Genomic DNA, 54,641 nt, shown 5'->3' with positions numbered 1-54,641 from the left:
AAATCACCTACATACGCGGACTGTTGCCATCGCAAGCTGTGATCCCTCCGTACCGTACCTACATGAAGGAATGTACGGTACGCGATTTCGAGCGGTACGGCCGTACCTCCCCGCACGTGAATCCAGAGCGCTCGGCGGCGGCAGAAAACCTCTTCCCGGTCGGCATGCCGCCACCGGCTTTCCGCGGCGACGTTTCTGCTTGCGCCATATCCACGGCGCTGCGGACGCAGAAGCGCCGGCACGATACGCAGGAATGACGACGGCCTTGCAAAATAAGGTGGCATACATAAGGTTTATTTGCACCCACCACAAAATGAGTTCGTGCTAGGGTTTCGTCTTCATAGACATCATGCGAGGACGACAACCGTGACCCAGCTCCTTCCCCATACCAAAAGGAAGCCATATCACCCCGTGGTGATCGATATCCTGAAGGAGCGGTCGGCGCGGGTCGTGCTTGACGCTCCGTGCGGCCACGGCTGGCTGGGCAACGAACTACCTCGTGTTGAACCGGCCGCGCTTATCGACGGTCTTGGCCTTTGGGAGTATCCGGACGCTGTGCCTGCCTACAGGTGCGTCCAAGAGCACGACCTGGATGAGCCGCTGCCAGCTGCGCTCCAGGGGTATGACGCCGTAGTCTGCGGCGAAGCAATACACCTGCTGAAGAGCCCCGGTACGGCCCTGGCCGGCTTTAGGGCAGCGCTGCGGCCTGGCGGTACCCTTGTCATCACCACGCCCAACACTTGGCACGCCCGATCGCGAGGCCAATTTTTTCTGCGGGGGTTCCACTCAGGCTTTAGCCCCATGTACGGAAAAAGGCGCGGTGAATACATCACCTATTTCCCCTTCTCGTTCCCACAGCTGCACTTGATCCTGACTCAAAGCGGCTTCCGCAATGTGCAACTGCATGACGTGGACGAGCCAAAGCCGAAACGACCGCTCGAACGGCTGCTAGGATGGCCAGGCGAAGTGTATTGCCGCCGAAAGGCGGCGGCTGCCGATACCGCGGAGGAGCGCGATTACTGGACTCAGGCGGGCAGCAAGCAATCGCTCTATGGACGCTGGCTGGTTGTCACCGCGCAAAGATGACAACCGTGGCTGGCCAGCAGCGGGCCCAGCCCGCCCCTAAGAAGTTGAGCGCTCCGGAACCTCAACTGTTCCAGGCTCCAAGCCGCGAGCCATATCGAAGAAATCGAGCTCCGTGTAAATCATTGTGGATCTTATATCACGCTGGCGGAGCAGCTTCTGCACAAATCTCACGTCTCGGCCCGCCAGCAGTTGCGTCTTACCGAATGTATGGCGTAGCCAATGAGTGGACGCCCGCCGCAATAACTCGGCGTCGGCAGTATTTCCTAATCCATCAAGATACTCTGCACACTCGGCGAACTCCTTCTTCACGATGTCCCAGAGCGTCGCGCGACGCCGTACCTCGCCCCACTGAAGCGCACCTCGACGCCCTCGGACCGATGGTCGAACGCCATTGTCCGACCGGCGCGTTCGCCCAGACAACACGAGCGCTGTCGTCTCGCCAGGTTGCGGTGCGGGCGGCAGTCCGAAGGCTTGCCTATACGCTCCAAGCTGCTCGATGAGTGCATAGGGCACCGGCACACGGTCGACGTATCCTCCTTTGCCATGACGCACAAGAAGCGACCAGTACGTTTTCATGGATCGAGGATCGGACATGAGCTCGAAGTCGCCCATATTCGCCAGCACGACCTCCGAGGCACGCAAGCCGACCCCTTCGATAAGCTGGATCAAAAATCGGTTTCTGGCATACGTTAGTCGCGCCACGAGGGTTACATAATCCCGCTTATCCATGAGCCCGATGACTGTGTCTATTAGGTCAGGCGGAACCGCGTGGCGTGTCGGGGCTGCACGCTGTGCACCGCCGCCCAGTCCAGCCATCGGATTCTGCTTCACATGTCCGGTCTGGAACCAGAACACGAAGAGCGCATGCAACACCTTCTGCGCATGCGACACCGACGTCGGTCCTAAAGGCTTTCGAAAGGGCGTCCATGCACTGTCGTGCTGAGGCAAACGGCGACGGCAGATGTGCTGTGATGCGCGAGTCCGGAGGAAATCGAGGTATGCCAGCACATCCTGAAGTGTCCAGCGGCCCGGCTGAACCACACTGAACTTCTCGCAGTACCATCTCAGCCGAACCATCTCGGAACGATATGAGCTCAACGTACGGGGACTCACGGGCGGGTTGCGCGCTTTCAGAGTCGCGAGCCAGACCTCAGCTGCCGCCCAGTCATCGGTCACCACACCCAGGACAGAGTGACCGTCCGATCCCCCAACAACGATATCTGCGCTCATTCGGCAGCCCTACCACTGGTGGCCGCACGACGATAGGCTTCAAGCATTTCGCGCTCCTTCACTCTTTTGGCCTGCACTGAATCCAGTGTTTCCTTCAGCAGGCGAGCCTCTCCTCTGGACTGCTCAATTGCGTAGAGCGCGAACAACCTATTCCCTTCTGAGAATCGCGCATTCTGAGCCAAGGCCGCCCCAAGCTCGCCGTTCCTCATAAGCAGCTGATCGGCAACTTCCCTGACCGCGAGCAGCGCTGCCTCGGCTGCGCGTCGCTCCTGGATTGCGATCGCCAACTCTGACCTCATCCGTGCGCAGTCCGTCTCCAAGTGCTGTATACGCGCTCGTTGGTGAGACAGTTGCACCGCGAGCGCGGATATAGCCGGATCTCGTGCTTCGCCCGCATCAGGGCGTGCAACACGAGCAGCATAGGGCCGCGTATCGGCTTTGCCCTCAGTGGCAATCAGGCCTGAGTATCCACTTGCGATCTCGCTCTCCACCTTCAGCTTGGCCGCGTGTACCGTCGATTGCGAGGGAGAAAACGGGGCACCGAATGCCTTCAGCATTGATCGGTAGGTGCCAGCGCCATGCAGGCGGCCAGTGGCGCTGTAGGACAATCTTATGAACGCGACCAGGTAGGCTTCGTTTCCCTGCACCTGCGCATCGGGCAGTTGCCCGAGGCCCGAGGTAATGGCGCGAACCTGCTCATCTGAAAGCAGCGACTCTCTCCGACCGGACATGTTTCTAGCCAAACATGTTGCCCATTTGCGCCAGCGCCGCACGCTCGGCGTCGGACAGCGCGTCGCCTTCGTTCGGGTTTATGCGCTCGGACTCGCCAGCGCCTCCTTGTGCCGAGGCCACCGAGTCCTTCGCAGGCACCACCGCCGGAACGACGGATACTGGGGGTGCGGTGATGGAGTGAGACTCCGGCGCCACTGGCGTCGGCCTGGCGGGCGGTTGCGTCTTGGCAGCGGAGAAAGGACCTGTCGCCGCCCCCTTCTCCTCCGGTGGGAAAACAGCACCGACTTCCGCGCCCGACCGAAGCGCCTCGATGTCAAATGCCGGCGTTCCCAGCGGCTGCGGCGATCTGAGTGCCGGCCGTCGTGTCTCAGCTTGCAGACCGCCAGGCCCACTTAGGGCAGCCTGCACGGCGGCATCCAGCGTACCTTGTTCGAGATGGTGCAGGAACCATTGATACAACACCCCTCGAATGAGGGGCGTCTCCTGCCGGTAGGGCAACGCCGCCAGGAAGCGCAGCATGCCCGGGCATTGCGTTTCCCTCACGATAAGCGGCATGCGCCGCTCAGTCTCGTCCGGGTCGTAGATCTTCTGGTGGCGTGGCATAGTCAAGCCGCCTTGACAGACGTCCGAGCCGCACTTTGCTGCTTCAACTGGCCGACAGCAAATCGGCAGAAACCGTTGGCAACAGCCATGCGAGGCTCCTCCAGCAGGATCGTGTGCGGCCACTTCTCGCTCAGGGTTTCAGCCAGGAACACGGCGCCGCCGCCCGCCAGCAACACCCCGTCCAGCGTGGATACCTCGCGCGACAGGAGCGTATCCGCCTCTGCAAGGATAAGCTGCGCAACAGGACGGACCGCCTCAGCCACATCCTTCGTAACGTCGACCTTCTGTCCGAAGTGTTTCACGGAGCCGGCGATCAACGCAGCATGGCATTCTCGATCGCCAACGCGAATTCCCCGGTCGGCCAATATTGCCGCCAGCCGCTTGACCGAGGATCCCATGCCATCGCAGCTGCCGAAAGCTCCCGCGATATGGCGACCATTTCGAACGAGCAGAAAGTCCGTCGTGAAATGTCCGATCTCGATCACTGCCCAGGACAGCGGCTGACCGTCGTCACCCGAGAAGCGCTCCTTCACAGGGATGCCGCTCGGATTGAGGACATGTTGGAAATAGGCGCCGGCGGGCTGGGGGATTACCTTGACGTCGGTGCCGGCGACCGATTTAGTGATCTCCGCCAGCTTGTCCTTCTGATGGTCAAACACGTTGGAGGGGGATCCGATCACGATGTACGCATCCTCCAAGCCCTTTACGCCTCTGGCCTTCAGCCGCGCCAGGGCGGAGGCTACAAGCGCCTTGTAGCCAGGCTTCTCGATCCAGTCATCGTCCATTCCGATGTTCGTTCCGCGGCCGCCTTGAAGACGAGCGGTCTCGCCAGTGAAGTAGGTCCGCCCTTCGACAGCGACCGTCTCATTCGCAGCTTCGGCGGCCGTAGCCTCGTCGGCGATGTGGAATGCTTCGCACACATCAGACGGGAAGAGGAACCGATCAAACAGGCCGGAAGCGTGAGAAACAACTTTGACGGCGCTGCGGCCGATGTCCAATCCAATGCAAGTACGATTCATGCGCAAAATTTCCTCAGGTGGCATTGATCAATGGGCAGTACACACTGCACCAATGAGCGAATCCTAGGCATCGATGCAAGCGGCTACAAGAGCGCGCGCCAAAAAACGATTTGAGCGTCGAAATGGATTGCACAATCCAAAACGATGGCAGCCTCGCGAGGGCAGGCCGGCGGCTCGCGCCAGCACCGATGAAGTTGCGAATTGCGTCCTCCACCGCCTCATGATTACCACCCTTTCTCCACTTGGAAGCCGTCGCATTGCGACAAAACCTACTTTGGAGAGAGTTATGGACTTGGTGAAAAGCGTCAGCATTGGCAATCTGTTGAACCAGCGAGAAGCAGTACTGCAACGTCTGCGCTCAGCTCGCGACCTGATCGAAGAGGCACGCAAGATCGCGAGCGCTGCGCATCTTGGCTGCGTCGAGGACATGTTCTCCCCTGGCCGCTATGGTTTCTCGGGCAATTTCCTGACGGGTGACTTCGGGAATGTTGAACGATGGATCGATAAAGCCGGCTGGGAGTACCTGATGGCGGAAAGCGGAATCCGCACTTTTATGGACTCCGCAACCCGCCAGCGGTGGGCCGAGGCGATGAACAAAGAGGAGATCCCTCCTCTTACCGTGGATGTCATTGCCTCCACCTTTGGACAGCTGTACGACAATCGGCAACAGATGTTCGAGAATGGAGTAGTCGAGATCTTCCGGCGGCTGAGCTGGAACTACAAGACCAACGAGCCATTCAAGTTTGGGCGACGAATCGTCTTAAGCTACATCCTTCAGTCTGATCGTTGGGGTGGCGCATATCCTCGGAACTGCGATCAGCTCGATGACCTGGAACGTGCGCTCTATGTTTTGGACGGCAAGCCAGAGCCCGACCACCGGCAGTCGATCGGCACTATCGTTCGAAGCAAGATCTACGGAAAGGAATGGAGTGCGGAAACCGACTACTTCGCACTTCGCTGGTACAAGAAAGGATCGGCTCATGTCACTTTCAAGCGACCAGACTTGATTGGCAAGCTGAATTCAATTCTTGCGGCGCGCTATCCGAACGCCTTGGCGTCCGACACGCGCTGACACACCAACCCACGGCCTCGCCGTGGGTTTTTTTTCGGCAAAAAAAACCCGAACCGAATGGTTCGGGCGTTTTAGGCTTGCCTCCGGCTATCCCGCGCCGTTAGCCGCGGCCGAGCGCTTTCGTTCCTTCAGCGTGCTGCACGATGGCCGCAGATCACTACCACGATGCAAGTCGGGGTCGGCGTTATACACCTGGTACGGCGCCTGGCCAAACACTCCCGCCGGCATTTTTGCCACTACAACCTGGTCGCCGACATCGATGCAGTTAATGCGCAGCATCATTTCCAAATACTCTCCCGGGACCGGTACCTCAGCAACCGTCTTGCCAGCATCGGCCACCACAATCACGGGCGGCGCTCCACGTGTGCTTGCGGTGATCAGATCGGCGATGATGCCTACTGCCCCCAGGGCCAGCGAGCCCTGGCCCACCGACATTCCAGCATAGGCGGTCGCAGCTGCTCCAATACCGGCGTCACCGACCATATCACCAGCAGCTCTCGCAAGGCTGGTGACAGTGCCATCCTTCTCGGTCACGCGAATGTCGACCATGGTTCCCTTAGCAACCACAGGCGCCCCGGCGACATACTCCTTGCCGTCCTTCACCTGCACACTGGTGTTGGCGCATCCGACGAGTGTCAACCCCAGGAAAAACGAGAAAATAAACCGCTTCATAGCTCCTCCGAAAGTATGTCAAATCGTATCAAACTTTTCAGTACAGCAACCGATTGACATACGGTCGTTTACATTTGATGGTGGCTTAGGGAGCAACACCCAGGGCCTTCTTGCAGTCGCCGTCTGGCATACGGGTCCAATCTCCGCCGACCGCCTCCAGCGCTTTACGGCAACCGGCGGCGACCGCATCTTCCGTCCAGGTCCCGGACTTCGCCTTGTTCAGGTCGAACTGGGCGTATTGCGTTTCCACAGCGGCCATGACGTCTACCAAGAACTCGGACAGGTCGATCTGAGAAAAGTCGATTTTCTCCAGCTCGGCCGGCGTGAACCCATCGCAGGTCGGATCCTTTTCGTCGCCCCAGCCTTTCCCAAGCTGCGCCCGCCCCTGTTCATTGATGATCCGAGCAAGTTTGGAGTTGTAGCAGCAGTAAGACTGCTTGCGCGTCGCGCAGGCGCCCAGCACCTTTTTGGAGCACCAAGAACCAATTCGGTCAGTACAAAGCCCCGCGTCGCGTTTCAACGCCAGTTCCATTTCCTTCTGATCGCAGCTCATGACTTCCATGACGAACTGCATGGCGATGGCGAATGCAAGCGCATAGGGGTTGAAATACAACGCCGGGAAACCCGTGCCGGCGCCGCCGGCGAGCAGATAACCCTGAGTGCCCAAGAACGCTCCTGTACCTCCGATGGAGACCCCGTACATCCCAAAGCTGGGGCCACTGCCTAGCCAGTTGGCAATGCCCTCAGATGCGGCTTGGCTGGTATTGGTGACCATCGAGCCCATACCGCTTGAGAGCCAGCCTACCGCGTCCGATGAGCCATACAGCATGTCGAAAACATACTTCGAGCCCGATCGAAGCGCAGCGCCACCGGCGGCGGAGAACAGTTCAGTGGCGAAAGCGTTGTTCGACTTTGCGCCGCCCTTCTTCGTACAACAGTTCTTGAGACCGAACCCTCGCGCTGAGCGACACGACTCGCCCACGCCGCCGAAGATATCAAGGCCGTCGGGGTTATAGACACCAATTTGGCGCGCGATTTCCATGTCAGCTACGACTTGTGCGAAATCGCCGTCCGGCTCCCACCCCGACTCGAAGCAGATGCCGCCAATGCAGATCGTGTTATCGCCGCAGTATTCGTACTCGCGCTGCTGACCCCGCTTGACCAAGCACCGATACTCCATCTCGTATTCCACGCATCCGATGCCTGGCAAGTCCGTGATGCACTGACGCGTGTATGCGGTGCACTCAGACCTGTCGCGCAATGGTTGGCACGTATCGGCAATGTTGTCGGTGATGCACGTGTAGTCCCGCTGCCATTTCCAGCATCCACCCACCTCGGCTAAAGTCACCTCATAGCTGTTGATCACCTTGGAGGGCGAAGTGTCCACGCACACTCGACGGTTGAGCTCGCAGCTCTTCACGCCTGTCTGGCCCGCTTCTTTGCTTGGATCGACACAAGCGTCGATCCAACCGTCGGGGCTGCATACCGATACGCCGTCCTTGGTCATGTATCTGACGCACTGCCGCTCTGGGATGGTGTTACCTGGGCAAGAAGAAATGGGAGGACTGGCGGCCGCCGACGCAGCCATGGCAGTCGCCTTCGCCCGCATGGCCATCGGATAACATGCCTCCACCATTCCATCGGCGGTACAAACCGTCTGGCCCTGCTCGTTGGTCGTCGTTGCTTGACACCGCGACTCCCAGACTTCACCGACCTCGCATCTCAACGGGACCGTCGGGTGATCGAAGGGATGTTTGGCGGCCGTCGCGGCCGCCGGCAACAGCACCATGCATGCCGCGGCAATCCATACGGTCGAAATCAGACGCATAGAAGCCTCACTTCACTGCTGCGGCAAGGGCCGAGCAGTTGTTGTTCCACTGGACGGAAACTCGGCGCTCCGGCACGCAGAAGTTGTACTGAGAGTAATCATGGATGTCGGGATACCCCGCGCCGCCCCTGATGTGATAGTTGTTGAAGCGGAATGTGCACTGGTCAATGACCTGTGAATAAACGACAAACCACTCGCCGCAATTGCCGTTTGCACCGCACCGATACCCCTGCGTCATCGCCGTCTGAGCGCCGTAAATCGAGATGCGCTCGGTCTTCGTCCCGAAGTCGGTGACTTCGCATGGATAGTCCATGCCGGCATCTCCGCCGCTGTTGCACGTCTCCCAGTGCGTCCCGATCGGAACGTGGTAGCCCGTCACATCAGCCCAACCCTGCTTCGGATTGACGGTTATCGTCCAATCGGGGGCCTTCGAATTTGCCACCACTCGGACATACTCCGCATCCGGCAGGACCTGGTCATAGTAGATCTGGACCGTGGGTTCCTCGGTGCATGACTTCTCCGCGATCACGTTGGCTTCTGTGCAATTCTCTGTCGCGTATTCGTCGGGCTCCGTCACCACGCGCGTTTCGCAACCTTTTCCAGTCGAGTCGTCCGAGATGGGAGGCGGCCCGAAGTTGCACACCGGATCTAATGGATCATTGCAAGGCTCGACAGTTACGCGTCCGCGATACTCGCCGGCGAGAAAGTTGATTCCCTCGCACTCTTGGTCAAACACTTTCACTTGATCGGATACAGCTTTCTGTCGTTGCTCAGCACTCATTCGATCCCATTGGCCCGGAGCAAGATATGCCTTGGCACTCTCCACTGGATCGAACCCTTCTCGGTCACATGTTCCCCCCGAATACGTCTTGCTCTGGGTGATGCGCCCGACGCCAATGTTCATCATGTCGCCATAGCCTCCCTGGTAGTCGCTCTGCTGCTTGACGTCCTTCTTCGTGAATGGCAGCTGCGAAGCGGTTTCCTCGCTAATCGACGACGTTCCCTCCTGTTGCCGTTGCGCCTTTCCGAACGCAACACCTGCGTCATGAGCGGCTTGTCCGATCTGAGCATGCGCACCGCAGCTGGCCGCGAGCAAGCACGCACCCAGCACAACCTTTCGCATAACGGCCTTTGCTTCCATCACTTCCCCCCGATCGACGAGCTCATGAACGGGCCGCTCTCCATACCCCTGGGCCCATCGAGGGGAGGCTCGCCGTCAGCGCATATGTTCAGTTGAATACTCGGTAATTGCACATCGACGAGAGTCCCGGCCAAGGTCGGGACGCCACCTTGCCGAATGTCTACCTGGAGCCGTGCACACCCCTCCTGCGCCAACGGACGGACTACCCGGACTTGCACATTGACCGGCTGCGTTGAACGTGTCGCCGCCTTGATGGCAGCAGCGTGCGGGCCGCCCAGTTCGCCAAGCACCTCGCCGCTTGGCGCCTTCAAAGCGGAAATCAATAGTTCGGTATCGAGGCCCGGCAATACCTGCTGACTCAACACGGGCGCGTGTATAGCGACGAACGCGGACAACACGAAGGCTCGCGCACAAGTCTTCATCGCTGACCTCCCGGCGGTGCCGCGGCTTCCCTCTGCTTCAAGATCGCCGAGCGCCACGTCCTGGCCGCGTCCGCCACTGCCGGCGATGAGCTACGCCGTTGCATGACGTCGAGCGCTGCGACGATGGACAGATCACCTTCCACCTTACCGTACAGGCTGCGAGGTGAGCAGGAGGACGAAGCGCCTTCAGGGCAGCCCTCCTCCAGTGCGGAGGCTGCCCCAGTGAGCACGACAGTCGGCACGGCAGTCACATTAAACATAGAAAACAGATTGGGATTGATCTCCCATGTGGCGCCCGCGGGATTCACGCTGGCCGCCGCTGTCTGCGTCGCGGAGAGTCGGCTTTCCTTCATGCCCCGCAGCACGAGTGTCGCTCCCGCTTCCTTTGCCTGGGCAGCGAGATTTTCCAAAACGCTTTCGGGCATCGAGAACGACACAAAGACAATGAGGGCATTCTCGGGCACAGCACCATGGCCGCCTTCACCTTGTGCCATTCCCATCGCCCTGCCTTGGGCCCGTTCGAAATCTGCGATAGCTTTGTCGAGGCCCTGCACTCGCGCCCGCGCCTCCTCCACATCGGATCGGTAACGCTGACGTTCAGCTGCCGACGCAGGAGCATCGAAATTCTTCAAAGATGGTGCGAGCTTGGTCCCTTCCTGTCGAAGCGCTTCTTGCGTAGCGCGACGGAAGCTCTCTGTTGTGGCATTCATATCTGCCGCACCCGGCATTTCAAGTTGAATCGCCGGCATATCCTCTGGAACCGAGCCCAGAACCTGCGCTCCTGCACCTACGTGCAGCGATAGGGCTATAGCCATGCCGGCACGCGGCGCGAATTTGTGTCCAATCACTTTTTGACTCGCTCAAGAAAAATCGAATAGGTATGGCGGATCAGCCCTGCGCATCACGGCCAGGCGCCCGAGCAGCAGTCCCGTTTTCGAAAAATTCCATAACCGAAATCTCGGTACTTCCCGCTGGGCACTTCGACCCCCTCCTCGGCGAGGAGCGTGGATCGCCCGATGGGGCCGCAGCAAGTGCCATCGATCTTTTTCGTTTGCGGCACAGGCCATAGTCTCTGGAACTTGTATTGGCGCTTATCCATGATTGGCTGCCAGTACCCGGCCTGCGAGCAGGAGGCGTCCTCGCCATAGTGCGCGGCCATGGATTTGAACTCGTGCTGCCATGCCAGCATTCGGGTGCTCAACAGCCGCGACGTCGCGTCGTTGCTGACGTGCGGATAGACCCAGCCGGTATAGGGATATATGCTGCCCCATGCGCCAGCAGTCCAGAAAAGCTCCGGTCTCGGAAAGTCCACCAGTGCGGCGACCGCATCAACTGTGCCAGCGGCTATACCCGCCATATTCGCTACAGCGAAGGAGATCGGATTCATCGTGGTCGAAAGCTCCCAGTCGTCATAGGCTGGGTCCACTTCTGCCGGCCACGCCGGGCTGATGCTTCCTTTGGTGAGGCACCCCGCGTCAAGTAGGACATCGAGCACGTACATTAGCGGGTTGGTGTAGCCATGCACCCAACGGAACGTCGAGCGCGACAAGGGGCCGATTCCCGCGGTTTCCTTGTGGCTGGTCATACCAACTTTGTTGTCGTTGATGCCCGCGTTCAGTCTTACCCCTCCGAGCAGAGGAAAACACCAAGGAACGGTGGTGACGTCGGTCATGTAGACCATCTCCCAGAACGACGTTGGAACTCCCACCTGAGGCGGACTCTTGCAGAAGCAGAACGCGTTGTTGAAGCCCGTGTCGAAATCCTCACCGCCGCGCTTGAGAAGGTCCTGCCCAAAGAGCCGAATCGGGTACACGCACGACCAGCAGTAGGCGGTAATCGGATTTGGAAACTCCCCTTCGCAGGTCAGAGAGTCCGCGTTGGCGGACAAGGCGCTACAAGCGAGGGCTACCGCGAAAACGGCTCGCCTGAACGCCCTTCGGAATTGGCTACTCATTTGCCCACCTCATCGGCCTCGTCGGGTGGCATCCCGATTTCGCGAATCTCCAGCACCTTTCCTTGCTGCGACACCAATGCGGGAACGCGGTCGATTCCAAACCGCGTCGTGACAGCGCCGCCCAAATCGAAGTAGACGCGCGTACCCCATTTGCGCATCAGCTCCATGTACGAGCCCCCCACAAGAATCACCTTGTCAGCGGGCGCGGCATCGCGGTGAATACGCGCGAGCTCCACTTGCCGATCGTCCCGTGCGTCTATGAAAAGAAGCCGCTTGGACCACGTCGCGAAATCCAGCGGATTCACCGAGACGCCTGCCGGCACCATGATGGCCCCGTTCTCGTCGTAGACGGTTTCGGTGAATGTCTTCGTCGGATCGAATGTGCGCACTCGATCTTCGGCCGCCGTGGAGATGCCCGGGATTGGAGCCGGGTTCTCGATGCTATCGATGTACTCGTCTCGATACTGCTCTTGGCGCCGCTTCAACTCGCCAGTCCTTTCCATTTCGCGGAGCTTGTCTTTCATCTGCTCGACCCCGTCCTGCTCCTCGATTTCCCATGATCTGCCGTAGTTTCCGAGGTCGTCGGCAAATGCACTGCAAGCCATCGATAGCGTGAGAAGAGCCGCAATTGCATTTAGCGCTGGTGAACGCCGTCCCGGCGTCCCGATTCCGCTTAGTGCTGCGCTTTTGTGATCCATAACGGTCAGCTGCCTGTTAAAGGTTTTGTCGCGCTTCATCTTGAAGGCGGTCCACAGCTCTGCGTTATACCATTGTGTGCGTTTTTATTGCACCGCTCTATGTTGATTTTTGGCCGCGCTGCGTTTTGAAGAGTGACACCGCTGAATGAATGCCACCTGTCACTACTGGGTCGTATAGGGCGTACCTCGCCCACCCAGTACGGGAGAGTCGGCATGTCACAATCGAAATTGGTTCACAACGCGGTAAAAGGTCTGTTCACGCAGGCGCTGCCCGGCTTGGTTCAACAGGCCAGCAGCGACCCGCATTTGATGGACGACGCGATCGAGCTCGCTTTAATGCAGCTCGGTTATGTGGACATGGTGTCTGTGTTCACTTACGCGACGGCGTACGTCATGACGGAGGTCGAACCGTCCGACGTGTATCACCGCATTGCTGCGGAGTACCGGGACGAAGACGCTATGCGCGTCCTCGATCTCCACGTCAACCTGCTCCGGTTCGGAGATGCTCTTTCTTTTCAGGGTCGCCTGGTACACGCGCAGGGGGACTGGGAGGCGGTTGAAGGAATTCCGCTTCAACCGCACCTGGGGGTTTGGCTGAACAGGGCGAAGAACCTGCTTCTTTCTTACTCTGAAGGACGCCTTCAGCTTTTGCTTGCTCCACTGTCGCCCTATCTCGACCTGGTGGTGGACACGTACAAGAGCCATCTTGTGGCCAAAGCAGAGACCTTGCAATGAGAGCGATAGATCTATTCCATCGCCCCACCAATCGTCCTCGCGAGGTGATCATCGACGATCGCGGCTTTGTTCTTCCGATCAGCCGCACTCGGCGTCTTGTCGCCCGAGAGCGTCCAGATTGGGTACACGTTATGCACTCCGAGGACGACGCGAATTACATCGACAGCCTCGCACGGCTCATTCGCGAGAGTGCTTCAATCGCACGAAGCTCTGCATCTTCGGGCACCGCCCAGTGCTCCGCGACGCAGTACGAGTTGGATCTCCATTGATCCCGCTAGTTGAGGCCTCTTCATTACGAAGAGGCCTCTTTTTTTTGCCGGCAGGCGTACGACTGTAGAGCCCAAAAATGATTAACTCGATTGAGACTCCAGTGCGGCGTCTCGATCATCGGCCGCCGCACCCTCGAAATCCGCAATGTATCGGACCACGAACTCGGCAGCGGCGGAAACCGTGGACAGCTTTGTCGCCACGACACGTTGCTCCACATCCCGCGGCACTTCTCCCTCCAAGTACCGGCGATCCACAGATACAACGATGTAGGCATTGCCTAGCCAGCGAATCTCCAGCCTCGACCGCCATTCTAGGACGCCAAGCGAACCGTCCAAGCGAAGCGTGTTCGCCTGCCATCTTGATCCGAACTCACGAGAAGTGAGGACCAGACCTCCTAGCTTTATGCGTGCTAGTCGAAAAGCGGCCAGGACCCATGCGCCGTTTTCGGTCGCGCACGGGCCGGTAATAGCCAGCCCGAGGCTACCATTGTCCCTTACCCTATGCGCATAGAAACCAAATCCTTGCCCTGGAGTCGATATCGGATTTACCGCAACTCTGCACGTGCGCCGCCACTCCGCTATTGCCTGCGTTTGTGCGATCGTCAATCTTGCGAGCGGCGGGTCCCCGCTTAGTAGCAGTTCACATTCTTCTGTCATCTTGAATTCGGATCGATTCCGTTCGGACCTGTTTTGAATCAGTTAGCGCGTCTCGTCGGCACCACTTCGTCTGGCAGAGACCCATCAGGCCATCCCAGCGTGTCTAACGTAGGCCACGCCAACTGGACACACACGCGCAGGTCGGCAATCCGCATGGCCTCGTTCCGCGTCACTGGTCGACACAGCTCACCCATGATCTGTGCGTACGCCAGGATCAGCCGCATTGCTTTCTCCGAGTGAACCCTTCGGAGCCGGGCGATAATGTCCTCAGATTGACGCGTGCTCTTGATCAGCCACGCCGAGTACAGGAAAACAGCACGGTCTTCAGACAGTGGGTAGGCCATGCAGCAACTTCTGTCCCAGGGTCACCATCTCACGCCTTCCGACAGACGTAATCATGGTCTGAAAAACCATTTTCCGTTCGGACTGCAAGTAACGCTCCACGCGCCAGAACCATCCCCGGTGAAAGCCCTCCTCGGTAGGCCTGTTGTGACGGTATGGATCGGCGGATTCCATGAGAAGGCCGTGCGCTCTTAGCGTTGCAAACAACTCAAGTTGCTTCATCTGAAGCTCCGCCGCCACCTCCGCCACGGTAAAGCAATCCCGCTGCTCTTTTGGTGTGCGATCTCGCCGTCGCTTCCATTCTGCGACGGCTGATTCGGTCCAGTAGCGCGTTCCCTTTGCTTGATGCGTCGGCGCCGGAAAAGTTTCGTCCCGAAGTGCGTCTCCAAGCTCTTTGGCTTGGAGACCTGTCGCCTCGCAGACTTCTTGTTTTGAAAGTAGACGCTCCATCTGAATCACCCTCAGGAGAACTGCCACCATGCGCAACCGCCAACCGCGCGCATAAGTTGACGCGAGGAGCCCTGTACCACGATCACACCACTTCGCGTGATGAATGTGCGTCCTTTCGCGTAAGGCAACCAGAGAACCGGACGCGCATGACATGCGTCCGCGACCCCGACAACCTGCGCGATAGGATTTCGCTCAAAAAACCTGCCCGACGCGCGACGCACCTCAGGCCTACCGAAAATGCGTAGCAACCATGACGTGCGCCGAATGCTCTCGTATGACTTCACTTCCACGACCCACCGTTGGCCATGCGCATCGGTAAGAAGAATATCTGCATCGCCGTGGCCCGGTACGGGGACGTTCTTTGTCAGCGTCCAGCCAAGTGGCAACCTGATGGTGAGCCTGCGCGCGGCTGCCCGTTCGATTCTGCGGCCTCGCCAGCTGTAGTACCTACGTCGCACCGCGCGTACGATGACGACATAGCAGCAGACCAGAGCGGCAAAAGCCGCGAGAGCAGCCCAGGGGCCCGCCGGCAGGAGCTCAGTCATCGTGTTCCGCCATATTCCGCAGATCTCCAGCCGCTATCGGGCCCCGCATTGCTGATCGGACCGAAGCGCTCAACCTGGTGGGGTCGATCACGGTCGCTCTATTGAATATGGCTGCCCCGTAGATGTCAGCCAAAGCCCGGACTTCAGCCGAAAGCGTAACGCCGTCCGATTCGCCGGCTTCCCGCCACGCATTGATCACCGCTTCCAGTTCACTGATTCCAATCGAGCGCATCATCGCCTCTGCTAGTGGAGCTTGGACCCACTTGTAATTCGTTCCCATGAGGGGGAAAAGATCGTCTTAACTTCCACCTCCTGAAGCTGGTACTTTTCCGCAATGGCGTCTATCGCAGCTTGGTGGCCTGCAAATACTCTTGCGCGCAGCCGAAACAACGCTTCGCGCGAAAGCAGCCCGGCCTTTTCTAGCGCGTCGGTGTAACCCTCCAGCTGATATGTCGAGCAAATCACCCCATGCACGTTCTCCTCCTTTCCCTGCTCCGCCTGAGCTTCGTAGGCGTTCAGCCACGACAAGGCAAGTGAGATCGCAGCTTTGCAGGTCTCCCCCAAGGGTTCCTGCGCGATTGGATAGAAAGCATCCTTGACGCGTCGAATCGCGGTAGCGAGGTCGGCCTCGGATGGTCCCATCACCGCTTCCGCACATATGCCAGTCTTGCTCATTTTTCGGCTTTCCCAGCCCGAATACGCCATGCAAGAGAGGGATGAAGAAGCACTTCACGCGCTCGCTCGGCCGCATACCTTACCTGTGCGGTAAGTTGCAAAGGCCGCGTCGACGGCTCGATGAGCCGCCCAGGAGTCACGACAAGCTGAGCTCCCTCTTTTTGATCAGGCATCCTATTCTCCTTCTGTCCGTCAGCACGACTCGCCAGTTACCATGAACTTCCACCAGCCAAGGCTTTTCTCTGCGCCGCCCAACCAATCCACGACTAGCCCCTCCCGACCGAGCGCGCCCCGGTCCAACCGGCTCGCGGCGGTCTGCAACGGGTAAAGGCCAAGCTGTCGGGAAGCAGTGGCACTAAGATCCTGATCGTCCACATGCCAACAGAAGCCCTCCGCATTTGCGAGCACGATGGCCTGCGCTGCATCATCACTCGTGATGGGAAGCAGCTGTTCACTGCATGCAGGCCAGAGCCTGCGAAGAAGGTCACGGGAGACGATTGGGAGCAGCGAGCCGCTTCGAGTCATGAGTCTCATTGTCCGGAGCCTCCAGTCAGTGCCCGCAAGCGACGAAGCTCCGAGCTCAGCACCGCAAGAGCCGCGTACTTATCTGGCACCGACTGGGGAACCAAGAAAGTGGTCGCCACCAGTTCATCGGCGGCACACTCGGCCATCGCGACTTCGCTCGGCGCGAAAGTACCTTTCTGGATGTTCGCAGCCACCGGGGAATTTTCCAGCGCCCGAACCTCCCGGGCTAGTATCGAAAGGGCGCGGTACTTTTCACCTCCGCCGCCGAGTGCGCCAGTCCCGCCACCGACGGGGGGAAGTTGCTCGGCGAGCTCAAGCGCACGCTCAACCGACATTCCAAGCAAGTGACAAACGAGGTTGGCCCCTGCTTTCGAAGCCCTCGGGGTAAGCACTCGGCGAGGGCTAAGCACTTCCGGGCTCCCCAATCGGAACGCAGAACCCAGCCGCTTCGGCTTGAGCAGCGTGAGCACGCAAAATGGCCACTTCAACCGTCCCCCCCTTCCCGTACGCGGGATATTGGTTGTTGTCTCCAGCCAGATTGACCGGCCGAACCTCCCACTCTCCGCTCTCCATAGGCGCCAGAGTGACCCCACCCTGGAACCCGGCAAGAAAGGCGAGTGCCGCCAACACCTCGCAATCGGAGGTCTGCTGCCCTCCCGCCCGCCCGCATGTTGTGCGTTGGCTTTCCATGGTCATATGAGCGTCCTTTACCGCTATTGGCCCGAGCTGGTCACTACCGCGGCGCTGAGGATATGCGCGTCGGCGAAACGCTTGGTGAACGTCAGGCGCTCATGCTTGCCTTCGCGGCCCGTTTCCCCGTGGAACACTGCGACGGCCTCCCGGCGGAGATGGCAATTGTCCGGTTGGGTGGCCTGAGTTCCGTAACCCACGAACACGGCACGGCGTCCCGAAGGCAATGTGATTGGCAATTCAGCGTTCATAGCTCTCTCCAGTGCTGACAAAAAAACTGCTTTTCCGGTGCCGCAGCCGCGGGCGACGGCACGAAAAAAGCAGCTTTACTGTGCGGCCTTCACCCGGTTGCTCGCGTTTAGCCACGCGTCGAGGTCGGCCGGAGCCAAGGCGCCTGGCTTCGTGGATCCGTCCATTCCGATGAGATACGGGGTGCCCTGGATGTTCAGCTTGCGCCCCAGTTCCACGTTGCGCGCCACGGGGTTGTCGCACTGACCGGCGTTGTCAGGCTGAGCGCCACGAGCCATGTAGGCGTCATAGGCCGCCCCGCGCTCGGACTCTCCAGCACACCAGATCTTCCGGGCCACGAGGTTCGCATTGGGGTGAAGGGAGTCCAGGGGAAACAGGAAGGTGTAGATGGTGACGTTTCCAACCTGGGTGAACGCCTGTTCAAGGCGCTGGCAGTACGGGCAATCCGGATCGGTGAACAGTGCGACCTTTCTCTCGCCCTTCCCGATCACGCGAGCGAACGCATCCTGCATCGGCAGCGTATCCATCGCCACCTTCGTCAGCTCAGCCCGACGGGGCGACGTGAGATCCGCACGGCCCACCATGTCGTAGAGATTCCCGAATAGGAAGTAGCGGCCGGTCTGCTCCACGTACACGAGATTCTTGCCCCACACGACCTCGAATATTCCGGGCACGGGCGATTCCGCCACAGTGCCGAGCGGGGAACCCGGGTACTTGGCTTCCAGCGTCGCGCGCACCTGGTCAGCGGCGGGCGACGCAGCTGCGGCGCCCCCGAGTAGAGAAGCAACGAGCGTGATGCTCGCGCGAAGTCCAAATCGTTTTCCCACGTCCTGTTCCTATGGAGTAATAGACATTTAGCAATATTATTGCGATGAGCGTATTTTATCCATACCCCATCATGTCAATTTTTTGGATGCCACCGGACGATGTGCGTCACCTCGCCGCAATAGGTCATTACTCGCCAAGGCGAGCACATAGGAGTGGGAATCATGAGTGAAACAGTCGATTTCGACGGACTTAAGCAAAAGCTCCCTGTTGCCGCGTTCTTTGAACAGGTAATGGGACTGAAGGCGAAAGCGATGCACTCGGACTCCATTAGGTTCTCCGGGTGCCCTGCTTGCGGTCTAGGACCTCCAGAGTCGGTTAGGACGAGTGTCAAAACAACCGGTGGAAAAACCCGTTGGCATTGCTTTCGTTGTGAAGAGGGCGGCGACGTCATCGACGCCGCGGCCTTCTATTGGCAGCTTGAGGTGCCCGAAGCGGCGCGGCGACTCGCGGGTGGACTACCTTCGATGGGTAGCACCATTCGAAAGTGGCACATCCGCGCAACCGAGGCCAAATCCAAGGAGACTCCACGCGATGAAGCCGCCTTGCGCGAGGTATTCGCGCATATTCGGGGGAGCAAGTTGCCTCCGGACGGTCGAGTGATGGAGTACCTTGCCGGCCGCGGCATCACCGCTGATGTAGCAAAGGAAGCGATCAAGCGAGGTGTGCTGGCCACATTGCCGGGTAATCCGGCACGTGCAAAGGAATGGCTGTTCGACGTTGTCGGGCACGAACTCCTGGTCAAGAGCGGAATGTTGAGACCTGATTCCAAGGTGCCAGCAATCTGCTATCGGCCGCTGGCCTGCTTCACCCATAACGCGCGTTCCGCTGAGTTCCGATTGATTCGGAAGCCCCAGAGCGCAGAGGAGGTGAAGCTGCTTTTCTACGGCCCCATGTTTCCCTACTTTTGGGCGAACGAAGGCTCGAACGACTACACCATCGTTGAGGGTCCAATCGACTTGCTGTCGTCGATTGTTTTGGGCACGAAGAAGAACGTAATCGGCGTTCCTGGCGCGGGCCGTTGGCGTCCTGAGTGGTTCAAAAACCTTTCGGGGAAGTCAGTCCTTCTGGCTGTCGACGGTGATGAAGCTGGCCAGCGTGCTGTGCATAAGGCCAACGGCCTTCTGAAGGTCATGACTGACGTCGGGGCCAACGTGAGCGTGCTCACTTATCCCGAACCGTTCACGTCGGTCACACCGGAAGAAGACTGGGATGTAAATGGCTTTCTCCAATGGAAGTTGTCTCAGCTGCAACAGCAGCAAAGGAACTCATCATGCGGCGAACCCAGTACCCGATAGTGAGCAACATGCCAGCCGACTATGCCAAATTCCGATTTGACGTTAGGGTTGGCTATGCGGTCTACGTGCGGAAAGACCATCAGGCCGCAATCGCCTTCTCAGGGCGAAAGAGAAGGCCTGACTTTCACCGCGCGTACCAAAGCGCCGAAGCAATGCGTCTTGACGTCGACGCCTATGTCGAGGAAATGGAACGCAAGGCAAAGGCTTCCGCCGCAAAGCTGGAGCATGCGACTTCGAACCAAGTCGGAGACATCTACCAGGCTGTTTGGGGAAGATCGACGACAGACGTGGATTACTATCAGGTAGTGTCCATATCGGGAAAGTCGCTTTTGTGGCTTCGACCGCTGATCAAACGCCCAGGCAAACGAGGCACACATCCTTGGGTGCCTGTTCCTGGCATGTACGCTGCGCCCCCGGTACGGAGGCGTGTAAGTACTGACGGGAGGGTAAAGATCGACGACGTGACCATCGCGCACAAGCTTTGGCCGGCAGATAAGCCCCGATCCTCCGTAGTTCCGAGACCGGTGCTGTATCGCGTATAAGCCAGCAAACCCTATTCCTTTTGGAATAGGGTTTTTTTTTACCCGGGGCTTGCCACTCACCGCGCGGGAAGATCAGAAGAGGCGATACCTCGTCCTTTTAGCGGTGCCAACGCATCCGCCAGCTTCCGATCGAACCGTTCGGCGCCAAGGCGGAGCTCGCAGAGCACCTCTTCCAGTAGCAGGTCAAACTCGTCGACCTCCGGATGCGGTTCCTGCCAAGGCTCTTCAGGGTCGTCGTGGTCGATATCACCACATCCCAACGGGCAGCAGTTCGGATCAATTCCGTGTGTGCAATAGCCACACTCAGCCAGTTCAATTTGAACCTGTGCCAACTCCCCCGCCGCGAGGTAGCCGAAAGGCACGGCAACAGAAATCGCGAGCGACTTCATCTCGCCAGGAAGCCCAACAATGTGCTCTTCGACGGCGGCACTGAATCGTTGCTGGTACAGGTCATAGCTCAGTCCGCATCCGGCATGGGCCATCGCCTGGAGTGATTCACAACGCGCCTCCCATGTCGCGACGTCGAAGTTGACCATGTCCGTCATTGCGCCCCCTGACCGGCAATTCGACTTTCCGCCTCGAAAGCAAGGGCCCGCAGAGCGGCATGCTCCAGGTCTGAGTACGTGAGCTCTATCCCCATAAAGAGCGATCGAGTCGCGCCGCTCTGCGCCCCCAGGTCATGAAACACATCCCCAGGCCCGCGCATCGCAGCATCGCGAACCGCTAGACTAAACCCGTCGGCGCACTCTTCAAGCAGGCGGAGCCGGTCAAGGCTCGCCTGTTTAATCTCGCCGTCCAGAAGCATGAAAAAGTAGCCCTTTCCGCCCGTGCGAGCGAGACGCCCCCGCAACTGGTGCAGCTGTGTGACGCCGAATCGTTCGGGATGAACCACGACCATACAAACCAGCGACGGCAGCGTCACCCCGACTTCAATTAGCGTTGTACTGACGAGCAGATCGATCTCTTTCTCTCTCATCCGTTTGAGAACCTCATCTTTCTCCTCGTCCTTCATTCTCCCGTGCACGAATCCAACGCGGTCGCTGAAATGTGCGGGAAACCGACGAAACGCCGAGGTGCCGCTTGCCTGGTCGTCGTCTCCGTCCACCAATGGGTAGATCAACGCAGCCTGGCCGCCCTTCGCAATCAAGTCCTTCACAAACGCTGATAGCTGTTGGGCCTTTTCCCTATCCACCAATCGCGTCCGGACAAGCTTGGTGACTGGAACCTCTCGCAACTCCGACACGTCCATCCCGGCCAACCCTACCAGCGCCACGGTGCGAGGAATCGCCGTCGCAGTGACTTCCAGTAGATTCGTGGACGGACCGACCAAGGCGGCACGCTGAGCCGTCGAGAACTTCTGCTGTTCGTCAACAATCACGAGGTCGAACGCTCTGCCGCCCTTCTTTGCCCACGAGATGATCGCGGTCGTCCCAATCACCAACGCGTCATCTACGTCCTTGGGCTTGGCGCCAGCGATCATGCACACCGCCTTAATGTGCGGAAAGAATGCAACGCACTCGGAGTGGACCTGGGCGGCCAAAGGGCGACTCGGACACACTATTGCCACGCGGGCGCCAACCTCGCTGGCAGCTGCGGCGATAACCAGATACACCGCAGTCTTGCCTGTCCCAACATCACCCGACAGCAGCCGTGCCATGGCCAGGTTCGAACTCAAATCGTCCATGATGTGCTTTACCGCCCGCCGCTGGTCCTTCGTCATAGGATAGGGCACCATCTTTATCAACTCGGCCAGTCTTTCCACAGTCAAGACAATTCGAGATTTCGGCTGATTGGTGCGTTCACGGTTCGCGCCAACCTTCCAGGCAATCGCGGCGAGCGATAAGGCACGGGCTGCGGCCAGCGATTGGGTGGCGTCGGCGAGGGAATCGGGCCAGTGTAGTTGCCTGATCAGACTCTCCGCAGGCATGTCAATCGTCGCCCGTATGGCGTCGGCATCCATGCCTGTTCGCTGCGACAGAAGGGCGACCGCCCCCGGGATCCCGTCTGGGCCAACGCTATGCACCGCTAACCGGATCTTGTCACCTCCTAACACCCCCTGCTTTCCTCGATAGAACGGCCGTACGCCCCCTCTTGCGTCCGCAGCGATAAAAGACGGATTGACCATGGAAGCGCGCCCGTGCGACGACCTCAGTACACCTGCAACGAAGATATCGTCGCCCGGCATCACTGTCCGCCAATTCGCCATATCACCGTAGCAGTGGAAATCTGCCTCGCTACCGGCCGAGTCCGAAGCCCTTACGAACACTCGCCCAGCTTCCATGCTTTCCCGGTCGACCGGCCGCCCGCTCTGGGTCATGAAGACAATGGAAATGCAGGCCACCAAGACATATGACTCGCTGCCTTGGTTTGCCACGGGCAAGATGGTGGATGGCTGCCTGTAGTCGTGATATCCCGCCGGCGCGATGAGCAATGCTGCTTCTCGGGAATCGACCCCCGCTTTGGCCAAAGACTTCCAGAGAGCGTCAATGTGATTAACCGCAGTCGCGTTCATTCGGCCTCCTGTGTGGTTGAGCGTTTGCCCGCTTCGACGGCCGCCTTTTTGCGATGCTGCTGGGCTTCCAGGGCCTGCATCACGACTCGGCTCATCTCCGCCGACGCTGTCGGATCAAGCGCGGCCAGGCCAAGCGGGCGACGCCCAGGCTTAGATGCGCCACCTTTCTTGGGCTTCCCTGACGCCTCTTCTTCGGCGACAAACTGGAGCAACGCCTCTTCCTCCGCCTCCTCTTCGAGGTCGGCCATGGCATCGGCGAGCGCTCGCTGCGCGTCGCGATCACTTGGCCGCGCGTTCCCGGATTCGGACTCCTGCGGCGGTGTCAATTGGTCAGGTGCGCCATCCTCTGTTGGGCAGTCAGCGCTCAGGCCAGTCGGTGCCCCGAACGCAGCGGCGTTCTTCTCCTGGATCCAGGATTCCGATGGCGGCACAGGCAGGTGGTAGAACGACGCGGCCTTTATCACAGCTGTGGCGACGTGGTCGGCTAAGTAGGTCAATCGTCCCAGCTCGGCCATCGTCGGTGGCGGCGAATGCATGACAATGGCCGGCGCGAAATCTGTAATGTGCTTTGTTGTCTTCCCGTGGTAGAGCCCAACGCTATACATTGGGAGGTGCGGCGAGAAGGACACGCTCCGATGCTCGGCATACAACAGGCCACGGTCACAGAGGGCGGCCAGGATCGCGCAAGTGATTTTGTACCGATCAGGCCCGCTAGAGATGGTCTCACCAAGCCTTTTGAGAACCAGATTCCGTAAGTCATGTTCGCGGATGAAGATCTTTCCCTCGTGTTTCTGGCCAATCCGTACGGATGCATCTTTCTCCGGGTCTCCCGTGCCGTTGATTCGACCCGGCTCGCAAAGAACCGAGACCAGCGCCTCCCATACTTGGTCCGCGTCATAATCGTCGACCTCTTGATCTTGGCTTGCGCTGACGCCGGTCTCTTCGGCGCCCACGGCCCGATCGGCAGCTACCAGAATTCCCATTAGCGCGGCAGCACGGTCATCGACCGGAAGACCGTACTTGTCGATAGGAAAGTCACTCGGATGATGGTAATGAGCCAGCGCAACGCTCAGCGCCTCGCGATCGTGGTCTGGCAGTTCCCAGTACTCCGGCATCCTGGACAGTAACCGCGGTGCAAGCACGTCATGCACCACGCCTTTGTCATCATCATGGCTGGTGTTTCCAGCTTCCTCCGCGTTGGCGACGATATCGCCTTTCGCAGAGACTCGGTACACGAGAAGCTTGCCGATGTCATGCGCCATTCCTATAACAGCGATGAGCGGGTCTTGCGGCAAGAGCTTGTAGGCGGGGTCTTTCTTATCCAAGACTTTGAACGTCTTTCGACGACGCGCTTTCACATACACGCCGGAATACTCGAAGCCTGGCGCGAGTTCCAACGCCTTGACGGCTACTGCCGCGCAATGCTCGTGCAGCCGCCTGGATGCATGTCCGCCACGTCGATGCGATGCTGGGTAGTGCTTGTGCGCGCAGTATGTGTCCCATACCGCCAAAAGGAGGTTATGGTGTGCCGGCCAGGTGGCTTTCGCCTGCACCATCCACACATCCAGTGCCGGAGGCAGTGCCAACCGTTCTTTTCGCGGGTCTCGGATTCTCGGTAGAGCATTGAAAGAGGTTGGGACTTCACCAATCGAGCACTCAATTCCCAATAGTGCCGTGGGCTGGATACGAGACCGGGCCAGCTCCCGCTGGACGAAAATTACGGCGGCGACAGTCGCCGACGACGCGAGGATGACCAGCAGCGAAGTGCGCCAGTCAAATTCCTCTGTGGCGAGGTAGGAAAGCACTCCCAGGGGGTTGTCTCCGAACTCGACGATGGTGAGCAGGACCCACCAGAACAGGGTTACGCGCGCAATGCGCAAAGGTAGTTTGTTATTTGCGCCAAGGGCCATAGCCTCAACTCCCCTTTTTGCTTAGGTCCCCGGGTTCCAAAGTGCGGGAGAAGTCAAACGGCGTGTACTTCGCCCTGCCCAGTAGCCATCTGCGCGCGAATCTGACCGCCTTGAAATGCTCATGATCTGGCAGCCCAAATTGCTTCGCCAACTCGCTGGCCTGGTCCTCATTGGCGATCCCTTTACCGACTTGTCCAATGATCCAGTACCCGGCCGCCATAGCGTTATCAGGCTTCGTGCCAACGCCTCTCTGGTACAGGTACACAAGCGCATCAATAGCATCCGGATAGTTCATGGAGGCAGCCTTGCGCATCGCAATGAAGCCCTGTTTCTCACGGCCAGTGTCCAGAAGCAGACGAGCATGCAGGTATGTCCCGTACGAGCTCTTCCATTTCGCCGCGCGCTCCGACCATTCCAGTGCCTCGGCCGTGCGCCCTTGCGAAAACAACAGACTCGCAGCCATCGCGGCTGCGGGGCCGATCCCATCAGCTTGTTGATAGGCCGTCAGCGCTTCGCGCGGATCCGCCGGCACGCCGCGCCCTTCCTTGAGCAGGACACCGAGGTTGTAGGCCGCAAGCGGCACCTTCTTCTTGGCTTCCGAGAAATAGGAGGCCGCACGTGCGCTGTCACGGGGCACACCGATACCGTTGTCGAAGGCGTATCCGAGGATTGCCTTGGCTTCCGGATTGCCACGCCGAGCCATAAGGCCAAGGCGGTCCAGCGCCTCCCGGTCGCCCGACATGTGTGCGGACCAAAGCTTGGCCGCGTCTCCCCTCGCCCCAAGTCCGTCATTGCCTATGCGAAACGCGCTTTTCACGCCGTCCGTCAGCGCCTCCATCACCCCACTGGAGGCATGAACTGACGCCGGTGCCGATAAGCAGACCGTCACCAGGGCCATTGCAGCGAGTTTCTCTTTTCGGCACGACATTCAGGCTCTCACGCAGACGATTTTGACCCTGGCGATGTTAACATTTAGAGGTGTCAACTATCTGATTTATATAAATCTTATGATAAAAAATCGATCAGATCTCAACCCGATTGGTCGCGGGGCAGACCTCCGGTTGCTCTGCCGCCAGTACGTCCAACATCGAGGAACCGAGCAAGAAAAGCAGCTTTCTGACCAAATCGCGCGGCTCGTTCTGACCAACCCAGACATCCGGGCGATCGCCTGGAGCGCACTGCGGCGCTACGGGCACCTGGGAAGCGACCGACTGGAAGAGCTGTTGAGTGAACTCGCGGCGGTCGTCGTAATCCGGCTTCTACCTCGAATGCGGGATCCCGATGCCATATGGGGCGCGCTCAAGGGCTGCGCACGCAATCTCGTTCTTGACTACACGCGCAATCCCTACGATTCCGAGCTACCCTTCACTGCGGACCTGGACGACCCCAAGGTTGGGGCCGCGCTTGTCCCTGTAGAATCGGATACTCTCCGCCTCGATACGACCATGATGGCCAAGAAAGCCCACGCACAACTTGCCGCAGCGCTGGCGGCGCCCCCAGCTCGCGAAGATTGGATCCCGGTGCCGATTCCACCGCTGGACGGACAACTGCCCGGGGCGCCCGTCCCCCTGGCCGAGCTATCCACGCTGCCGGCAAAACCGGCACGCGCCCCCCGGACCGCAAAAATCGCGTCCGCGGGGCAGCTTGAGCTGCGCGAAATTAAGACCAAGCTCCAAATGACGATTCCCGAGCTGGCGGCAGCACTGAGCAGCAATCCCAATACCCTCAGCGCGTACATGAAGGGCATCGCCCCTCTGCCGGACGAAGTGCTGGAGCGTGCTCGACTGGTGTTCCGCGCAAAGTTCGACCAGGTCAAGCAGCAGAACGACCGTTGGAAACAGATCGCCGGCAAGAGCGGCAGCATGGCGAAGATGATCGCCGAATGGAAGGAGCGCGCAGGCGTCCGGACGAACCGTGAGCTCGCCCAGATACTCGACGTGTCCGAAACCACCATCACGCGTTGGAGCCAGGACCTCAACATTCCTCCGCCGCACCGTATGCGCAAGTACGACGGGCTGGTCGACGCCGCGGGCGGCGGCGCGGGAAAAACTTAGCTTGCGGGGCGCTGGCTTGCCCCAGCCAGCCCGCTACGATCTAGTACGCCCTGCATTTCGACCAACCTCCCCAATTCCTGGAGCTTGGCTGTTGGGGCAAACACGATATTAGTCCCGCCGCCGATCGCGCCCCCCGTGGCAGAGATCGATAGAAGTCCGGTACGGAGCAAAGCGCCTCTTGTCGCTTCGAAGGCACCCCAATGGTCCGTGTCCGACCCATAGATACCCTGATAGACTTCCGCCCCCAGCTCAACCAGGCGAACCGTGCGCAGATCTTCTGGCATATGGCGCAGGTAGCCTGCCAACACCACGACTTCTTCCGGGGTCAAGCCAGCTAAAACATCCGCCCAACGATAGAACTCGTCCGCATAGACCGCTTCACGAGCCAATTGTCCGGCCAATATAGAAGCGAGCAGCCGCAGGTTCAGTCGCCCGACGCCCTCATGAACCGCGCGGGCGTAGCGCAGCATGATGGCAGCAGGTTCTTCCAGTGGAATATCCTGAGGCCGGGCGGCACCGGATCGGATCTCCTCCAGGAGGATCTGACTCGCCTCTTGTGCACGGCGCTCAAAACGAGCTTGTAAGGCCTGTTTAGCGGCCGCCCCCAGTATCGAGGCGCCCGGCACACCAAAGGCGCTCAGTGCGTCCGCGACAGCAGCCGCGACATACTCCACGAAGCTGAGAGATGTGCGATCAGTCGCAGCCTTCATGATCTCTGCCTCATTGTTGACCGCCTGCAAAACTCTCGATTGATCCACAGCAAATACCTCCTTGAGCCTCACTCCTTCAGCCCGTTCTGAACTTTAACGACTTGCCAAGGCTCCAGGAAACTGAGCGCCTCCGGGATCGTATTGGTTCGGATTTTCTCGGCGTAGTCTTCACGTCCTCCCGGCAACGCGACGACGGACTGGAAGTCCTCGCCCGCTAGCGTTACCAGAAGACGTTCAAAGCCATAGTCGGACAGCCGGTAGGCTGATTCGGCGTCAATGAGAAGAAGCGTCAGCCGATGTTTGCACGTCTCCCGCGCCTTTGCGATTAACAGCTCCAAAATGACGCAGTTTTGCTCACTGCTGGAGAGACTTTCGAAACTGAGATAATTGCCGTCTTCGTCCATTTTGCAGCGCACTTCAAGGAATGGCTCACCGTTTTCCTTGTATTTCGGTACCACTGCTGTATCGGCTTCATCGCCGTCCGTCTCTTCGTCGTCGTAGTCGTAGTCGTCTTCTTGCTCTTGCTCCAATTCAACCTCGTGAACGTGCTGCCACTGGAACGGAAAAGGCACGAACTCTCTACGTTCATTTTCTAGCAATGCAAAGACCGTCGCGCGGTCGACGCACAACATCGTTGCCAACATGTCCACGTCGTCCTCCCCTTCTCCACGAGTCGGACCTCGAACCCATGACGCGGCGAATATCACCTCCAAATCTGCCGGCGGGAGCCGGGTGCGCGCCTCACCTTCGAACCGCGCCACACGCGTTCCCGCCACGTTGATTCGAACCACCTTGGCCGGTGTATCCACAGTCGAGTAGACCACCTTAACTCGCACATCGTCCTCGGCCTGTTGAACAGAGCTTCTTTCGTCCTTGAACCGCCATGCAAACTCTTCGTGGCTTACGCTTGCAGCTGCCTCCAGCAGGAGGGTCTTGCCGCTCCCGTTGCAACCCAATAAAAGCGAGTTCCGCGACAAGACTATTTTTGGGCCATCGGCATGCCCTCGGAACTGCGTGAATTCGATACTCTCGACCCAGCCTAACGGGGACGGCTGATCGTTCATCTCCTTGAGAGTTCGAGCTTCCGCAAGAGCCTTCCATTTAAACAGTATCTCAGCGGGGTAGTCGCCCCCGTCATTCTTGTCTATGAGGCTGCCATGCTTAGTGCAACACCATATACCATTCTGTGCGCTTTCTAGAAACGCCTCGTCTTTCCCGCCCTGTCCGCGAGGCCCGTTAGGAGAGGCGCTGTAAATGTGGCACGCGATCCCCATGTTCACCGCCCCCTCGTTATCGATGAAAGGCCCCATCGTTGGATTCTGGCACCGCGGGATGGAGCATCGACCGTTTGTTCTCCTGAACAAAATTGTTTTCACCGAGCGCGAAAACTCCACTCTCGTTTTCGCGTCTGCCGCAGCTTCTGTTGCTTTCGTCGCTTTCGTTGCTTTCGTTGCTTTCTTCGCCGACGTCTTCGGTTTGTTCGGGTTCCGCACTTTTGTCATGGACCTTCTGCGTTCTCTGAGAAATGGAGGTCGCCTTTCGAGCGGACCTCGAAGCGGGCGCTGCATTTTCTTACATTATGACACTAGGACAATGGCCATACGGACGCCACAACCTAAGCGTGGCTCGATCGCCCCGTTCTCCGAACGCCTCGGCCAAAAAAAAACCCGGCTAGCTAGCGCTTTGCCGGGGTTGTTGCTCTGTGCGAGCGTGGATCGAAATCCCGGTTAGAACGGAATGTCGTCGTCCATATCCGCCAGCGAGGAACCGGCGGTCTGCGGCTGCTGCGGGGCTGGGCGTGCGTTGCGGTGCGGCGCCGGCGCGGAGCTGGGCTGCTCGTCGCCCCCGTTTTCACCACCGCCTCGTCCGCCCAACATCTGCATTTGATCGCCGACGACTTCAGTGCTGTACCTGTCCGCCCCCGTGTCCTTGTCCTGCCATTTCCGCGTCTTGAGTCGGCCCTCGATGTAGACCTGGCGGCCTTTCTTGAGATACTCGCCTGCGACCTCCGCGAGGCGGTTGTACAGAACGACTCGATGCCACTCCGTCTCCTCGCGCCGTTCCCCGGAGGACTTGTCTTTCCACTGCGACGTCGTCGCGATAGACAGATTGCAGATTGCGGCGCCGTCCGGCGAGTAGCGCACCTCGGGATCTCGCCCCAGGTTCCCAACCAAAATCACTTTGTTGACCGATGCCATCTTGATTTCTCCTTCGGAAAATGACAGATTTCGCTAGATCGGCAGGGCGGAAGACCCTTGGCTTATCCGATCAACGGTAGGTAGACGACATCCACCGGTGGCTGGTAGCGGACTAAGTGGCAAGGTGGCGGATATGCGAATGCCGCCCCAGCACCGCAGGAATAATGGTCAATAGGCGGGCCGACTTCGGCTCAATGATGGCAACATTGTTGTCGTTGCCGCTGACCGCCAGCAACGCGCCTCCCCCAAGGAATGCGCATCCCCGGGGATCCGGCACGCCGAAGCGAAGGGATGACCGGATCTCCGGCCTGTCCCAGCCATCCCACTTCATCCACAAGGTTTGCGATGCGGCGAACGTCGCGACCGAAAGGCCCAGCGACTCGCTCCTCGCAAAGCTTTGGCCACGTCGCTGCATTGTTGCCGAGGTGTCGAACTTGGTCGTCACCCCCTTCAAGCGATCTACGCGGCACACGGGCAACGGCAACTCGAAGAGTCCGCTTTCGAGTTCTACCGGCAGGAGCGAGGCACTGTCACGGACCTGCGCCAGCGCGGGCGTAACTGGGTCAGCCTGAAAGCATGAGAGCCGCTGAGCTTGCATCTGCATAACCAGCACCGCTCCCTCTCCATCGGGGCAAAGGTGAGTGGCTACGCCGTCCGTGGGAAGCGCCCAGTTGCTTTCGACCGCCAACGTGCGTTTGTCGAGGAACGCCACGCTCGGCGACGCCACATCGAACAGGAGATTGCATGCGCTACTCGCCGAACCGGCATTCGGCCCCTGCGGTCGATTCCCATAGTGGGCAACGGCGATCCAATCGCCGCAGTTGACCACGTCATGCGGGCGTATGCCGCCCGTGGCAACGCGCGTGATTTCCTTCCCAGTGGCGTCCACGTACAACAACCACCCCCCCTCGATCGGGGACGTCGAGGATTCTGCGGCGATAAGCGCTCCCGCGCCGTAGGCCAATCCATGGCCGCGGAACGTCACCCCTGCGTATCGTCGCGACTCCCGACGCGTGAAGTCGTTCGAGAAGATCTCGATCAACTCCCGGGCCTCATGGCCGATCGCGAGAATGGTGCCCTCGGAATTGCTCGCCGGCACGACCAGGTCATGGAGGTTCGGAGAGTCGGACGGAACATAAACAGGATCTTCCCCGTTCACACCGAGGACTGCAATCGCGCCGCTCGCGCCGCCGACAGCGGCGGGCGGAAGCGGCGCGGTACTGTAGGAAAGGACACAAATGCGACCATCCGGCAGTCCATCCGCGACGCGGGGCGCAATTTGCGCCGCATTGGCTTTGCCGAACGCAGGAAGACCTGCGACCAGTGAAGCGCCGAGCATCTTGCTCATGGCGCGTCGACGGCCGGCGAGAGCGGGCCCCTCGCGGCCGCTCATGCTTGTTGCTCGGGCGCTTCAGGCATCGTCGACACGAGTTCCCTCGGCAGGTATTCCGTGAGCCAGGGATATAGCCCGGGCTCACCGATCAGTCCGGAATCGAAGTCAAGGCGCTCGATGTCGCCGATCGCCTTGATGATGGGCACGCGACGCACGTCGGGCTCTGCGTCTGCGTCCGGCGCCGGCGTGGTCTTCACCTTCACGTACAGCTCACCCATGGCGTGGATGGCCAAGGGCCCGTTGCGCTTGGCTTTACGAATGGCCGTATAGAACGGCCCCGCTTGACGGCCATAGATGCGTATCGGAATGCACTTATCAGCATTTTCGAATTGCCGCAGCAGCAGCACGAGCTTGTCGCCGGTGGGCTCCTGGGTTTCCGGATGGGGCTCGCCTCGTTCGAATTCCATCGCGTGCACGAAGCCCGCCAGCCGGATGACGTTCGATCGCTTACGCTGGGCGCGATCGATTTTGTATGTGAAGGCGTCCTGTCGTCCGGGTTCGGCACCGGCCGCGTTGAGGATGGCGCCGTTCATGCGCTTCGCATAGTCGCGCAAGTCATCCCCACGCAGGTCGCGAACGCTCGGTGCTTGGAAGTGCAGCGCCTTCAAGGTGAGGCTGTATTCGCCATCGATGAGGTCGGAGCGTACCAGCGCTGTGACGGCAATCACGTCGCCGGGCTTGAAGTACTTCGGCAGACCCACGCCCTTGGTCACGTCGAACTCGAACGAGACGCGATAGTGCGGGCTCTTGTTGGAGATCAGGATCTCGCACCGGCCCGCCTCACGGTCGACGGAGAAAAGCTCTCCGACCAGCCAGACGGCGTTCATCATCCCGTTCGTGTACGCGAACGAGCGCGGAGATACTGCGGCTTCGGCAGAAAGCATGTGGGCTCCTTTCTTTGCTCGGTTCCAAGTTAAACATTGCGCGGTGCCACGATACGCGCTGTTTTTATTTCATACAATGAGGAACGAACAAAAACCACTTTTAGGGGCCAAAAATTTGGTTTAGACGCTTGACTGATGCACAATGCGTGTCAATTAGCCCTGATGATATTTATTTCATCGATCGGAGACTGCGCATGGCACGCAAGGACCAAAATGCCCAATTCGAACTACCCGCCTCGTCTGGCACCAAAAGGCCGCAGCGTGGCCGCCCCCGGCGCTCTTCCGCCGACGATCCTCCCCGGTCCACGGGACCGGACCATTGGCCAGGGGTACCTCTCGTACAGCGGATCCGCGAAAAGCTTGCAGATCCGCGCTGCGAACTGAATCTCACCACCCTGGCGAGTCGACTGGGCCTCACACAAGGCGCTCTGACTGCGATTCTCACCGGCCAGCGGGCGACCCTTTCTCTCGTCCGCGATAAGGAACGGGGCGCCTGGCTGGCAGCTTGGCTTGGCATCCCTCAGTTCTGGCTGCGCGTGCTCGCCGGCGACATCGAGCATTCAGAACTGCGGTGTCAGATCGGGTTGGATGAGCAGCTGTGGCTCACCGCCCAGAAACTACAGGCCGACCCGAAATGGGTGGGATACGCGCCCCCGTCCAAGCAGTATTGGGATTCGCTCCCGCTCGCTCAACGTCTCTTGGTGGTGGAGCTATACGAGTGGGGATGCACGATGGAGCGCAAACTCCTGATGGCGGAGGCAGGCGTCGCGCCTGTCCACCCGGCAAAGACAAAGCAAGGCAAGTCCGACCGCGAGCCCGTAGTCCAGGAACTTTGAGACCCGCGCGAACCGCTGTAGGAGGAGCAGTCGGGGCCGCCCCGCGCCCCTCCCTACGGCGGACATTGCCTATACGGTCACGCTAGCGATTGTTGCTCCCCTTGAGTGCCAACGTCGCCGGCGTTCTCCGCCCCCGCAGTCGGCTGTTTGCGCGAACGCTTCTCCATGGCTTCCGTGACTTGCAAGTGCGTCTCGCGGAATGCCTCCAGCGCCGATTTGCTGATTTTCACCGTGACCAGGTCGGCTTCATCTTCCAAACCCGGAATTTCGGCGGTCTCGCCCGGCAGGAACCCTTGAAGATACGGCGCGACCTTCGTCATTGCGTCGTAGAGGTTCGGCACGTATCGCGGAGGGACCTTGGGCCCGGTCGAAAGAACCTTGCGGGTCACCCTCGTTTGACCCATGGAATCCGCGATCTTGAGCCCCTCCAGGAGGCGCTCCTCCGCTTTGTCGCCGTGTGACTTGAGGAACTGGACCGCCACGGCGGCCGACACCTTGTCCTCGATCACCATCTGTCGGATTCGGCTCGGGGCGCCCATCAGCGAGAGCAAATCATTGACGTACTGCTCGCTGTAGCCAAAACGACGGGCAATTTCGGATACCGACACCTGATATCCGATCATCCGCTTCATCAAAATGCCCAGCTCATAGGGTGCGAGCGGCGTGCCCTCTTGGGCATTAGCTTGAGCCACGGTGAGGTCAACCATGGTCGTGCCCTTGGGCAGCACGATCATGGGAATACGCTCGATCTTCGCTCCGTGCTCCCGCGCCCATCCGGTCGCATGATATCGGGTATGCCCCTCGGTCAGGTAGAGCACGTCCAGGCCACCTTCGCGCGCGACATAGCCCTGGACGGGCTTGTCCGGCGCATAGCCGTTGGCGAGGATCAGGCCACCGATGTAGGCGACCCGCTTCCGCCATTTTTCGTTGTTGATGCGGGGCTGCCATCCAGGAATCAGGCGGATCTGCTCATACGGCACGTTCCAGAGGTCCGAGCTCTTCGCGCCCGCGGCGTCCATGCTCGCTTTCACATTGCCCCGCACGAGTTCGCGCTCGACGGTCGTCGGCGGAAGTTGGTCATCGAGCACTTGGTCATTCATGGCGTTCTCCTTGGCCTACGTGAGGCGCTGATGCAGACAGCCTCCATAACTGATGGGCCCGCTGCGGATGGGTTGGCGATGCGCCCTAAAGGCGAGCAAAGCTACTTTTGGGCAATTATAAATTGATGCTTTATTTGGCGTAAAGTATCAATTAATATTACCGATACCAGAAGATGTATCCGCGCGCCCGATTGAAGCGGTATGACCAATAAAAAACGCCCCGAACCGTGGGGCGGCCGGGGCGTCAGTCTCGTCGAGTGAGGCGACTTGGAGAGAGTCGTTGACGATGCACAACGAGCGATGCATCGAGTGGAATTAAAGCATAGCTAAATTTTCTCCGTAAGGGGCGAGAACGCCAAATTTTGCGACATGACCATGCCAACCGCATTCTTCGAGCCGTCCGCGGATGGCCCAACCGCTGAGGCGTACGGCGAACTGTACGTAGCGTTCGAACACTTCAACCGGGCCATGTTCGACGCGCAGCTTCCGCCGTGCCTGATTACGCTGCAACGGCGCAAAGGCACCTATGGCTACTTCTCGAAAGGCCGATTCGTACGACGCGGCACGGGCGACATGGTCGATGAAATCGCATTGAACCCAGCGTACTTCGCAAGCCAGACCATCAAGAACACCCTCTCCACCCTGGTCCACGAACAAGTCCACCAGTGGCAGCGCCATTTCGGCAGCTTCAGCCGCCGCGGATACCACAACAAGGAATGGGCGGACAAGATGGAATCCATCGGACTCATCCCCTCCGATACGGGCAAGCCCGGCGGCCGCAAAACGGGACAGCAGATGGATCACTACATCGAGCCTGGCGGCGTTTTCGACTTGGCATGCGACTCGCTGCTCACCCGCGAATTCACGCTTTCCTGGCTCGACCGCTTTCCTGCTGAGCGGCTGCCCGTCGCCCCCATGCCTATCACGGCCGCACCGCCAGCCGCTCCAGATGCTCTGACGCCAGCGCCAGCGCCCGCTTCTACGGCATACCTTGGACTGGGCCGGGCCGAATCTGTGCTGGCGCTGCCGACTGGCGAGGCGGTCAACCGGTCCAACCGCGTCAAATACCGATGCGCGACTTGCCTCACCCAGGTTTGGGGGAAGCCCAATCTAAAGCTTAGGTGCGGTATCCCGATGTGTCGCAACGCCCCCTTCGAGGAGTGCGGTGCAATTACGCAATGCCCATAGCACATAACGCCAATCCCATCACTCAAAGCGCCTTACTGACATTCAACAGTAGACCTCCCAGAGGACTCTCTCATGAGCACCGAACCCACCACCCCTAAGCAGTTCACCGTCCGCGAACTTCAAGCCATCCTCAACGATTGCGATCCAGACGCGACGGTGGATTTGACCCTGCCGGGCTTCATCGACGCGAGCGATAAGCAAATAGTTGAAGATCCTGATCTGGCAAGCGATGCGTACGGCTTCGTGCCGCAGGTTGAGGTGTTCTACAAAACGGGCAAAGACATGCCCTATGAGCACTTTTTCGGCGACGACGGCGCCCCCCGTCCGGGCGTAAAGCCTAATGCAGTGTCCATCGCCATCTCCCGGGACGAAATCGAAAAACTGTACCGAGACCGCAAGCGTGCCATCGAGCTGGACGCTCTCGCGTTGGAGCCGGAGCCAGCCACCGCCGACGCCGACACCGTTATCGTGGACGTGCGACTCTCGCGAGAGCTTCACACCAACATCCGTCAGTTGTTGGGCCAGCTCAATGGCTCGCGCCAAGTCAAGATCGAGCAAGCCTGCACGCATGGCCTACTAACCGTTGCAGGTGCGCTGGCAATGCTTGCGGAAGACCTCGGCATGGTCCGGAGCCGGCCCGGTTCCTGGGAAGGCTCAAACATGGCCCAGGTGCTCGCTTCGCACGGCTACGACAATTGAGCGGCGTCCTCACCGGCTCGCCCGCGCATTCACGCCTGCCCCGCAGGCCTGCCTTCGTGGAGTACTGGCCGCGCCCCTATCGGTCGAGGGCAAAAAAAAACCCTCGAACGAATCGAGGGTTTTCCGGGCGACGTGTCACGCTGGATGGTGACCCGACTCGCGCTGTTTCTCACGGTCAGTCTTCACGACGTTGTTGGCGACGAACAGGCCGAAACCAACAACGACGGCGAGGACGCCAAGCATTACAGCGGTTCCGAGGTCCATATCAGTCTCCTTGCTTCGTGCCGTAGAACAAACTGGCCAGAGCCAATGATAGCACCATCCCAAGGGACAGCCCAACCAACTTCACGTACAACACCCATGTTGCCGCACCCCAGTTTGTTTCAAACGCCACAGTAGCGGCACCGACACAACTGGCGATCGCAACACCCACAAAGAACTGGCCGAAGGCCTCTCTTTGCTTGCCTACGGGGTAGGTCAACGAGCGCCAAAGAGGACCAAACAGGTTCCTTTTCAGGTTGCCGAACATCTCCCGCGTGGGCGGGTGGTAGAACTCCGCCACTAGCCACATTAGGGCCAGGGGGCTGAGAATCAAAAACGCAATAAGCATCACCCCTCCTAGATACAGATAGTAACAGCCGGCGCTAGCACGAGGCCCGTCCGGTGCCGGAATCTCTCTCAGTAGCCCCAGGTCGTCTTCATGCCCCGGTGGCTGGCGCTCGGCAATAAAAAACCCGGTTCCAGAGTGGAACCGGGTTGGGGTTAGTCAATCGCCTGGAGGATCTCGCGTGCCTCAGCATGGCCGCACGCGAAATCTCGCAGGGCCATGTACAGGTCGAGATGGTTTTCCTGTTGGCTTTGGCACGCAAGCGCGTAGAAGCCAAAAAGGCACGCAATGATGCCCGCCGCCTCCACCGATACCTCGCCGCTATAGCCGTTCATCGCCTGCACGACGCGAACGCGCTCCTTCTGCATGGAGGGCACCATGAAGAAGCCCCCATTCGACAGCTCGAAAAACTCCCAATAGCCGCCGCGGTATTCGCTGCACAGCGTTTCCATGTGGTTGTACACCTGCGCCTCGCCGATCATGAGGTACCGGAGGCCAGGCCCAAAGTACTTGGGTAGGATCGATAGTCGACGTTCCCCAGACACCTTGGTCGCCTGGATGACGTCCGTACCTTCTTCAACTGCTGCATTCATGCTCTCTCTCCAAAAGGTCCGGCGGAATGCCGGTTTGCCGAATGAAGGGATGTGGTCTGCATTCAGGGGTGGAGCCGCCGCCCATGGCTAATCCGCCCCCTAACAAACGCCTCGACGCGAGCGTTCCGGATGCACTGTATATTTATACAGTAATGGAGATCATAGTATGCCCCCCGACAAATACCCGCCCCCTCTGACGTTCGCCCAACTCCGGGCCTTCTTCGATAGCGCTCCGACAGAAGCCGCACGGGCGTATTGTTGGGAGATTGCGCGGCTTCACGCCCAGCTCCTGGAGGCCTTCCGGGTTTATGAATACTGCCAGGAGAAGTGGCTAGAGGCAGTGCGCAACGGCGATCAGATGGAAGTGATGCCGGGCTCGCTGCTGCTGATGGAGCACAAATCAGCGTTACTGCGGGAACCGTGCGTACAGGCCCGACTTGATGAGCAGTGGAAAGACCGGGACAAGCCGTTCACGAGGTACTACCCGGTCAGAGATTTGGACCAGCGGCCGGACCGCGCCTGACACCCATCCAGCGGTGTCGGGTTGCAGGCATATCGAGTTCTTCCGGCCCGCGATTAGGATTGTGATTTTCGGCCTGCCGCTGCGAGCGCTTCGAGTCCAAATTGCACCAGATAGGGTGCCGGCTTTCCGTCGTCCTCGGCCAAGTAGTAGCGCATCATCCGCACAGACACCCCGAGCCGTCGCGCTGCCTCCTGTTGGCTCAGGCCCGCCTCGTCCAACAATTGCCGCAAATAGTTGGGATCCGGATTGTGCCGCTCCAAGTTCGGGGGTGACACCAGCACGGCATCGTTAGCTTGCTTCATACACTTTTCCTCGCAATATCACAGGCCGGGATGGGCAAATGCTTGCCGCCCGCTCTGCCTTCAGTCTTCTATGTCGCAGCCGCCCAAGCAAGCCATCAATGCCGCGAGCAATCCGGCCAACTCGCCCGCCATTAGAGCAAAGCTCGTGTCGAACGTCTCCTCCTCATCCCGCACGTCACTGGGCAGGTCCTTTTGAAGTACGTCCAAGAACCGCAGGCGGCGCAGGGTCAGATCCTCGGTCAACGTGAACGAGATTTTATCGGCCCACGTCAGCGCGAGCCGGGTGCATTGCTTGCCCTGCTCGATGTGTCGTCTAGCGTCGACGGTCTCAATCGAATGCCGCACCCAGCGAATGGCGCCATGGCCACGTCCCCGCGATCGCAGCTCTGCGTCCTGGTCAATCGAGAATCCCTCGGATGCCTCGCCGTCAAGAACCCACTGCGTCATTACGCGGCCGGGCGCGGTCTGCACTTGCAACGGCTCGACCGAAAACGGGTCGACAGTCTTGCTGAGTAGCGACAACACCTCATCCGCGCGCTTCGATGAAGCGGTATCGACGACTATCCAGCCATTGTCACGATCAATCCACACATCGGTATCCCGCATCTGAAGGAACGCCTTCGGCAGGAGCTCCTCCAGCACACGATCCTTGATGTCTTTCAGCTGCCTCCGGCCTGGCTTGTAGCCCTGGCGGTGCTCGATCAATGCTGCGACCTCCTTTACACGCTGCCTCACTACGGCAGCAGGCAGGAGACGCCTGGCCGTTCTCATACGAATAAGCCAATGGGGTCCCACCTCACGCACGCATGTGTTGCCCACACCGGCGGGAAGCCAACCCCGCCCTTCTCGCCCGCTCTCCGGCATCGCGAAAGCCAAGCGACCGAGCTGCTCCTCCAACGCTTCGGACGAGCTGGCAATGTCTTCCTGCGCTCGGTAGAGATGGGCATTTTTGAAGAACGTGCGGCTCATCGAACGCGTCCGGGCTGCGATGCATGCTGAGTCGACCTCGTATCGCGCCAAACTGCGCCGACATACCAGAAGAGCGATTGCCCGCGCCCCCATACCCGGCCGGAGGCGCGGCTGCGCTGTCGCGATTGAGCCGCACAGACTCCGACGCCATGGAGTTCTGCCACCCTCGCCATCCATCCAAGCATGCGCCCAGGCCTGTCGTGCTCCCGGTATGCCACGTACATTGACTCCACTCCCGAGCGCTTCCACGCCACCAACAGCTCCGACAAATGGTCGTATGTCGATCGCGCAACGAAGCGGAAACGACGCGCTTCAACCTCGCGCATGCAATGGTCGAGCGACACGTGAAGCGCCCCTCGCAGCCGTCCGATCGACGCCGCATCGCAATCGCCATATATCAACCGCAAACTCCACATCAGAGCGAAGCCCTCGATGCGGGACAAGCGCTTTGTCGACGTCAGAACCTGCGATTGGCCTACGCCAATCAACTCCACCGCATGAATGAAATCGAAGGAGGTCCAACTTGCTTTGGTGAGTTTCACGCTTTTTCCTCCACGCACATAAAACAGCAGGTTTCGCCGGGGATGGCGCACGCGGCCCCTCAAACAGGCGAGACCCGGCAAAGAAAGGGTTGTCCCGGCCACTGAAGCGGCTCAGACCAGGGAGGCCAGCCTTCGACCAGCGCCCCCCGTGTATTTGCTCAGGCAGCCCTCCGCAGCGCGGATATCGCTTCGAACGCCATCGGCGGCGGGTTCGCATTGCCCAGCATGTGCAAGGCCACCGCTTGATTCGCTGGAAGGATGTAATCCTTCCTGAAGCCCATAGCCGCTCTGTTCTCGGCAATCGTGAGCATGCGCATCCTGTCCCCGTCCACGACCGCCCAACGTGCGCGGGTGGTAACGGTGCCCAAGGGGCGATCGAGCGCGCGCCCGGTCAATCCCGACCCGGAACCGTAGTAGGGCATCACGAATCGCTCGCCAAAAGCGCGTCTCGCGTTACGAACTCGGTCGAGAGTCTTTTCTGACCGGCCAGGACGCTGCACGAGTGACCAGTTTCCCGCCGCGAAGTCGATCACTTCACCGATCGCACGATGCTCGCGTTTCGGGGAGTCCAGCTGGATGGGATGTCGGCTGCGCGTCCCCACGATCAAAAGGCGCTTTCGATGCTGCGGCACACCGCAGTCCGCGGCGTCCCAAATCATCGGTGACAGCGTATAGCCCAGTGCGGCCATAGCGGCGCACCATGCAGGATACAGAGCCCATTGTGCGAAGGCCGGCACGTTCTCCACCAGAACGAAAGGCGGCCGATGGCATTCGACGGCCGACACTACTGCCCATGCTGTGGCTCGCGCCGCGTCGTGATGTGGCTTATCCTTACCCCGTGCAGGTGTGTGCCCCGTGCACGCGGGCGAGGCCATGAAAAGGTCGTGCGCCGGAGCCTTGGTCCAGTCGGCCTGGTGAACGTCCTGGCAGATATGCGCTGCGTCCGGGTGATTGGCTGCATGAGTATCCACAGCGGAACGCCAGTGGTTGGCGCACCACGTGACCTTGATGCCAGCCATCCGCGCCCCCTCCGTGTTTCCGCCCATTCCTGCGAAGCAATCGATCGCGGTCTCCATGATCGTCACCTCAAACAGCGACACGCACGGAACGCACGGCATAGCCCGCAGCCTGGACCACTTCGCGGGCGCGCTCAGCATCCTCAGCGGCCGCGTCGACCCAGATGCGATGACCGACCTCCACCCGAAAGAGTCCCTTGGAATCCGGCTCGCCAATTCGCGCCGCACAACCCGCGAACTCGGTCACCTTCTCGAACGGAAACAGCTGAAAAAAGGGGTCCGCCAAGGCACTGTCGCGATAGGCCATGACAGACTTCACTTGGTCGGTGTTCAAGCCCACCTCGGCCTGCAAGAACTGCGACATCTCCTCGTCGCTCGAAACGTCGTTATTGCAGAGTTGATCGTTCACCCATTGGCGCTGCACGTTCAGCAGGGAATCTAGGCAAGCAGGGATGGTCGTTGCGGATTCAAGCATTACTCTCTCCAGGGTCGCGGCACAGACTTTACATTCTTCGTGCCTTTATTTAAATCACCCTGGAATTATATAGGCAACGATTGCCTATCAAGACCATAGCCTGTAACAGGCATTGCGCGGCAATAGGGTCATCGCGAGCACTGTGTACCGAAATCGTTTACGCGTATGCGGCCCAATCAGCACACCGGAAGATGCGCAAGGTGCCATGCACAATCCCCGCCGCCTCGCAAGCCGCGATATACGCCTCCTGAGCCTGTTCAAGAAAATCGGCCCTGTAGACCACTTCGCGGCTCGGGGTGCCACCCGGACCAAGGTCGACGACCTTGAACCGGCAGGTGTGGCGCAGCCAGCCATTGGTGAGCGCCCCCGCGAAATGAACCGGGCCCAACTTGCGGTCACCCATGCCGCCCTCCATCCCCTTCCGCAGCTATGACGTACTCCAGGGCAGCTGTCGGTGGTGCATCGATGATGTCCTCCAGCCAGAGGTTCTGTTCAACGTACTCCAGCGCTCCACGTAGCGAAGCGAAATCCAGAACGCTGTCATCAGCTCCATACACGAGACGGGCAAGCCGCGCACGCCCGCTCTTCGGGGCATAACGCAGTTCCCACGCGCACGCCTCGGGCTGCGGGTGGCTCACCGAGAATCGCACCCACCCTCCCTTTATGCGCTTCATGGCGGGCGCGAAGTAATTGATAGCCTGTTCCACGCGCTCAATGGCCCCGTGCTGTGCACGGTTCAGCCCGAAGCTAAGGACGAGTTGTTTTGCGTCACTCCAAGTCCCGAAGACATGTAGCCCCCACGACTCTGCGATGGCGCTGAGTGCCTTGTAGAAGACCATGCCGCCTGTTCCATCCGACCGCATAAGCTCGGCCAGATCCGGCGTACTGCCCCATTGCCGCAGCTGCACCCACGCGATTTCTTCCTGCAACGCACGAACCACCTCGCTCGCTCGATCCTCTTTCCGCTGGGCTTGTGTCGCTTCCTTCTTTGCAATGGCCAGCTTCAGTTCCGCCTGCGCCAGACGCCGCCGAAGCGCAGACATCGAACTATCCAAACTCGTTTGCAAATCGCTCTCCCAAAGAGTTGATTCCGAAAGGCGGCGAAGCGCCCCCAGTTCTCCGGCATCCCAGCTTTACGCGGCTAGTCCTGCACAGGACGCCATTGGATTTCCGAGATCGGATCGTCTCCGCGCAGGAGAGCCCGCGCGTCCCGCAGCTTTGCAAGGATCGCCCCAGTGTTGTCGTTCTCATCACGCACAAAGGCAACGCTATTGAGCAAATCGATAGCTGCGCTTATGGCGTTGTCCACTGTTACATCAGAGCGTTTACGGACATCCGAATACGCGTGAGGCGCACCGCTCATAATCTCGGCCACTGCCCTTCCTGCACCGTTGTGCTTCGGTCCATAGCCTTGTTCGCGTGCAATTCGCAGGGCGGCAGGCGCAGCCAGCACGCGCGCTGCGAGCTCGAAGCTGCTGTCGGCATGCCGCAGGTCACCAGCGAGCAACAGGAGCGCTCGTTCGTCGGTGAGGTTGAACCCGTCCGCAACCCATTCGGGGGCCACATCAAAACGGACGATCCAGGTATATGGTTTGATCTTGTTCATGTATGAAGCTCCTGAGCTAAGCCGAAGGCTGGGAAGCGCGATAGTCGGCCCAATCCTGATACTCGCCGGAGGGCAACTCATCGGTGACGTCGCGATCGGCCCACGCCTCGAACGCCGCGCGGCTGACGATGGGGTATCGACTGCCGCGCCGCACGGCAGGCCCGTCGTACTGCACTTGCCCAACGGATCCGATCCACTGAACCGTGCGATCGTTTACCAGTCCGCCACTTTCGGCGGGCCGCTTTGCGCGGTAGGTGCGCCCAACTTTTACGTCCATGGTCATTCCTTCTCTGTCAGGCCTGGTTGTCCAGGCCGGGGGCCCTTTGCATGGCAACCTTGCGGTCGTAATGTCCGGCCAACTCGCCACAATGGCCGTGCCAGGAAGACTCGCCTTCGCTGGCAGCATTGCGCAGATGATGAGCCGCTTCTTTCCATTCACCGGCCGCGACGGCCTTCCATACCAACTTCATTCGCGTGATCTGGTCGTCGGGGCAGGACATCAAAAGCTCGTATGCGGTAGACACGGCCTTTCCTTTAAAGCTGAGCTTGACGACGAGGCGACGGGACGGGCACGAGCGAGCCGAAGTCGTCCATGATTCCAGGCAGACAATCGCCTTGAGTTTCCCGGGACACTGTCGCCCATGCCAGCCAATACCGGCGATCGCGATTGAGACGGTCGCCGAACATCCCGCCGGGCACGTCCTCGCGGTAGGTGCCGCCTATACGGTCCTCGGTCTCGATCCTGCTCCCTCCATCGTCCTGCTGCTCACCTTCGTCCTCTACCAACAATGACCAGCCGTCCATGTCAAACGAAAGCTCCACGCGCTCGCCATGCTGATTTTGGACGCCCACGAAGGTATGCATTTTGATGAGCGCCTCTACATCCTCGTCCGGGATGTTCGCACTTTGGTACATCAGTCCGTCTGGATAACGGGTGGTCTGTACCACTACCGGCTCCCCATCGACGAACCAGCGACCGTTACTGCCTTTTTCAATCACCATGATTTTTCCTTTCTGCCTATACCGCTAGAAGCGATCACAAACACCTTGGCGCCCGAAGGCCGTGCTATTTGTCGTAAACGCTACTCAGGTGGCCCGCGTACTCGCGCATGTTCTGCGCGAGCAGACGACGGCCGTCGTCGTCTCCACGGGGGGAGGACGCATCGGCGCACATCGCGCACGCCAGCGCGAAAGCACTGACCGCATCCGCCGCCGCATCGAGCTTCTTGGCAGCGACTAAGGCCGCCTTCTTGCGCGCCGCGACGGCGCGGCCTTCGGCTTTGTCTGAGTTCATAGTCAGCCCTGCGGATTTCGGATGTTGCTGCGAATGGAGTCATAGACCCCGACGACGAGCTCGGCGCGGAAAGCCTTGGCGCGATCGCTCTGGCCGTCGCGCAGCTCCTCTAGAAGCGCGCTGGTGTGATCTCGCCACGCGACCACGCCCGCACGGATGTACGCCTCTTGCTCCGCAGCGCTCATCGCGTCCGGGATCTCTCCGCTTTCCCTATGGCGAGCGTGACTTGCGCGGAGGAAAGCCACAAGGTGATGAAGGGCGTTCGCATCGAGGCCAAACTGCGACGCCATCTTCTGGACTTCTGCGTTCCGGTCCATCAGGCTTCCTCTCGTTCGTCGTAGGCTGCGCGCAGCGCGTCGTAGCAAACAGCGAACCGGGACGCGGCACGACCGCATGCGTCCGGAAACTCTTCCCCGCTTGCCACACGCTCGATCAGCTCGGCCAGCGCGGCGTCCAAGCCGCCGCCCATGGCGGTTCCCGGGAGCGGCAAGCCGCAGCTGGCAGCGTATTCATGAGCCGGCATGCGCGCGACCACCGGAAACTCAGCCGCCCCCCACTGGCGCGGGTCGTTATCCGAAGCGAACTTATCGGCTTGGCTCTTCGTAGCGAAACCATCGCGGACCTTTGCAACATTGACCGGCGGGAGGCTGCCGACCTGGCGGGTATGCGCCGGGACGGTCACCACAAACACGGGCTTGTTTCGCATCTTGCGAAGTGTCGAGATAAGGATCATGGCGGATGCTCCTGTGGGCGGGATGCCAGCGGGCGACCTACAGGCAACCCGCCGAAAAATTAACATTTGACGATGGTTTATTTAAACCTCTCAAACATTATATAGGCATCTATTGCCTACCATGACCGCAAAGTGTTACTTACCCCGGCACGCGGTCGCAGCTGGCCGCTGCCTTTCCTTTTGCGCGGTGCCGTACCCGTGGCGACCATGGGGCGAATTTGCTCGTGGGCACGTTAGGGCGCACACGTACCCACCGGGCAAGAGGAAAAGGGGTCGACGGCGGCAGGCTCGGTCGTGGGCACCTCAGCCCCCGCGCCATCACGTCAAGCAGAGCAAGAGATCAGAGTTTTGCTCTTCTTCCTTGCGCGGCGCTGCGCAATCCTCGCGCGTGGCATCCTCCCCTTGGCGCGGAGAATCCTCTTCCTCCTCGTCGAAGTCGCCCTCTTCATCGTCGTCCGGATAGTCCTCACCGTCGTCCTCGTCGGATGCGCTCTCGGCGATAGCACGCGCTAGGCTGTAGGAGCCGGTGTCGTCAAAGAAGACCAAAGCTCCGTCGAGAACGCATTTGACGCCCCTTACGCTGACGACAAGGCCCCGCCGGTCTCCCCGCTCCAGCGCCCCAGAATCCCAGGCACGGCATTGCTCCTCATAGGTGAAGGTCTCGCCTTGCCATTGCGACAGCGGCACGAAGGACCATCCCTCGCATTCGCTGTATTCCCCGCAGTGGAACATCCCGTCGTTGACGTACCCTCGCCCGCCGTAATTGAAGGTCGCCACGCCCGCCGGCCCCTTAGGGCTGTAGGCGATCTTGTCCGCGCTATACGCGGGGGCCCATATCTGCATGGGCACTTTGTGGCGTTGCAGGTGGTCGCGGTAGCTATCAAGGAAGACCAAAGAGCGTCCCATGTGGAACACCAGTTCATGGCGAGTCTCGCCCCAGCGGGTCAGCACAAGGCTGCCGAATCCGTCGCAATGCAACGCCGTGGTGCTGTAGTGCCTTGCAAAGCGGCTTTTCGCGCACTGGCGGGGGTGCGCTCCCGGCTGCGCCATCACCGCGCGACAATGCTCTTCGAAGGTGGCTATCGCATCTTCTGCCGCGTCCAGGGGAATTGCGGGCGAGCGATCACGGCACAGGAGGCCGAACACAGCGTCTTCGCGGCGAAGCTCGCTTAGCAGGCCCTCCACCCCTTCTGCGTACATTGCGCGGACCGCCTGAGGAATGTCATCGAACCCCTGCGCGAGGACCTGCTCCAGCCGGACAATCGCGTCTTCCAGGGGCAGAACTTCCCCCAGCCACGTTCCGGGAGCGGCTGCGCGAAAGACTTCTTCGGCAGCACCAAGATCAAAACCCAATTGCGACATATGACCTCCAGGTGAGTTGCATCTGTTCGGCGTAGCACGCCGGTACAGTGAAATGATATAGGCAATGGTTGCCTACCTGGATACTCGTTTGTTTCGCTGCGCTTGGGCAATGTGCATAGCGCAAAGCGCATGTCGGTTTGCGCTGTGAATTGGCCCGCCGCTATGCACTAGGCCGGGATAGGAATGCATCCAGCGCTTGCACTGCGTTGACGGCAATGCCGCGATGGATTCGTCCGTCGTTCATACGAGCCGCGATCGCCTTCGCCATGTCCCGCGCGAACCGGGTGGCATAGGGAGGCGACACTTCACGCGGTCGGCAGACGCATTCATCGGTCACGTCGAATGCATACGAGCGCCCGGCGCATTGCACGATGTAGGCCAGCTGGGTGCCCGTACTGAGAATGTGGCGGCGCACGCGCAGCGCCTCCACCCGCGCGTCATCGAGAGAACATGCCTTTGCCATGATTCTTCCCACCGCATGAGCACTCGCAGCGCATGACCTTTCCTCGGGCGGTCATGCACCGCGCATCGCACTCATGGCGCGACGGGAAAGCCTTGTATTCGATCATGCGGGTTACCGGCAGCGGGTCACCGCCCCCGGCGACGGCATATGCAACCCGCATCGAAAAGCCGTCATAACGGATTCCCTTGACGCCCGGAAACTTGGCAGCGAACTCGGCATTGGGCATGCCGAACATTCCGCGTCCTTGCAACGCGACAGTATCTGCGCCGTGGTCGTAGAAATACCTGATATTGGCCATGAAAACACCCTCGCTATATATAGGCAACTATTGCCTATTATGAGGATCCTCATGGCCATTGTCCGCCAGCGCTTGTAACTACGCCCCTCGCGCGGGGAGACGCGTGAGCATGAGGGCATATACCCTCTGCTGGACCATCCTGGACACCGAAGCGCCCCCCGGCGCGAATCGACCAGACTCTTCTTTTGCCCAGGCCTTGATCTTCGCTCTCGCCGCGGCCTCGGTGCCAACTAAGCGGACAAGAACGTCAAAAAGCAGTTTGTCCATGGACACAAAGCTTGGCCTGGTGCCACCGCTGCCGCCCCCTGCGGCCACCGCAGCTGTGCGCTGGTACTTGATGCGCACGAAGCCTTCCGTCTCCTGTGCTGTCGTCGCGCTCATCAATGCCCTCCATTTCCAGTATTGACGCCCGCTCGTTCGAGATGGGCGCGAGCCTGCGCCAGGCTAGCACTCGCTTGATCGAGCGTTTGCCCGGGGTTTGAAGCAGAGGATTTGATCGGGGCTTTGGAACGGGCTTGAAGGAGCCCGTCGAGCTCCTCAAACAGGCTGCCCTGGCGCGGATTAGCGACCGCCCAGTTCACCGTGTGCATGGCACGCGTGATCGCAACGTAGACCAGCCTACGCGCTTCGTCTCGCTGCGATTGATCGTAATCACCCAATCCCGCCAGCTTGTACAACTGGGTGCGAATGGGATGCGGAGCAGGAGCGGAAACGTCGCCCAGTATCGCGGCATGCTCGGCCTCCAGGCCCTTGGCGCCATGAATGGTGAGGTACTGGCAACGTGGGGTGCGGGGCTTGACTTCATCGAGGACTGTGTTCGTTCTCGCCATCACCATACCGTCCGCACCCAGCCCAGCGAGAGCGCGATAATCCGCGGCGTCGTCGACCTTTGTCATGCTCACGGGCATGCCAAAGTCTTTGGCCGGGCCTTTGGCGACCGCCGGCGGCTTGCGAAGTTTGTAAGCAACGCGCTCAAGCATCATCTCGGCAGTCTGAACGATTTCAGAGGATGAACGATAGTTCGCCAACAAGACAAGCTGGCTCGGCTCGAACCCTGGCGAGAAGTACTTTGCGAAGTCGATGAAGAAGTTGGGCGACGCTCCACGCCAGCCATAAATCGATTGGTAGTCATCGCCCACGACCATAAACGAGCTGGGCAGCTTCGGATTCGAACTCCGGTCGGTCGCCAGCTGTCGATCGCGGAGAGCGCGGATCCACTTCACGAAATTCAAGGAGATGTCCTGAAACTCGTCGATCAAAAGATGACGGGAGTTACGCAAGGCGTCCGCTGGCAGCCGCGCCATGCCTGCGGCGCCCCCAAGCTGCGCAAACACCTCGCCCGTCGTCGTCATGCCGTTCGCATGAACTTCCTCCGTAAACGCGGGCCAGAAACGGGCCAGCCCGTCCACGAACAGCCTGTCCACGCCTTTGAGCGCGGGCGCAATTTTGACGCAGGTCTTTGCGACATCGAGCCCGAGGCATTGAATGAACTGAGCCTCTGCCCAGAATGCCTCCAACACCCAGCGAGGTTGGAACTCCCCTTCAAGCTGCACCTGAAACTGTGGGAAGCCGTGGAACGCTCCTAAGGAGTATCGGACTTGCTCGGCAAGGTGCGCCAGCTGAGCGGGCTCTGAGATCCAGATTATGGGCATCGTCGCCGGGATATCTTGCAGATATCCAACCTTAAAAGCGGAAGTCACGGCCATGGCCATCGTGTCGCCCCCGGTTGAGAATCGTCGGGGCGGCTTAAGCTCAGCCACTTCTCGTGGTATCCCGAGAATTACGAGCGGGGCCGGCTGGCCTGGGGCCGCCAGGCTGGGCACAGTCGCGTTGGAGTACCAGGGGCCTATGGCCGGATTTGCTCGGGCATATGCTGGGTTTCTACCCAAGTAAAACGGTTCGACCTTGAACGCAATTCCGCTTGCATCGAGCTCGGAGCGGTATTTCTCGCACCATAGTTCGTAAATTTCTTGCGTCCGGGCCTCATCGCGCGCTTGGTTGAGCTTGACACGCGGCACCCGCTTTTCAGCCTCCCCGGCTCTGGGCTGTGCGAACAGAAAGGCCCTTTCAAGCCCGATGACCGCCTGTTTGAAGGCCGGGTCAGCATCCAGCAACTTGCCGCCCACCTCACGCAAAATCTCGGGCAAAACCGGCAATTCATCGAGCTTGGCGATGGGCGCGAACGGCGTATCTGGCGAGTCCTCATCATCAGTAGGCGCCCCCGGTTCGCCGGCGCCGTCCAGCATGTGCGGGTCTTTGACAGGGGATTTTTTCGGTATCCGGTCCGCGGTGTTGACGTTCAGGCCTGCCGCCCGCGCCTGGCGGAACGCGAGCGAGTGAAAGGTGCGTACCCTCGCTTCGATCAGCCGCTTGCTGATGGTTGGCTCGAAAAGCTGGGCATTAGAAAGCAGCTTTTTGATGAAATCGTCTCGCGACTTGTTCGTGAACGTGACGACCGTGATCTCGTCCCAGGCCGCCCCCAGGTAATAGCGAAGCACGATGACGCGTAGCGCAAGCGTCGTCGACTTCCCAGAGCCAGCCCCGGCCGCCACGCGCACGCATGTCGATGGCGTAAGGATCATCTTCCATTGCTCATCCGAGGGGAGGGCTCGGCCTGCTCGTTCGAGTCGGTGACTGAGTTCAGCCCGTATTTCGCGCTGCCTTTCGGCTGCCAACAAGCTCGGGGGTGGCGGAGGAGGAGGAGGAGGCACCACAGGAGCGACGATCGGCGTAGGCGACTGTGCGCCCCGCTCCCCTCCCAAACTCCCCGCCAAAGGTTGCGCTCGCGGCGCAGTTCGCTTTTCGACCCGCTGAGGCTCTTTCCGGGTGCGATCCTTCCAGAAGTACGCGCCCCCGGCGCAAATAGCCACAAGGGCAAGCGCAGCTGCGCTGAGTTCCAACCAAATCAACATTGCCTCCTGTAAACCCGGCGGGTTATTGCTGGGTTGTTTTGATGTCCAAATGGGCCGCCTCGCCCACGTCCGATCCTTCAGGCGCTACGCGCGCCCCCTCGTAAAAAACCCGGTGGGTTTTGTTTGGGTTTCACCCGGGTATCCGTCTGGATACCTACTCCAAACCCGCAGGAACACCGGCTTCCCGCATTCCAATCACTACCTCCTCCAGCCTTGCGTAAAAAACCCAGTGGGTTTCGAAAACTATCCCAGCGGCTTTCACGAATGCGCCAGAGGCCAATCAAGCGCCCTCATCCATGCCTCTTCCCGCTCCAAATACCCGATCAAAAACCCAGCAAAAACCCAGCCGGTTTGTCCTGGGATAGCGGCAGGTTCAATCCGGGTTTTTGCTGAAATCCGAGCTCGAACCCGAGGCAAAGCTCCCAATCCCATTACCAATCCCAATCCCATATCTTGACTGGCTACGCCAGTGTCAACGCCGCTTCGCGCCGTCGACCTGCCCGTGATGCTGGTGGACCGCCAAACCCCGAGCCCCCTCCGCTCAAACGCCCGCCAAAGCGGATATCGCAAGCCTGGTGGGGCGTTCCGCGCACGCCCAAGGGGTTGCATACCCCCTTCCCCGACGACGCCTTAAATCGATTTCGATGCACAAACAATTGTCGCCAACCCGCGCAAGTGCAAAACAGGGAGCACCGGGCAAAAAAAGCAGGTCCAGGGCCGAGAGAAATCTTTTCCCCTTGCCGGGCAAGGGAAACCTGACTACAGGACGCCAAGAAGCGCATTTGCACAATGAGGTAGGTTGGCCCGGGGTAGGTATAACCTATTATCCCTATGAGGCCAAGACGAGCAGGCAAGAACCAGCTTTTGGAATGTGCAATCCAAAATGGGAACTTCTAGGGAAGACGGGAGAGAAGCAAGGGGCGGAAGGTATCGCCACTGCCGAGGCACGATCCAATCCAGCAACAGCGTATCCCACGTGCAGCGGGACGCATGCCCTGGGATGCCACTGTGACGCCTAGCCGCCTGAAAGCCGTTAACAGACGACAGTGATCAATGGTGGATAGCCAGATGACTGCTGGCACAGCATAACGTATAGGGCCGCCAAGCTGAAGGGGAAGCCAAGGCCCTTGGCTAGGCCAGTAGAGCCGTGACAGTAGGCTGTGGCCAAGCAGCGGTGTCCGCCTGCACCTGCCTACCCCCATCAAAGCGCTGCGCCGCTGAGTGGTGCCTTTGTGTGGGGGTATGGGTAGCTCTAGCGATCAGCATATGGGTAGAGAATGCCTGCGCTGTGTGTATGGACGTCGCGTAGTTGGGAGTCAGCGTAGCCAGGCATACGTACGTGCGCATGCTCTCCGCGGCAGAGACCACTGAAGAATCGCCCATAAGAGCCAAGGCCCTTTGACCGCCTCGCAGAGGCGGGCATTTGCCAGGGAATTTGCTAGGGGATTTGAAGTGGTGAAAGCTGGAGAGAACTCAGGCGCCGTTGACCAGCACGACGAGGGCAGGCCCGACCGGCTACTGATGCACCGTTGGCATCGCCTCAGACCTCGCCCTTTGACTGGGGATTTGCTGCGGGACGCTGGATCTTATCCAGCATGGACTCCATTTCGTCGAGCCAATGCAATGTGGCTGGCAACAACCCGCCAACCCCAGAGGAGAAGCGTTGCAACAATGTTCCTATCCTCGCGCGCTTGTCGAGCAATCGATCGACCTCCTGACATACCTTGGACACCGCTTCTGAATTGGCCTCGAAGTCCTTGGACCGGCGCCGGCTTCGGGAAGCAGTCCCTTTCCGCAACGCGACCGACCACCAAACGCTCTCGTTGTTCTTGCGCAGCCATTTAACAACCTGGGGCGTCAACGTCCTTCTATCCTCGCCCTCCCCCCTGACACCCACGAGTCGCCATTCGACGCGAAGCTTCCCGGGCAACGCCGGCTGCAAGGCGTCCAGCAGTTGGTCCAGCCTGCGCAGGGCATCATCTATGCGGACGATCACTTGTCTCATGTCTTCGACCCGCTGCGCAGCGTTGTCGGCGGCTGTTCGGTACGTATTCATCTGACGGACCCTCGGGTCCCTACTAGGTTAAGCAAACTGTGACCCCCTCGTTCCCGTACTAGGGCCTTTCCCAAGCAATATTTAGCCATCCTCACCGGGGTGTTGGGAACCCCCGGACCCGAAATTCCGGCCGCGAATTTGCCGCAGGAAATTCCCATTGCAGTATGACTAATGACCATTGGCCAATGTGATCGTCACCTTATGACTCGGCCTCAGCAGAACCCGACGGTCAACACCGCCAAAGGGGTGTCACCCCCTCCTGCTTCACCGGCGGGACGGGGTCCCCCCCCGGGGTCAACGACGCCATGATTACGCCCGAAACTCCCGCTCTCGGGCCACTGCGCTTGGCGCCCCGAGAGCGGAGCTCTAGGGAACTCAGACGCTCCACCGCGAGATGTCTTCGACTTGGCTGGGATCGGATTCCAACCCAACCCATTTTGTCGAGGTATCACTCATGTTCAAAACGTCCGTTTGCTCTTATCCGGACAGAGGAAGCTACGGCAATAGCCGTTATCGCGGAAACTGCTCAGGACACGTCATCAAGGATTTCGTTGAAACTTACCTTCCAAGGCTGGACGGACTGTTTGCCGATCCGAGCATCGGCAGCGGCACGAGCGCGCACGTGGCTGCCGAGTTGCGCGTGCGCTTCAAGGGCACCGACCTGCATCAAGGCTTTGATCTGCTCCGGGACGACTTCCGCGCCTTTCTGGGCGAAGATGCGGCAGCAGTGTGGTGGCATCCTCCGTACTGGGACATGATCCACTACAGCGGCTCGCAGTGGGGGAATGTGCCACACCCGAGCGATATGAGCCGAATGACTTTGCCGGATTTCACCGAAGCCCTGGCGGTATCGTTGATGAACATCCACGACGCATGCGCTCCAAATGGACACTACGGCGTGCTGATGGGAAATCTACGGCGAGAGGGACGCTACTACAACCTATCCTCGCTCGTTGAACGCATCGCACCAGGCCGGCTAGTGGACGAGATCATTAAGCTCCAGCACCAATGCAGCAGCGACCGAAAACACTACGCGAATTCCTTCGTGCGGATCGGCCACGAAAAACTGTTGGTGTTTAGGAAAGCCGGCGGCCGTGCGTTCAGTATGCTCGTCCGCATTCAACGACGGGTCGACAACATCGTTGCTGCGACGTGGCGATCCGCGGTCCGGCGCGCGCTCCACGGTCGCTCGCCCGTCCCACTGGATCAGATCTACGCGGCCATGGAGCCCTATGCGATGTCCCGCGAGAATGTCCACTGGAAGGCGAAGGTGCGCCAAGTTCTCCAGGACGAACGGTTTTTCGTCCGCGTCTCCCTCGGCGTATATCAGCTCGCCTAAATGGCAAATGCCTACTGACACTTGTCAGTAGGCATTTTTTTGTCCGTACCGGACCACAAAGGAACTACGAGCAAACTTACCTGAAAATATCGGCAGCGATAAGGTCGTCAACGAGCTTGTCGCCCGTCATGTGACGCAAGTCAGGAGGAAGAAGCCCCTCCGCTCGATCAGACTCAGGCGCACGAGCTGCGGCATCCCCTGCTCCAATGATGAGGTAGCCTACTTCGCCAGTTCCCAGGTCACTGTTCGGAAGGGGGACGACCGATACAGTCGCGTGCCGGCTTTCAAGGTCAGCCACCAATCGGTGCACCTCGCGCGCGACACCCTCCGACGTCGCACCGTTCCGCACGACGTACTTCAGCACGGTAGCCACATGGGCCTCCTAACAGAATTTTCACCGATTGTAGACCTTGCTGGCCGCTGGGCACACCAACAACTGTAACCCCGCTGCCACCTTCAGATGCCGATCACATAGGACCACTAGGATATCGCCGATGTAACATTCGACAATACAGGAGAGCCCAATGAGCGCGACAAAGGACGTGAGCATAGAGCGAGAGATCGACCCCCAGCGGGAGTTTGCCTTGGACGGATCCTTCGCTTCGTCCGAAGCCGAGGGATTCCATCACGGTTCAGTGACTGAAGTGGGCGCGGAGTCTGCGTTTGGCGGCAAGGCGCGTGCATCAACGCGGGCGTCAAAAGAACCGGAGGATGACGAGAGCGCACTCGCTCGGGCCCGCGCCCGAGAAGACCTCGTCGACGAAGCCAGGTCGTCCCTTGCTAAGAAGTACACCGCCGAGGCGAACAAACTGGTCGAGGAAGGCCAGAAGCACCGCGCAGACGCATCTCGTCTTGTAGCAGAAGTTCCGCGCATCGCCGCGGAGACCCAAAGGCTGCACGCTGATGCACAGCGGTTACATGCAGAGACCGCGAACACGAAGGTCGATACCTTGCAAAAGAAGTTTGGCATGGTAGTAGGACTCGTGCTTGTCGCAGTTTTTCTTGTCATTCTCGTCACCACCGCGCTTGGCCGCGACAAAGATATCGCAGCCAAGACTGGTCAGTTTCGAAGCGACGCGCAAGACAGCCGAAAGGCATTTCAAGAGGATCTTGCTAAACGCATGAGGCAATAAGCAGCACATACCGACATCCCCTGGATGTCGGTTTTTTTTTACCCACGCTCTCGAAGTGAACGCAACGGAGGCAAAAAAAAGCCCCGCAGTTTGCGGGGCATGCTTGCCGCGGTGAGTCAGTCGCGTTTGGGCCGAACATTACGACCTTGCTGACCGTCAAACAGCCGGCCTCCAGGCGCATCCTGTCTACTGGGCGAGCTACCTTCGGCATCCTGCGGATCAGAGGACCAGACAACCTCGCTTCTTTCGAACGATCGAGGCGCCGCAGCGGCCGCGCCAGCGCCCAGCCCACCAACGATTTCTGTTCCGGCGGTGAGATTACGTGCCATGGGCACTTGGCTTCCCCCCCCTTCGGAGGCCGACGATGGTCCCATTGCCGTCGTCTGAATGGGAGTGGCGCTGGCTGGAGCAGTCGGACGATCACCCGCGATAGGCGCAGCGTCACCACGAAGCTGCCCATCGAACACCGGCGCCGCTACCGGCGTCTGTACGGGACTGGCGCTGGACGGACCATTCTGACGATCACCCGCGATGGGCGCAGCGTCCCCACGAAGCTGCCCATCGGCCACCGGCACCGCTGCCGGCGTCTGTACGGGACTGGCGCTGGACTGACCATTCTGACGATCACCCGCGACAGGCGCAGCGTCCCCACGAAGCTGCACATCGGCCACCGGC

60 protein-coding genes (1 of these 60 only partly in view) are annotated in these 54,641 nt (G+C 59.7%); 12 read left to right on the top strand and 48 right to left on the bottom strand.

Going from position 1 to position 54,641, the window contains the following annotated elements:
• Both BMW75_RS29070 and BMW75_RS10015 read left to right on the top strand, forming a co-directional pair.
• Nucleotides 1–257 carry the 3' portion of a hypothetical protein gene (locus tag BMW75_RS29070; RefSeq protein ID WP_139208519.1) on the top strand. Its footprint begins 79 nt before the window's first position, so the window shows 257 of its 336 coding nt (coding positions 80–336); the start codon falls outside the window, past its left edge; the stop codon is at nt 255–257.
• A gap of 109 nt (nt 258–366) precedes the next feature.
• Entirely contained in the window at nt 367–1,086 is a 720-nt protein-coding gene (locus tag BMW75_RS10015; RefSeq protein WP_254791978.1) for a class I SAM-dependent methyltransferase, read from the top strand.
• A gap of 36 nt (nt 1,087–1,122) precedes the next feature.
• On the opposite strand, the gene BMW75_RS10010 is transcribed toward BMW75_RS10015, so the two are convergent.
• From BMW75_RS10010 to BMW75_RS09995, 4 genes are read right to left on the bottom strand one after another with little or no spacing between them, the layout of a single operon-like run.
• Nucleotides 1,123–2,316, bottom strand: coding sequence for a tyrosine-type recombinase/integrase (locus BMW75_RS10010; protein WP_254791977.1), 1,194 nt, complete (start codon nt 2,314–2,316; stop codon nt 1,123–1,125).
• The gene (locus BMW75_RS10005) at nt 2,313–3,047 is read right to left on the bottom strand and encodes a hypothetical protein (protein WP_092578957.1); all 735 of its coding nucleotides are present in this window, start codon (nt 3,045–3,047) and stop codon (nt 2,313–2,315) included. Before BMW75_RS10005 ends, BMW75_RS10010 begins: the two co-directional genes overlap by 4 nt.
• 4 nt (nt 3,048–3,051) lie before the next feature.
• Complete coding sequence (locus tag BMW75_RS10000; RefSeq protein ID WP_092578955.1) at nt 3,052–3,651, bottom strand: hypothetical protein; 600 nt, start codon at nt 3,649–3,651, stop codon at nt 3,052–3,054.
• A 2-nt stretch (nt 3,652–3,653) separates the two neighbouring features.
• Nucleotides 3,654–4,670 (bottom strand): ParM/StbA family protein, encoded by a 1,017-nt coding sequence (locus BMW75_RS09995; RefSeq protein WP_039883491.1) that lies wholly within the window; start codon nt 4,668–4,670, stop codon nt 3,654–3,656.
• 286 nt (nt 4,671–4,956) lie between these two features.
• Between BMW75_RS09995 and BMW75_RS09990 the strand changes: the two genes are divergently transcribed.
• Nucleotides 4,957–5,742, top strand: a complete 786-nt coding sequence (locus BMW75_RS09990) for a DUF4942 domain-containing protein (RefSeq protein WP_092578953.1) — start codon at nt 4,957–4,959, stop codon at nt 5,740–5,742.
• An 87-nt stretch (nt 5,743–5,829) separates the two neighbouring features.
• Here BMW75_RS09990 and BMW75_RS09985 read toward each other — a convergent pair whose 3' ends face one another.
• The 6 genes from BMW75_RS09985 to traW all read right to left on the bottom strand — a co-directional run bounded on the left by BMW75_RS09985 (nt 5,830) and on the right by traW (nt 12,496).
• Entirely contained in the window at nt 5,830–6,414 is a 585-nt protein-coding gene (locus BMW75_RS09985; RefSeq protein WP_054470992.1) for a hypothetical protein, read from the bottom strand.
• Between the two features lie 85 nt (nt 6,415–6,499).
• On the bottom strand, nt 6,500–8,242 hold the full coding sequence (gene traN / locus BMW75_RS09980; RefSeq protein WP_092578951.1) for a conjugal transfer protein TraN: 1,743 nt from the start codon (nt 8,240–8,242) through the stop codon (nt 6,500–6,502).
• Nucleotides 8,243–8,249: 7 nt separating this feature from the next.
• Complete coding sequence (locus tag BMW75_RS09975) at nt 8,250–9,383, bottom strand: hypothetical protein (RefSeq protein ID WP_139208518.1); 1,134 nt, start codon at nt 9,381–9,383, stop codon at nt 8,250–8,252.
• Nucleotides 9,384–9,801: 418 nt separating this feature from the next.
• Nucleotides 9,802–10,620, bottom strand: coding sequence for a type-F conjugative transfer system pilin assembly protein TrbC (gene trbC, locus BMW75_RS09965; protein ID WP_092578945.1), 819 nt, complete (start codon nt 10,618–10,620; stop codon nt 9,802–9,804).
• Nucleotides 10,621–10,706: 86 nt separating this feature from the next.
• Nucleotides 10,707–11,759, bottom strand: a complete 1,053-nt coding sequence (locus BMW75_RS09960; RefSeq protein ID WP_054470987.1) for a TraU family protein — start codon at nt 11,757–11,759, stop codon at nt 10,707–10,709.
• Complete coding sequence (gene traW, locus BMW75_RS09955; RefSeq protein WP_254791976.1) at nt 11,756–12,496, bottom strand: type-F conjugative transfer system protein TraW; 741 nt, start codon at nt 12,494–12,496, stop codon at nt 11,756–11,758. The genes BMW75_RS09960 and traW overlap by 4 nt, the downstream gene beginning before the upstream one ends.
• A gap of 174 nt (nt 12,497–12,670) precedes the next feature.
• Between traW and BMW75_RS09950 the strand changes: the two genes are divergently transcribed.
• Complete coding sequence (locus tag BMW75_RS09950) at nt 12,671–13,192, top strand: hypothetical protein (protein WP_092578943.1); 522 nt, start codon at nt 12,671–12,673, stop codon at nt 13,190–13,192.
• A 1,250-nt stretch (nt 13,193–14,442) separates the two neighbouring features.
• On the opposite strand, the gene BMW75_RS09935 is transcribed toward BMW75_RS09950, so the two are convergent.
• The 6 genes from BMW75_RS09935 to BMW75_RS09900 form a co-directional block, all read right to left on the bottom strand.
• Entirely contained in the window at nt 14,443–14,940 is a 498-nt protein-coding gene (locus BMW75_RS09935; RefSeq protein WP_241137963.1) for a phage antirepressor KilAC domain-containing protein, read from the bottom strand.
• Nucleotides 14,922–15,455, bottom strand: a complete 534-nt coding sequence (locus BMW75_RS29955; RefSeq protein ID WP_092579119.1) for an NERD domain-containing protein — start codon at nt 15,453–15,455, stop codon at nt 14,922–14,924. Before BMW75_RS29955 ends, BMW75_RS09935 begins: the two co-directional genes overlap by 19 nt.
• On the bottom strand, nt 15,448–15,687 hold the full coding sequence (locus tag BMW75_RS29950; protein WP_371466912.1) for a DUF3717 domain-containing protein: 240 nt from the start codon (nt 15,685–15,687) through the stop codon (nt 15,448–15,450). Before BMW75_RS29950 ends, BMW75_RS29955 begins: the two co-directional genes overlap by 8 nt.
• A gap of 11 nt (nt 15,688–15,698) precedes the next feature.
• Entirely contained in the window at nt 15,699–16,130 is a 432-nt protein-coding gene (locus tag BMW75_RS09920; protein ID WP_139208517.1) for a hypothetical protein, read from the bottom strand.
• A 1,238-nt stretch (nt 16,131–17,368) separates the two neighbouring features.
• On the bottom strand, nt 17,369–17,596 hold the full coding sequence (locus BMW75_RS09905; RefSeq protein WP_076515730.1) for a hypothetical protein: 228 nt from the start codon (nt 17,594–17,596) through the stop codon (nt 17,369–17,371).
• A gap of 75 nt (nt 17,597–17,671) precedes the next feature.
• A complete protein-coding gene (locus BMW75_RS09900; RefSeq protein ID WP_217646940.1) occupies nt 17,672–18,421 on the bottom strand; it encodes a DsbC family protein in 750 nt (249 codons plus the stop codon).
• A gap of 162 nt (nt 18,422–18,583) precedes the next feature.
• Here BMW75_RS09900 and BMW75_RS09895 point away from each other — a divergent pair, with 162 nt between their 5' ends.
• Nucleotides 18,584–19,717, top strand: coding sequence for a toprim domain-containing protein (locus BMW75_RS09895; RefSeq protein ID WP_076515734.1), 1,134 nt, complete (start codon nt 18,584–18,586; stop codon nt 19,715–19,717).
• Nucleotides 19,718–20,315: 598 nt separating this feature from the next.
• Here BMW75_RS09895 and BMW75_RS09890 read toward each other — a convergent pair.
• Genes BMW75_RS09890 through BMW75_RS09875 form a run of 4 tightly spaced genes read right to left on the bottom strand, consistent with a single transcriptional unit; the run spans nt 20,316 to nt 25,579 of the window.
• Complete coding sequence (locus BMW75_RS09890; protein ID WP_092578927.1) at nt 20,316–20,804, bottom strand: hypothetical protein; 489 nt, start codon at nt 20,802–20,804, stop codon at nt 20,316–20,318.
• Complete coding sequence (locus BMW75_RS09885; RefSeq protein WP_092578925.1) at nt 20,801–22,771, bottom strand: DEAD/DEAH box helicase; 1,971 nt, start codon at nt 22,769–22,771, stop codon at nt 20,801–20,803. The genes BMW75_RS09890 and BMW75_RS09885 overlap by 4 nt, the downstream gene beginning before the upstream one ends.
• Nucleotides 22,768–24,681, bottom strand: a complete 1,914-nt coding sequence (locus tag BMW75_RS09880; protein WP_092578923.1) for a hypothetical protein — start codon at nt 24,679–24,681, stop codon at nt 22,768–22,770. The genes BMW75_RS09885 and BMW75_RS09880 overlap by 4 nt, the downstream gene beginning before the upstream one ends.
• A gap of 4 nt (nt 24,682–24,685) precedes the next feature.
• Nucleotides 24,686–25,579 carry a tetratricopeptide repeat protein gene (locus BMW75_RS09875; protein ID WP_175493135.1) on the bottom strand — a complete coding sequence of 298 codons (894 nt, stop codon included), beginning with the start codon at nt 25,577–25,579 and terminating at the stop codon, nt 24,686–24,688.
• 52 nt (nt 25,580–25,631) lie between these two features.
• On the opposite strand from BMW75_RS09875, the gene BMW75_RS09870 reads away from it, so the two are divergent.
• Nucleotides 25,632–26,735 (top strand): hypothetical protein, encoded by a 1,104-nt coding sequence (locus tag BMW75_RS09870; protein WP_139208516.1) that lies wholly within the window; start codon nt 25,632–25,634, stop codon nt 26,733–26,735.
• Here BMW75_RS09870 and BMW75_RS09865 read toward each other — a convergent pair.
• The 5 genes from BMW75_RS09865 to BMW75_RS09845 form a co-directional block, all read right to left on the bottom strand.
• Nucleotides 26,732–27,493 (bottom strand): hypothetical protein, encoded by a 762-nt coding sequence (locus tag BMW75_RS09865; protein ID WP_139208515.1) that lies wholly within the window; start codon nt 27,491–27,493, stop codon nt 26,732–26,734. The two genes, BMW75_RS09870 and BMW75_RS09865, sit on opposite strands and share 4 nt — an antisense overlap.
• A 20-nt stretch (nt 27,494–27,513) precedes the next feature.
• Entirely contained in the window at nt 27,514–28,947 is a 1,434-nt protein-coding gene (locus BMW75_RS09860; protein ID WP_139208514.1) for a P-loop NTPase family protein, read from the bottom strand.
• 225 nt (nt 28,948–29,172) lie between these two features.
• Entirely contained in the window at nt 29,173–29,643 is a 471-nt protein-coding gene (gene ssb / locus BMW75_RS09855; protein WP_092578913.1) for a single-stranded DNA-binding protein, read from the bottom strand.
• 112 nt (nt 29,644–29,755) lie between these two features.
• Nucleotides 29,756–30,991, bottom strand: a complete 1,236-nt coding sequence (locus tag BMW75_RS09850) for a DUF1513 domain-containing protein (protein ID WP_175493134.1) — start codon at nt 30,989–30,991, stop codon at nt 29,756–29,758.
• Nucleotides 30,992–31,032: 41 nt separating this feature from the next.
• Complete coding sequence (locus BMW75_RS09845; protein ID WP_092578910.1) at nt 31,033–31,920, bottom strand: hypothetical protein; 888 nt, start codon at nt 31,918–31,920, stop codon at nt 31,033–31,035.
• Nucleotides 31,921–32,114: 194 nt separating this feature from the next.
• Here BMW75_RS09845 and BMW75_RS29065 point away from each other — a divergent pair, with 194 nt between their 5' ends.
• The gene (locus BMW75_RS29065; RefSeq protein ID WP_139208513.1) at nt 32,115–32,756 is read left to right on the top strand and encodes a hypothetical protein; all 642 of its coding nucleotides are present in this window, start codon (nt 32,115–32,117) and stop codon (nt 32,754–32,756) included.
• Nucleotides 32,757–32,833: 77 nt separating this feature from the next.
• Here BMW75_RS29065 and BMW75_RS09835 read toward each other — a convergent pair whose 3' ends face one another.
• Entirely contained in the window at nt 32,834–33,856 is a 1,023-nt protein-coding gene (locus BMW75_RS09835; RefSeq protein WP_092578906.1) for a ParB/RepB/Spo0J family partition protein, read from the bottom strand.
• 375 nt (nt 33,857–34,231) lie between these two features.
• On the opposite strand from BMW75_RS09835, the gene BMW75_RS09830 reads away from it, so the two are divergent.
• Both BMW75_RS09830 and BMW75_RS09825 read left to right on the top strand, forming a co-directional pair.
• Nucleotides 34,232–35,044: a SprT-like domain-containing protein gene (locus tag BMW75_RS09830; protein ID WP_092579115.1), complete on the top strand. Its 813-nt coding sequence runs from the start codon at nt 34,232–34,234 to the stop codon at nt 35,042–35,044.
• 72 nt (nt 35,045–35,116) lie between these two features.
• On the top strand, nt 35,117–35,743 hold the full coding sequence (locus BMW75_RS09825) for a hypothetical protein (protein ID WP_092578904.1): 627 nt from the start codon (nt 35,117–35,119) through the stop codon (nt 35,741–35,743).
• Between the two features lie 135 nt (nt 35,744–35,878).
• On the opposite strand, the gene BMW75_RS29855 is transcribed toward BMW75_RS09825, so the two are convergent.
• The 3 genes from BMW75_RS29855 to BMW75_RS09815 all read right to left on the bottom strand — a co-directional run bounded on the left by BMW75_RS29855 (nt 35,879) and on the right by BMW75_RS09815 (nt 36,943).
• Nucleotides 35,879–36,007: a hypothetical protein gene (locus BMW75_RS29855; protein WP_255593432.1), complete on the bottom strand. Its 129-nt coding sequence runs from the start codon at nt 36,005–36,007 to the stop codon at nt 35,879–35,881.
• A 1-nt stretch (nt 36,008) separates the two neighbouring features.
• A complete protein-coding gene (locus BMW75_RS09820; RefSeq protein ID WP_054470961.1) occupies nt 36,009–36,353 on the bottom strand; it encodes a hypothetical protein in 345 nt (114 codons plus the stop codon).
• A 152-nt stretch (nt 36,354–36,505) separates the two neighbouring features.
• Nucleotides 36,506–36,943, bottom strand: a complete 438-nt coding sequence (locus BMW75_RS09815) for an antirestriction protein (protein WP_092578902.1) — start codon at nt 36,941–36,943, stop codon at nt 36,506–36,508.
• A 166-nt stretch (nt 36,944–37,109) separates the two neighbouring features.
• Here BMW75_RS09815 and BMW75_RS09810 point away from each other — a divergent pair, with 166 nt between their 5' ends.
• Nucleotides 37,110–37,466 carry a hypothetical protein gene (locus BMW75_RS09810; RefSeq protein ID WP_092578900.1) on the top strand — a complete coding sequence of 119 codons (357 nt, stop codon included), beginning with the start codon at nt 37,110–37,112 and terminating at the stop codon, nt 37,464–37,466.
• Between the two features lie 53 nt (nt 37,467–37,519).
• Here BMW75_RS09810 and BMW75_RS09805 read toward each other — a convergent pair whose 3' ends face one another.
• The 19 genes from BMW75_RS09805 to BMW75_RS09715 all read right to left on the bottom strand — a co-directional run bounded on the left by BMW75_RS09805 (nt 37,520) and on the right by BMW75_RS09715 (nt 51,494).
• Nucleotides 37,520–37,768 carry a helix-turn-helix domain-containing protein gene (locus tag BMW75_RS09805; RefSeq protein WP_054470959.1) on the bottom strand — a complete coding sequence of 83 codons (249 nt, stop codon included), beginning with the start codon at nt 37,766–37,768 and terminating at the stop codon, nt 37,520–37,522.
• 60 nt (nt 37,769–37,828) lie between these two features.
• Complete coding sequence (locus BMW75_RS09800) at nt 37,829–38,737, bottom strand: recombination-associated protein RdgC (RefSeq protein WP_092578898.1); 909 nt, start codon at nt 38,735–38,737, stop codon at nt 37,829–37,831.
• A complete protein-coding gene (locus BMW75_RS09795) occupies nt 38,734–39,279 on the bottom strand; it encodes a hypothetical protein (protein ID WP_092578896.1) in 546 nt (181 codons plus the stop codon). The genes BMW75_RS09800 and BMW75_RS09795 overlap by 4 nt, the downstream gene beginning before the upstream one ends.
• Nucleotides 39,280–39,437: 158 nt before the next feature.
• Nucleotides 39,438–40,355, bottom strand: coding sequence for a DNA cytosine methyltransferase (locus BMW75_RS09790; protein WP_076521750.1), 918 nt, complete (start codon nt 40,353–40,355; stop codon nt 39,438–39,440).
• A gap of 10 nt (nt 40,356–40,365) precedes the next feature.
• A complete protein-coding gene (locus tag BMW75_RS09785) occupies nt 40,366–40,770 on the bottom strand; it encodes a hypothetical protein (RefSeq protein WP_092578894.1) in 405 nt (134 codons plus the stop codon).
• Nucleotides 40,771–40,927: 157 nt separating this feature from the next.
• Entirely contained in the window at nt 40,928–41,173 is a 246-nt protein-coding gene (locus BMW75_RS09780) for a hypothetical protein (RefSeq protein WP_139208512.1), read from the bottom strand.
• Nucleotides 41,166–41,813: a hypothetical protein gene (locus BMW75_RS09775; RefSeq protein ID WP_092578890.1), complete on the bottom strand. Its 648-nt coding sequence runs from the start codon at nt 41,811–41,813 to the stop codon at nt 41,166–41,168. Before BMW75_RS09775 ends, BMW75_RS09780 begins: the two co-directional genes overlap by 8 nt.
• Nucleotides 41,814–41,911: 98 nt before the next feature.
• Nucleotides 41,912–42,376, bottom strand: a complete 465-nt coding sequence (locus BMW75_RS09770) for a hypothetical protein (protein WP_092578888.1) — start codon at nt 42,374–42,376, stop codon at nt 41,912–41,914.
• Nucleotides 42,377–42,392: 16 nt separating this feature from the next.
• The gene (locus tag BMW75_RS09765; RefSeq protein ID WP_092578886.1) at nt 42,393–42,659 is read right to left on the bottom strand and encodes a hypothetical protein; all 267 of its coding nucleotides are present in this window, start codon (nt 42,657–42,659) and stop codon (nt 42,393–42,395) included.
• A 10-nt stretch (nt 42,660–42,669) separates the two neighbouring features.
• On the bottom strand, nt 42,670–42,900 hold the full coding sequence (locus tag BMW75_RS09760) for a hypothetical protein (RefSeq protein WP_054470951.1): 231 nt from the start codon (nt 42,898–42,900) through the stop codon (nt 42,670–42,672).
• A gap of 10 nt (nt 42,901–42,910) precedes the next feature.
• Nucleotides 42,911–43,378: a hypothetical protein gene (locus BMW75_RS09755; RefSeq protein WP_092578884.1), complete on the bottom strand. Its 468-nt coding sequence runs from the start codon at nt 43,376–43,378 to the stop codon at nt 42,911–42,913.
• A gap of 64 nt (nt 43,379–43,442) precedes the next feature.
• Nucleotides 43,443–43,670 carry a hypothetical protein gene (locus BMW75_RS09750; protein ID WP_092578882.1) on the bottom strand — a complete coding sequence of 76 codons (228 nt, stop codon included), beginning with the start codon at nt 43,668–43,670 and terminating at the stop codon, nt 43,443–43,445.
• A gap of 2 nt (nt 43,671–43,672) precedes the next feature.
• Nucleotides 43,673–43,987: a hypothetical protein gene (locus BMW75_RS09745; RefSeq protein WP_092578880.1), complete on the bottom strand. Its 315-nt coding sequence runs from the start codon at nt 43,985–43,987 to the stop codon at nt 43,673–43,675.
• Complete coding sequence (locus tag BMW75_RS09740) at nt 43,987–44,403, bottom strand: hypothetical protein (protein ID WP_054470947.1); 417 nt, start codon at nt 44,401–44,403, stop codon at nt 43,987–43,989. Before BMW75_RS09740 ends, BMW75_RS09745 begins: the two co-directional genes overlap by 1 nt.
• Nucleotides 44,404–44,721: 318 nt before the next feature.
• Nucleotides 44,722–45,765 carry a hypothetical protein gene (locus BMW75_RS09735; protein ID WP_092578878.1) on the bottom strand — a complete coding sequence of 348 codons (1,044 nt, stop codon included), beginning with the start codon at nt 45,763–45,765 and terminating at the stop codon, nt 44,722–44,724.
• Between the two features lie 160 nt (nt 45,766–45,925).
• Nucleotides 45,926–46,228, bottom strand: coding sequence for a hypothetical protein (locus BMW75_RS29060; RefSeq protein ID WP_139208511.1), 303 nt, complete (start codon nt 46,226–46,228; stop codon nt 45,926–45,928).
• Nucleotides 46,203–46,526, bottom strand: a complete 324-nt coding sequence (locus tag BMW75_RS09730) for a hypothetical protein (protein WP_054470945.1) — start codon at nt 46,524–46,526, stop codon at nt 46,203–46,205. Before BMW75_RS09730 ends, BMW75_RS29060 begins: the two co-directional genes overlap by 26 nt.
• Nucleotides 46,527–46,906: 380 nt before the next feature.
• Nucleotides 46,907–49,438: a UvrD-helicase domain-containing protein gene (locus BMW75_RS09720; RefSeq protein WP_092578874.1), complete on the bottom strand. Its 2,532-nt coding sequence runs from the start codon at nt 49,436–49,438 to the stop codon at nt 46,907–46,909.
• A gap of 1,540 nt (nt 49,439–50,978) precedes the next feature.
• A complete protein-coding gene (locus BMW75_RS09715) occupies nt 50,979–51,494 on the bottom strand; it encodes a hypothetical protein (protein WP_054470942.1) in 516 nt (171 codons plus the stop codon).
• Nucleotides 51,495–51,948: 454 nt separating this feature from the next.
• Here BMW75_RS09715 and BMW75_RS09710 point away from each other — a divergent pair, with 454 nt between their 5' ends.
• Both BMW75_RS09710 and BMW75_RS09700 read left to right on the top strand, forming a co-directional pair.
• Nucleotides 51,949–52,833 carry a hypothetical protein gene (locus BMW75_RS09710; protein WP_054470941.1) on the top strand — a complete coding sequence of 295 codons (885 nt, stop codon included), beginning with the start codon at nt 51,949–51,951 and terminating at the stop codon, nt 52,831–52,833.
• A 524-nt stretch (nt 52,834–53,357) separates the two neighbouring features.
• Nucleotides 53,358–53,966 (top strand): hypothetical protein, encoded by a 609-nt coding sequence (locus BMW75_RS09700; protein ID WP_054470939.1) that lies wholly within the window; start codon nt 53,358–53,360, stop codon nt 53,964–53,966.
• Nucleotides 53,967–54,641: the final 675 nt, after the last annotated feature.

This window comes from Achromobacter sp. NFACC18-2 (assembly GCF_900108985.1).
GTDB lineage: Bacteria > Pseudomonadota > Gammaproteobacteria > Burkholderiales > Burkholderiaceae_B > Achromobacter.
Note: the sequence above shows the minus strand (reverse complement) of the source record. Positions and strands in the feature narration are given on the sequence as shown.

What these genes read in the sequence shown, in the direction of transcription:
- BMW75_RS10010 (WP_254791977.1), bottom strand. Translation starts at nt 2,316, where the DNA reads ATGAGCGCAGATATCGTTGTTGGGGGATCGGACGGTCACTCTGTCCTG.
- BMW75_RS10005 (WP_092578957.1), bottom strand. Translation starts at nt 3,047, where the DNA reads ATGTCCGGTCGGAGAGAGTCGCTGCTTTCAGATGAGCAGGTTCGCGCC.
- BMW75_RS10000 (WP_092578955.1), bottom strand. Translation starts at nt 3,651, where the DNA reads ATGCCACGCCACCAGAAGATCTACGACCCGGACGAGACTGAGCGGCGC.
- BMW75_RS09995 (WP_039883491.1), bottom strand. Translation starts at nt 4,670, where the DNA reads ATGAATCGTACTTGCATTGGATTGGACATCGGCCGCAGCGCCGTCAAA.
- BMW75_RS09990 (WP_092578953.1), top strand. Translation starts at nt 4,957, where the DNA reads ATGGACTTGGTGAAAAGCGTCAGCATTGGCAATCTGTTGAACCAGCGA.
- BMW75_RS09985 (WP_054470992.1), bottom strand. Translation starts at nt 6,414, where the DNA reads ATGAAGCGGTTTATTTTCTCGTTTTTCCTGGGGTTGACACTCGTCGGA.
- traN (WP_092578951.1), bottom strand. Translation starts at nt 8,242, where the DNA reads ATGCGTCTGATTTCGACCGTATGGATTGCCGCGGCATGCATGGTGCTG.
- BMW75_RS09975 (WP_139208518.1), bottom strand. Translation starts at nt 9,383, where the DNA reads ATGGAAGCAAAGGCCGTTATGCGAAAGGTTGTGCTGGGTGCGTGCTTG.
- trbC (WP_092578945.1), bottom strand. Translation starts at nt 10,620, where the DNA reads ATGGCTATAGCCCTATCGCTGCACGTAGGTGCAGGAGCGCAGGTTCTG.
- BMW75_RS09960 (WP_054470987.1), bottom strand. Translation starts at nt 11,759, where the DNA reads ATGAGTAGCCAATTCCGAAGGGCGTTCAGGCGAGCCGTTTTCGCGGTA.
- traW (WP_254791976.1), bottom strand. Translation starts at nt 12,496, where the DNA reads ATGAAGCGCGACAAAACCTTTAACAGGCAGCTGACCGTTATGGATCAC.
- BMW75_RS09950 (WP_092578943.1), top strand. Translation starts at nt 12,671, where the DNA reads ATGTCACAATCGAAATTGGTTCACAACGCGGTAAAAGGTCTGTTCACG.
- BMW75_RS09935 (WP_241137963.1), bottom strand. Translation starts at nt 14,940, where the DNA reads ATGGTGGCAGTTCTCCTGAGGGTGATTCAGATGGAGCGTCTACTTTCA.
- BMW75_RS29955 (WP_092579119.1), bottom strand. Translation starts at nt 15,455, where the DNA reads ATGACTGAGCTCCTGCCGGCGGGCCCCTGGGCTGCTCTCGCGGCTTTT.
- BMW75_RS29950 (WP_371466912.1), bottom strand. Translation starts at nt 15,687, where the DNA reads ATGCGCTCGATTGGAATCAGTGAACTGGAAGCGGTGATCAATGCGTGG.
- BMW75_RS09920 (WP_139208517.1), bottom strand. Translation starts at nt 16,130, where the DNA reads ATGAGCAAGACTGGCATATGTGCGGAAGCGGTGATGGGACCATCCGAG.
- BMW75_RS09905 (WP_076515730.1), bottom strand. Translation starts at nt 17,596, where the DNA reads ATGAACGCTGAATTGCCAATCACATTGCCTTCGGGACGCCGTGCCGTG.
- BMW75_RS09895 (WP_076515734.1), top strand. Translation starts at nt 18,584, where the DNA reads ATGAGTGAAACAGTCGATTTCGACGGACTTAAGCAAAAGCTCCCTGTT.
- BMW75_RS09890 (WP_092578927.1), bottom strand. Translation starts at nt 20,804, where the DNA reads ATGACGGACATGGTCAACTTCGACGTCGCGACATGGGAGGCGCGTTGT.
- BMW75_RS09885 (WP_092578925.1), bottom strand. Translation starts at nt 22,771, where the DNA reads ATGAACGCGACTGCGGTTAATCACATTGACGCTCTCTGGAAGTCTTTG.
- BMW75_RS09880 (WP_092578923.1), bottom strand. Translation starts at nt 24,681, where the DNA reads ATGGCCCTTGGCGCAAATAACAAACTACCTTTGCGCATTGCGCGCGTA.
- BMW75_RS09875 (WP_175493135.1), bottom strand. Translation starts at nt 25,579, where the DNA reads ATGGCCCTGGTGACGGTCTGCTTATCGGCACCGGCGTCAGTTCATGCC.
- BMW75_RS09860 (WP_139208514.1), bottom strand. Translation starts at nt 28,947, where the DNA reads ATGACAAAAGTGCGGAACCCGAACAAACCGAAGACGTCGGCGAAGAAA.
- ssb (WP_092578913.1), bottom strand. Translation starts at nt 29,643, where the DNA reads ATGGCATCGGTCAACAAAGTGATTTTGGTTGGGAACCTGGGGCGAGAT.
- BMW75_RS09850 (WP_175493134.1), bottom strand. Translation starts at nt 30,991, where the DNA reads ATGAGCAAGATGCTCGGCGCTTCACTGGTCGCAGGTCTTCCTGCGTTC.
- BMW75_RS09845 (WP_092578910.1), bottom strand. Translation starts at nt 31,920, where the DNA reads ATGCTTTCTGCCGAAGCCGCAGTATCTCCGCGCTCGTTCGCGTACACG.
- BMW75_RS29065 (WP_139208513.1), top strand. Translation starts at nt 32,115, where the DNA reads ATGGCACGCAAGGACCAAAATGCCCAATTCGAACTACCCGCCTCGTCT.
- BMW75_RS09835 (WP_092578906.1), bottom strand. Translation starts at nt 33,856, where the DNA reads ATGAATGACCAAGTGCTCGATGACCAACTTCCGCCGACGACCGTCGAG.
- BMW75_RS09830 (WP_092579115.1), top strand. Translation starts at nt 34,232, where the DNA reads ATGCCAACCGCATTCTTCGAGCCGTCCGCGGATGGCCCAACCGCTGAG.
- BMW75_RS09825 (WP_092578904.1), top strand. Translation starts at nt 35,117, where the DNA reads ATGAGCACCGAACCCACCACCCCTAAGCAGTTCACCGTCCGCGAACTT.
- BMW75_RS29855 (WP_255593432.1), bottom strand. Translation starts at nt 36,007, where the DNA reads ATGGACCTCGGAACCGCTGTAATGCTTGGCGTCCTCGCCGTCGTTGTT.
- BMW75_RS09820 (WP_054470961.1), bottom strand. Translation starts at nt 36,353, where the DNA reads ATGCTTATTGCGTTTTTGATTCTCAGCCCCCTGGCCCTAATGTGGCTA.
- BMW75_RS09815 (WP_092578902.1), bottom strand. Translation starts at nt 36,943, where the DNA reads ATGAATGCAGCAGTTGAAGAAGGTACGGACGTCATCCAGGCGACCAAG.
- BMW75_RS09810 (WP_092578900.1), top strand. Translation starts at nt 37,110, where the DNA reads ATGCCCCCCGACAAATACCCGCCCCCTCTGACGTTCGCCCAACTCCGG.
- BMW75_RS09805 (WP_054470959.1), bottom strand. Translation starts at nt 37,768, where the DNA reads ATGAAGCAAGCTAACGATGCCGTGCTGGTGTCACCCCCGAACTTGGAG.
- BMW75_RS09800 (WP_092578898.1), bottom strand. Translation starts at nt 38,737, where the DNA reads ATGAGCCGCACGTTCTTCAAAAATGCCCATCTCTACCGAGCGCAGGAA.
- BMW75_RS09790 (WP_076521750.1), bottom strand. Translation starts at nt 40,355, where the DNA reads ATGGAGACCGCGATCGATTGCTTCGCAGGAATGGGCGGAAACACGGAG.
- BMW75_RS09785 (WP_092578894.1), bottom strand. Translation starts at nt 40,770, where the DNA reads ATGCTTGAATCCGCAACGACCATCCCTGCTTGCCTAGATTCCCTGCTG.
- BMW75_RS09780 (WP_139208512.1), bottom strand. Translation starts at nt 41,173, where the DNA reads ATGGGTGACCGCAAGTTGGGCCCGGTTCATTTCGCGGGGGCGCTCACC.
- BMW75_RS09775 (WP_092578890.1), bottom strand. Translation starts at nt 41,813, where the DNA reads ATGTCTGCGCTTCGGCGGCGTCTGGCGCAGGCGGAACTGAAGCTGGCC.
- BMW75_RS09770 (WP_092578888.1), bottom strand. Translation starts at nt 42,376, where the DNA reads ATGAACAAGATCAAACCATATACCTGGATCGTCCGTTTTGATGTGGCC.
- BMW75_RS09765 (WP_092578886.1), bottom strand. Translation starts at nt 42,659, where the DNA reads ATGACCATGGACGTAAAAGTTGGGCGCACCTACCGCGCAAAGCGGCCC.
- BMW75_RS09755 (WP_092578884.1), bottom strand. Translation starts at nt 43,378, where the DNA reads ATGGTGATTGAAAAAGGCAGTAACGGTCGCTGGTTCGTCGATGGGGAG.
- BMW75_RS09750 (WP_092578882.1), bottom strand. Translation starts at nt 43,670, where the DNA reads ATGAACTCAGACAAAGCCGAAGGCCGCGCCGTCGCGGCGCGCAAGAAG.
- BMW75_RS09745 (WP_092578880.1), bottom strand. Translation starts at nt 43,987, where the DNA reads ATGGACCGGAACGCAGAAGTCCAGAAGATGGCGTCGCAGTTTGGCCTC.
- BMW75_RS09740 (WP_054470947.1), bottom strand. Translation starts at nt 44,403, where the DNA reads ATGATCCTTATCTCGACACTTCGCAAGATGCGAAACAAGCCCGTGTTT.
- BMW75_RS09735 (WP_092578878.1), bottom strand. Translation starts at nt 45,765, where the DNA reads ATGTCGCAATTGGGTTTTGATCTTGGTGCTGCCGAAGAAGTCTTTCGC.
- BMW75_RS29060 (WP_139208511.1), bottom strand. Translation starts at nt 46,228, where the DNA reads ATGGCAAAGGCATGTTCTCTCGATGACGCGCGGGTGGAGGCGCTGCGC.
- BMW75_RS09730 (WP_054470945.1), bottom strand. Translation starts at nt 46,526, where the DNA reads ATGGCCAATATCAGGTATTTCTACGACCACGGCGCAGATACTGTCGCG.
- BMW75_RS09720 (WP_092578874.1), bottom strand. Translation starts at nt 49,438, where the DNA reads ATGTTGATTTGGTTGGAACTCAGCGCAGCTGCGCTTGCCCTTGTGGCT.
- BMW75_RS09715 (WP_054470942.1), bottom strand. Translation starts at nt 51,494, where the DNA reads ATGAATACGTACCGAACAGCCGCCGACAACGCTGCGCAGCGGGTCGAA.
- BMW75_RS09710 (WP_054470941.1), top strand. Translation starts at nt 51,949, where the DNA reads ATGTTCAAAACGTCCGTTTGCTCTTATCCGGACAGAGGAAGCTACGGC.
- BMW75_RS09700 (WP_054470939.1), top strand. Translation starts at nt 53,358, where the DNA reads ATGAGCGCGACAAAGGACGTGAGCATAGAGCGAGAGATCGACCCCCAG.